Source organism: Mycolicibacter engbaekii (genome assembly GCF_002101585.1).
Taxonomy (GTDB): domain Bacteria; phylum Actinomycetota; class Actinomycetes; order Mycobacteriales; family Mycobacteriaceae; genus Mycobacterium; species Mycobacterium engbaekii.
Genome location: NZ_LQOT01000024.1, coordinates 1 through 56523, shown reverse-complemented (window position 1 = coordinate 56523; position 56523 = coordinate 1). Strand labels below are relative to the sequence as shown.

Sequence of the window (56523 nt, the reverse complement as noted above, 5' to 3'; positions counted from 1 at the left end):
GGTATGCCGGGGTCGATCTGAGCGGTCAGCGGGTCGACGAGGTGGTCAGCCGCGGCAAACATCTCTTCATTCGCGTCGGCTCGTCCAGCATCCATTCCCACCTGAAGATGGACGGCTGCTGGCGGATCGGGCACCGCTCCGTCGACCATCGGGTCCGCATCATCCTGGAGGCCGGCTCCACCCGAGCCACCGGTATCGATCTGGGAATCCTGGAGGTGCTGGACCGCCGTCATGACGGTGCGGCCGTCGCCCACCTGGGGCCGGATCTGCTCGGCGCGGACTGGGATCCGGCAGCGGCCACCGCTCGCCTGATGTCGGATCCGCAGCGGCCGGTGGCGTCGGCGCTGCTGGATCAGACGGTGATGGCCGGAGTCGGCAACGTCTTCTGCAACGAGCTGTGCTTCGTCATCGGCCGTCTGCCGACCGCCCCGGTCGGCGACATCGGCGATCCGGGCCGGCTCGTGGCGCTGGCCCGTCAGATGTTGTGGGCAAACCGCTTGCGCTCGACACGCTGCACCACCGGCGACACCCGGCGGGGCCGCCACCTGTGGGTCTACGGACGCGACGGCTCACCCTGCCGACGCTGCGGCACCACCGTGCGCTCCGACCGCCAGGGCGAGCGGATCCGGTTCTGGTGCCCTTCGTGTCAGCGTTGAGTATTCGGCGTTGAGTCCGCTTGTCAGCGCCGGATCGGCTGCGCCGCCGGGGTCACGGCCAGCCGCCGCAACCCACGCCGGGCAGGCAGCCGCCGCCGCCACCGGGCCCGCCCCAGCCGGTCGGGCCGCCGGGAATCTGGCCACCGCCCCCACCGGGCCCACCACCACCGGTCGGGCCACCCGGAATCTCCCCGCCACCACCGGGGCCGCCGGGCTCACCGGGGTGTTCGGATCCCGGCCCTCCGGGCATCGGTTCGGTTGTCATCTCAGTCATGGTGGTCGTCATCGTGGTCGTGGTCGTGGTGCTGGTCGGCCCCTCTTCCTTGGCGCCGTTGCAACCCGCGGCCGCCAGCGCGATCGCGCTGCCGAGCACCGCGACCGTCATCTTGCTGTATGCCATCGGAATCAGACTCCCCTCTGCTCTGGTCGTGCCTTCCTGTACCCAGGACGGCCCGGGCCGAAACCCGGATCAGTCGGCAGCAAGGTCGCGTTCGCTGACGAAGATCCGTGGTCGCCCGGTGAACGGGTCGTCGAACTCCAGCCGCTGGGCCAGCAGTTGCAACGGTTGCGAGAAGTCGCCGGCAGCGACCTCGCGAATCTGCGGATACAACGGATCACCGGTGATCGGCAGTCCGAGTGCGGCCATATGCACCCGCAACTGGTGGGTGCGTCCGGTGCGCGGGGTGAGCCGGTAGCGGCCGTCGTCCAGTGACTCGACCAGCGTTTCGGCGTTCGGTTCACCGGGTTCTTCGCGGGCTTGGAGCTGACCGCGGCGCTTGACGATCCGGCTGCGCACCAGCCGCGGAAACGGCCCCATCGGCTCGGCGCCGGATCGCGCCAGGTATTGCTTGCGCACCGCCCCGCGGGCGAACAGGGTCTGATACGGGCCGCGCAGCTCGGCGCGTGTGGTGAACAGCAGCACGCCGGCGGTCAGGCGGTCCAGCCGATGGGCTGGACTGAGCTCCGGTAAGTCCAGGTCGCGGCGCAACCGGACCAGGGCGGTCTGTGCCACATGACTGCCGCGGGGCATGGTGGCCAGAAAGTGCGGCTTGTCGACGACCACCAGGTCTGCGTCGCGGTAGAGCACCGGAATGCCGAAAGGTACCGGCACCTCCTCGGGCAGGTCCCGGTACAGGAAGATGTGAGACCCGGCGGGCAGCGCGGTCGTGGCATCCACCAGTGATCCGTCCGCGGTCACCACTTCCCCGGCGGCGACCTTCGCCGCCGTTGCCGCGCCGAACCGGGCGCGCAGTTCGGCCTCCACCGGCCCGCCGTGCAGGCGCAACCGTGCCGGCCCCAAGCCCTCGCGCACCGGGAGCGGGGCGCGGCGTCGGCGGCTCATCACCGGCAGCCTATCGCCGACCCAGCTGCCGGCTCCCAGGCGCACACGGCCGCCGCGGCGGGACGGGAGCCGCGCCCACCACATCGGCCACGACCGTCGGGGGTCGTGGCCGATGGGGCTTAACGCGGCCGGAGTTCAGCCGAGGCCGAGCATCTCGAACAGGCCCAGATCGCCCAGGAAGTCGGTCAGCGTGGTGAGGTCGGTCACCGGATCGGCGCCGGTGCCCAGCAAGGCGGTCAGCAGAGATCCCAGCGTCTGATCGCCCAATACGCCGATGCCGTCGGGGTCGGCGAGCGTGCCGCCGACGACCATGCTGCTCACGAAGGAGTCCCAGCCGGCCGCGAGCTGTTCGGGGCTGATACCCAACAGGCCGCCGATGGTGGCGTCCTCCATGCCGTTCTGGTCCAGCAGGTCATTGAGCGAGGTCGTCGCGTCGATGCCCAGCAGGGCCTCCAGCAACTCTGCGACCGTCGTCTCCGGCGAGAGGTCGGTGAACGGGATGTTCAGCAGGCCGGCGAACTCGCCCAGTCCCACGTAGCCCAGCAGCGTGCCGAGTTCGGTGGCAGCACCGTCACCACCGATGAAGCCGCCGAGCAGGCTGGTGATCGGGATCGACCCCAGCGGGTTACCACCGAAGTCGACGTCGTCGAGCAGCGCGGTGATGTCGGCGGACAGCATCCCCAAGGTGGCCGTGTCCAGGGACATGTCGTCGGGGTTGAGTGCGGCGAGCAGCACCGCGAGGGTGGTCGCCGTGTCGATGTCGTCGCCGAAGATCCCCAGGACCTGACCCATGTTGCCCAGTTCGATTGCGTCGAGCAGGCTCTGCAGGCTCTCGGCGAACGTCGGGTAGGTGGCGGTCAGCATGACCTCGTGTTGTGCCGATGCCGAAATTCCCGCCGAGATCGCCGGAGCGACAGCGGTGCCGCCGAGAAGCGCCGCCCCGGCAAATGCGGTACCCGCCATCAATGCGCCGGCTTTCACCGCAAAGCCGCGCGGCCCCGGCGGCGCGGCAACAGTGGAATATGTAGACATGAATAGGTCCCCCTTCTAAGATCGAGCATTGCGCTGATGCGATTCTCACATCGGCATTAACTTAATATGACCTCAGTCTGGTGTCAACGTCTTCACGGGGACCGGTTTGGCCTGCGCCTTGGCCAACGTACAGCTAACTCCCAGTTCAGAACAGTGAACCGCGACAGCAGGTCGGTCGCTGCGCAGTCAGCCGACCCGGCGAACGTACGGTCGTCACGAAATTACATTCAGGTTTTTTAAATACGCTGCCACTGCCGGATGGCACCCATCACTCCCCCAAGCTCGCTACGCGTTAACATCCATTGTTTTCAGGCAATAGGTATGTAATACATCGAGAAAAATACCCGGATCATTCTGTTTTGGAGCAAAATGCATGGCTGGTCAACTCGGGTTTATCGCAACAATGGCCGGGCGCACCCCGGTGCGCTACCAGTCCACGACGGGGCGGCCGGCCTCTTCCGGCTTGCACCGGCCGCTAGGCCGCCAGCAGGCCCAGGGCTACCAGGAAGTCGGTGACGGCGGTGTCGCCGGCGATCGCCAGCGCGCTGTCCTCCCGCAGGAAGCTGGCCAGGAAGGTGCCCAGGCTCTGCTCACCCCAGGTCTCGCCGGACGGATCGAGCAGCGTGCCCCCGAACGGGAGCTCGGCCAGGAACTGATCCCAGGTCTGGGCGGGGTTGAGGCCGAAGAGCAGCGCCAGGGACGCGTTGTCCATGGTGGTGCTGTTGGTGGCGCTGACGGGCAGGATGTGCAGGTACTCCCCCAGGGTGTAGCCGCTTCCCGCCAGGACCGTGGTGGTGCCGGGGCCGAAAATGGCCGCGACATGCTTGGTGACGTCGGTGGTGGGCACGGTGACGAACGCGGTCAGCCAGTCCACCAGCGAGCTGTTGACGGTCAGGTCCGGACTGCTGCACACGATCCCGCCGATCCCGCAGTTCACGTAGTTCAGGTTCTCCAGGCCGAACGCGTTGATCCAGCCCGCGTATTGGCCGAGCAACGGCCCCAAGCCCACCGCGGCGGCCAGGTCGGTCAGCGAGTGCTCGCCGGCACCCTCGCCGAGGACGACGTCGATCAGCTCGCCGAGCTCGAGGTTGCCGATCGGCACACCGTCCACCACGAACAGACTGCCGGTGCCCAGCACTGACGGGATGGCGGGGTTGGCACTGTAGAGCGGCTGACTCAGCGATATGTCGAAGATGTCGGCAAGCGCGGCCAAGGTGGTTCCGTCGGGGTTGAAAGCCGCCAGCACGTCGGCCACATCCGTATTCACGCTCAGCGGGGTGCTCGTCCCGGGCACCTCGCCGAACGCGGCCAGCACCTGGTCGAGATCACCGAGGGACAGCGCGTCCAGCAGCGACTGCAGGCTCTCGGTGAACGTCGGGTAGGCCGTCAGCGCCAGGCGTTGCTGCGCCGCCGAAGCGGCCCCGGGGAAGATCGGCGATCCGCCCCCGGCGAGACCGAACAGCCCGGCCGCCGCCACGGCCGTCGCGGCCATCGCCGCGCCAACTCGTACGGAGAGCTCCCGAGAGCTCCACACCCCCGTCCCACCCCACATGAGCTGCCCCTTCCCCGCGCCCGGACCCCCCGTGTGATCCAGCTCATGTGGGGAAGGTAGCCCTGTCGGGAAGGTGTGTCAAACACAAGTGAATGCTGATAACGGCCTAAATGGATGGATTCAGCGCGGCCGGAATACCTCAAGTAATGGCATCGCGTTCAGGGAAGCGGAATCGGCTCCAGGATTTCGGCCCGGGCCTCGGGCGCGCTGGCCCGCAGCGCATCCGCCGAGGCGTCGTCCGGCTGCTCCTGGGACAGGATTTCGGCCTCCACCCGGGCGGCGTAATTGGCCACCTCCTGCTCCACGTCGGCGTCGTCCCAACCGAGCACCGCGGCCATCACCTCGGCGACCTCGCGTGCGCAGTTCACCCCGCGGTGGGCGTACTCGATGGAGATCCGGGTCCGCCGGGCCAGCACGTCTTCCAGATGCAGGGCACCCTCGGCCAGGGCCGCGTAGGCAACCTCCACTTTGAGGTAGGTGGGCGCCTCGGCGATCGGGTCCAGCAGCTCCGGCTGCTCGTCGGCAACCGCCAGCACCTCATGGATCAGCGCGCCGTAACGGTCGAGCAGGTGCCGGACCCGGTAGGGATGCAGGCCTTGTCTGGCACCGACGTGCTCGGCCTGATTGACCAACGCGAAATAGCCGTCGGCGCCCAGCAGCGGCACCTTCTCGGTGATCGACGGCGCCACCCGGGTCGGGATGAACTCGGCGGCGGCGTCGATCGCGTCGGCCGCCATCACCCGGTAGGTGGTGTACTTGCCGCCGGCAATGGCCACCAGGCCCGGCGCGGGAACGGCCACCGCATGCTCCCGGGACAACTTCGAGGTGTCGTCGCTCTCCCCGGCCAGCAGTGGCCGCAGGCCCGCGTACACGCCCTCGATGTCGGCGTGGGTGAGCGGGGTGGCCAGCGCGGTGTTGACGTGGGTCAGCAGATAGTCGATGTCGGCCTTGGTGGCCGCGGGGTGGGCCAGATCCAGATTCCAGTCCGTGTCGGTGGTGCCGATGATCCAGTGGGTGCCCCAGGGGATCACGAACAGCACCGACTTCTCGGTCCGCAGGATGATCGCCGCTTCCGAGACGATCCGGTCCCGCGGCACCACGATGTGCACGCCCTTGGAGGCCCGGACGTGGAAACGGCCGCGCTGGCGCGACAGCGCCTGGATCTCATCGGTCCACACCCCGGTGGCGTTGACCACGACGTGCCCGTGGACCTCGGTGAGGGCGCCGTCCTCGGAATCGCGGACCCGCACCCCGGTCACCCGGTCGCCTTCGCGCAGCAGCGCCACGACTTGGCTGGAGGTGCGGATGACCGCCCCGTAGTGCGCCGCGGTGCGCGCCACGGTCAGGGTGTGGCGGGCATCGTCGACAACGGTGTCGTAGTAGCGGATACCGCCGATCAACGCACTGCGCTTCAACCCCGGACACAGGCGCAACGCGCCCGCACGAGTCAGATGACGTTGGGCGGGAACTGATTTCGCACCGCCCAATTGGTCGTAGAGGAAGATCCCGCTGGCCACGTACGGCCGCTCCCACCACCGCCGGGTCAGCGGATACAGAAACGGCAGCGGCTTGACCAGGTGCGGCGCCAGGGTGGTCAGCGAAAGCTCGCGCTCGTGCAGTGCCTCGCGCACCAAGCCGAACTCCAGCTGCTCGAGGTAGCGCAGACCGCCGTGGAACATCTTCGAGCTTCGGCTCGAGGTCCCGGCGGCGAAGTCGCGCGCCTCGACCAGCGCCACCTTCAGGCCGCGGGTGGCGGCGTCGAGCGCGCAACCGGTGCCCACCACACCGCCGCCGATCACCACTACGTCGAACTGCTCACTGCCCAGTCGTTCCCAGGCTCGTGCTCGTTGGTCCGGTCCCAGCGTGCTCACGTATGTCAGGCTACGTGGCCGCCGGCGCGGACGAGCCGTGACGCGCGCTGGAGCACCACCGCTCAGTCGAGGTCGTCATGGGTCATCAGCCGCCGGGCCGCTTCGGTGAGCGACCCCGACAACGACGGATACACCGCCAGCGTCTGCGCCAGATCGGACACGGTGATCCGGTTCTGCACCGCCAGCGCGATCGGCAGGATCAGTTCCGAGGCGATCGGGGCGACCACCACGCCGCCGATGACCGTGCCGGTGGCCGGCCGGCAGAACAGCTTGAGAAACCCGTAACGCATCCGGCTCATCTTCGCCCGCGCGTTGGTCTGCAACGGCAGCATCACGGTGCGGGCGGGCACGGTGCCGTCATCGATCTGGGATTGCGGCACCCCCACCGCGGCGATCTCGGGCCGGGTGAACACCGCGGCCGCCACCGTGCGCAGCCGGATCGGCGCCACCGCCTCGCCCAGCGCGTGATACATCGCGATCCGGCCCTGCATGGCGGCCACCGAGGCCAGCGGCAGCAGCCCGGTGCAGTCGCCGGCCGCGTAGATCCCGGGCACCGATGTCCGCGACACCCGGTCCACCTGCAGATAGTCGCCGGCAGCCAGGGTGATCCCCACCCGCTCCAAGCCCAGCCCACCGGTGTTGGGCACCGAACCGACCGTCATCAGCGCATGGCTGCCGGCCACCGTTCGACCGTCGGTCATGGTGACCAGCACCCCGTCGCCGTCGCGGGTCACCGAGGCGGCGCGGGCATTCTTGACCAGGGTGACGCCGCGTTCGGCGAACACGCGCTCCAGCACCCGGGCCGCATCGGGATCCTCGTGCGGCAGCACGCGGTCGCGGCTGGCCACCACCGTCACCTTGACGCCGAGTTCGGTGTAGGCGTTGGCGAACTCCGCGCCGGTGACCCCGGAACCCACCACCACCAGGTGCTCGGGCAGGGTGCGCAGGTCGTAGAGCTGCCGCCAGGTCAGGATCCGTTCGCCGTCCGGCTCCGCGCCGGGCACGATCCGGGGGCTGGCGCCGGTGGCGATCAGCACGACGTCGGCGTCCAGCACCCGGCTCGCTGAACCGCCGTGCTCATCCGGCTCGGTCACCCGGATGCGATGCTGCGCCCGACCCGGCTCGGCGTCGATCAGCTCGCCGCGGCCGGCGATGACCTCCACACCGGAGTTGAGCAGTTGGGTGCGGATGTCGGCGGACTGCGCCGCGGCCAGCGACTTCACCCGCTCGTGAATCTGGTTCAGCTCGATCTGGGCGTCGGTGAAGTGGATGTCGAAACCCAGGTGCGGAGCCCTCCGGAGCTCGGTACGCACCCCGGACGAGGCGATGAACGTCTTGGACGGCACACAGTCCCACAACACGCAGGCACCGCCGAGGCCGTCGGAGTCGACCACCGTCACCGATACCGCTTCGGGACCCTTGGCCGCCGCGACCAGCGCCGCCTCGTAACCCGCCGGCCCGCCGCCGATAATCACGATGCGTGTCGAGGGAGTAGTCACAGCGACTAACCTATCTGGAGCGCGGCGTTTAAGATTTCTGCCGTGCCGCTCTACGCCGCCTACGGGTCGAACATGCATCCCGAACAGATGCTGCAACGAGCGCCGCACTCCCCGATGACCGGCACCGGCTGGTTGCGCGGCTGGCGGTTGACGTTCGCCGGCGAGGACATCGGCTGGGAGGGCGCCCTGGCGACCGTGGTCGAGGACCCGGACTCGAGTGTTTTCGTCGTGCTCTACGACGTGACTCCCGAAGATGAGAAGAACATGGACAGCTGGGAAGGCTCGGAATTCGGTATCCACAAGAAGATCCGGCTCCGGGTGGACCGAGTGGACGGGATCACCGCCGACCCGGCCGACAGCGAACCGGCCCCGGTGCTGGCCTGGCTGTACGTGGTGGACGCCTGGGAGCGCGGGCTGCCGTCCGCGCGTTACCTGGGCGTGGTGGCCGAGGCGGCCCAGATCGCCGGCGCCCCAGAGGAATACGTGCGCGACCTGCTGACCCGACCGGCCCGCAACATCGGCCCCGGTTCGTAGTCGCCAGCCGGGCCGTCACGCCGCTACAGCAGACCGGCCTGGTCGACCACGCCGGCCATCACCCGCACCCCCAGCGCCAGGGCCCGCTCGTCGAGATCGAACGTCGGCTGGTGCAGATCCAGCTGCGGTCCGCTGCCCGACCACACCCCGAGTCGGCCCATGGCCCCGGGCACCTGCTCCAGATACCAGGAGAAGTCCTCCCCGCCGCCGGACTGCTGGGTCTCGGCCAGTACCTCGGGCCCGACCGCCTCGATCGCATGGGTCAGCATCCGCGTCGACACCGCTTCGTTGACCACCGGCGGCACGCCACGGTGGTAGATCAGCGTGTGCTCGATGTTCAACGGCTCCAGCAGGGAGGCCACCGCCTCCTCGACGATGCCCTCCATGGCCACCCAGGTTTCCCGGCTGGCGGTGCGCACCGTACCGGCCAGGCGACCCGACTGCGGGATGGCGTTGGCGGCCACGCCGGAATTGACCGCACCCCACACCATCACGGTGCTGTTGCGCGGGTCGATGCGCCGCGACAGCACCCCGGGAAGTCCGGTGATCAGCGTGCCCAGCCCGTAGACCAGGTCGGCGGTCAGGTGTGGTCTGGAGGTGTGCCCGCCCGGACCGCTCACGGTGATCTCGACGGTGTCGGCGGCCGAGGTGATCGGCCCGGGAATGGTCGCCACCCGGCCGGCCTGCAGCCGCGGGTCGCAGTGCAGCGCGAAGATCCGGCTGACGCCGCTCAGCACGCCGGCGGCGATCGCGTCGATCGCCCCGCCCGGCATCAGCTCTTCAGCGGCCTGGAAGACCAGCCGGACCCCCACCGGCAACTCCGCGGCCGAGGCCAGCGCCAGGCCCGCACCCAGCAGAATGGCGGTGTGGGCGTCGTGACCGCAGGCATGCGCCACCCCGGGCACCAGCGAGGCGTACGGCGCCCCGGTCTGCTCGGTCATCGGTAAGGCGTCGATGTCGGCCCGCAACGCCAGACGAGGCCCGTCCTCGGGACCGAAGTCGCACGTCAGTCCGGTTCCACTGGGGAGCACCTTGGGGTTGAGGCCGGCTCCGGCCAGCAGTTCGCCGATGAACTGGGTGGTCGCGAACTCCTGCCGGCTCAGCTCCGGGTGGCGGTGCAGGTGCCGGCGCCACGCCACCACGTCGTCGGCGTGGGCGGCCAGCCACGCCTCGACGGCGTGCGAGACGGAAGCTGGAGGCATTCAGGCAGTATCCCACCGCCGCGCGCTACTAAACTGAGCGCCCGTGACGGTACCGCTGGCAACTCAGGCGGCAGCGGTCGTAGCTGCGCGCACCGGAGTCGCGACGCACGACGTTGCCGTGGTGCTCGGTTCCGGCTGGGCGCCCGCGGTGGCAGCGCTGGGCACGGCGACCGCGAGCCTGCCGATGGCCGACCTGCCCGGGTTCAGTGCGCCGACGGCGGCGGGCCACACCGGCGAACTGGTGTCGATGCGCATCGGAGCCCACCGGGTGTTGGTGCTGGTCGGCCGGATCCACGCCTACGAGGGGCATTCGCTGGCCGACGTCGTCCGCCCGGTCCGCGCCGCCGTCGCGGCCGGGGCGAACACGGTGGTGCTGACCAACGCCGCCGGCGGCCTGCGGACCAGCTACGACGTCGGCCAGCCGGTGCTGATCAGCGACCATCTGAACATGACCGGCCGCTCCCCATTGGTGGGAGCGCACTTCGTCGACATGGTCGATGCCTACACCCCGGCGCTGCGCGCGCTGGCCCACCAGGTCGACCCCGACCTGGCCGAGGGTGTCTACGCGGGGATGGCCGGTCCGCAGTACGAGACCCCCGCCGAGATCCGGATGCTGCGCACCCTGGGCGCCGACCTGGTGGGCATGTCCACCGTGCACGAGGCGATCGCCGCCCGCGCCGCGGGCGCGCAGATCCTCGGGGTGTCGTTGGTGACCAACCTGGCAGCCGGAATCACCGGCGAACCGCTCAGCCATGCCGAGGTGCTGGCCGCCGGCCGGGAATCGGCGGCCCGCATGGGCGCGCTTCTGGCCGAGGTGATCAGCCGCTTACCGTCTCCGGCAGATCAGTAGGCGACACCGGAGCTGTGGCGCATCCGCGGCCACATCGCAGCCCAACTGCCCCGCGGCAGCTCACACAGGTAGATCTTCGCCGAGCTTTCCCCGTTGCGAACTCCGACGGGGAACCGGATCGAGTCCAGATAGGTGACGTGTGCCCAGTACTGGGTCAGCCTAGGTACGGCGAACCGTCCGACGCACAGCACGGTGGTGGCATCGCCCGCCGGTGGTCCCCATGCGGAATAGCTGCTGTCGCCGCTGACCACCTGACGGTCGATGCCGGCCGCCGGGCCCAGGATTCTCAGCGCTGAAGCCTCCCCGTAGTTGCTGGTGAAGATCGGCACGTCGTCGGGCAGCGACGCCGCGGCAGCCGCCACCTGGTCGACGAATTCCGGCCAGCCGTAGGTCTCCATCGGGATGGGGTTGATCTGTCGCAGGGCCGTGGCCTGCACCGGGGGCAGTACCGGCAGGCAGAACACCACAGCTCCCGCGAACAGCCCGACAAGGGCGACCGCCCAGCCGCGGGGTATGCGCTGGGGATCCTGGGATTCGATGCGGACCGCACCGGCGGCGAACAGGGCCGCCAGCACCGGTCCCGCGTAGTAGCAGCGCCCGCCACTGACGATGCACAGCAGCAGCACCACCACCGGAACCACAAGTATCCAGCGGAACTGCCGGCTTTCGGGGGCCGCCAGCCATCGGGCTCCGATCACCCAGAGCAACACCAGCAGGGGGCCGGCGTAGAGCAGCAGCAACAGCGGCAATTGTGTCAGCGAGCCGGCCGGCCCGCCCACCCGAACCGACATGGCGTGCGCAAACTGCAGGCTCGGCCAGCCATGACGCGCGTTCCAGATCAGGTTCGGCAGTGCGAAAACAACCGCCACGGCGACGGCGAGCCACGGTCCCGCGGTGCGCAGCGCGTCCCGCCGAAAGATCAGCAGGCCCAGCCCGACTCCGATCAGCAGGAGCGCGACCGTGTGCTTGGTCTCCAGTCCGATGCCGGCAACCGCCCCGGCCGCCAGCCAGGCCGGCACGGTGTTGATCCGCAAGGCCCGTGTCACGAGCAGCAGCACGGCGATCCAGATCAGCTGGTCGGCAACGGTGGTGCCGAAGAACATGGCCGCACCCATGAACAGCGGGCTCGATGCGACCGCGGCGGCAGTGATCACCTGCGCCACCCGCCGCCCCCCGAACTCCGCGGCCAACAGTGCCGCCAGCACGATGCAGCCGAGGTGGATCGCTATGGCCAACACGCGCAGGCCCGGCAGGCCGCCCAGCGACGCCACTCGAGCCAGCATCGGCACCAGCGGCGGATGGTCGAAGTACCCCCACGCCGGGTGCTGGCCACAGACCACGTAGTAGAACTCGTCGGGGTGCCAGCCGTACTGCAGGGCGAACATCCCGTGCACGACGGCGGCGACGGCGACCACAATGGCCACCGGCAGGACCGCTGAACCCCGCAGGGACGTGCCGGTGCGGGGCACAGGCAGGGCACTTGGACGACTCACCAGCACTCCATCGGCGGACTCGATACGAATCGAGGCACTCTACCGCGTGGTTAAGCCGTCAACCGCAGGTCAGTAGGGAACACCGGAGCTGTGCCGCATCCGCGGCCACATCTGCTTCCAGGTGCCGACCGGATGCTCGCACCGGTAGATCTTGGCTCCGCGCAACCCGTTGTGCACATGATGAGGGATCGTGATCGACGCCAGATAGGTGACTTTCGTCCAATATTGGGTGAGCTTGCGGACCGGGAATTTCCCGACGCACAGCACCGTCTCGGCGTCGCCGGGTGGCGGACCCCAGAGGGCGTAATTGCTGTCGCCGCTGACCACCGGACGGTTGATGCCCGCCGACGGCCCGAGGATTCGCAGTGCCGAGGCTTCGCCGTAGTTGCCGGCGAAGATCGGCACATCCTCGGGCAGCGACGCCGCGACGGCCGCCACCTCGTCGACGAACTGCGGCCAGCCGTAGGTCTCCAGGGGAATGGGGTTGACCTTGTGCAGCGAATCGGCGGTCGTGACGGGCAGCATCGGAAGGCAGAGCATGGCCGCGCCGGTGAACAGACCGACCAGCGCAACTCCCCAGCCCGGCGGCAGCCGGTCGGGGTTCTTGGCTTCGATCCGCATCGCGCCGGCGGCGAACAGCACCGCGAACACCGGGCCCACGTAGTAGCAGCGCCCACCGCTGATGATGACCAACGCCAAAACCACCACCGGCACCGCCAGCGCCCAGCGGTGATCCGCCCCCGCCGGGGAGGCCAGCCAGCCGATGCCCACCAGCCACAGCACGATCAACAGCGGACCGGCGTACAGCAGGAGAAGCAGCGGCATCTGGGACAGTGACCCCATCGAGCCGCCCATCCGCACCGACATGGCGTGGGCGAACGTCAGGCTGGGCCAGCCGTGGGCCGCGTTCCAGATCAGGTTCGGAGCCGCCAACACCGCCGCCACCGCGCAGGCCGCCCAGGGCCCCGCCGTGCGCAGCGCGTCACGCCGGAAGATCGCTAGGCCGACCCCGATGCCGATGAGCAGCAGCACGACTGTCTGTTTGGCCTCCAGCCCGATACCGGCCACCACGCCGGCCGCCACCCAGGCCGGCACGGTGCCGATCCGCAACGCGCGTGTCACCAGCACCAGCACCGCGATCCAGACCAGTTGGTCGACCACGGTGGTCCCGAAAAACATCGCGGCACCCATGAACAGGGGGCTGGCCGCGACGGCGGCCGCGGTGACCGCCTGAGCCAGTCGGCGCCCACCGAATTCCGCGGCCAACCGCGCCGCCAGCACGATACAGCCGAGGTGCACCGCAATGGCCAAGAGCCGTAGCCCCCACAAGCCGCCCAGGGCGGCCACTCGGGCCAGCAGCGGCACCAGTGGCGGGTGGTCGAAGTATCCCCACGCCGGGTGCTGACCGCAGATGACGTAGTAGAACTCGTCGGTATGCCAGCCGTAGCGGGTGGCGACGGCCAGGTGCACGACTGCCGCGACGACCACCACGATGGCTACCGGCATCGTGTCTCGCCAACTCACCGGCGCGCAAATTGAACTTCTCGCCCGCAAGGATGCTGATTCGGCCATCGGTCCCCCCGTTGTCAAGTGATGGCAATCCGGAGGAGCGTAGCAATTAATTAGCTGACTTATTAGTTACACCCGTCAGCTTACGGCTTGTCACAATCGACGGGTGACCCCCGAGGACTGGATCGCCCACGACCCCGACCCGGCGACGGCTGCGGAGCTGCGCGCGTGCAGTCCGGGCGAGTTGGCCACCCGATTCGCGGCACCGCTGCGCTTCGGCACCGCCGGGCTGCGCGGGCCGGTGCGGGGCGGACCGGATGCGATGAACCTCGCCGTGGTGCTGCGCGCCAGCTGGGCGGTGGCCCAGGTTCTCGTGGCGCAGGGGCGCGCCGGTTCCACAGTGGTGGTCGGTGGCGACGCACGGCACGGCTCGGCGGAATTCGCGATGGCGACAGCTGAGGTTCTTGCCGCACAGGGCTTTTCGGTGCTGCTTCTGCCCAGGCCGTGCCCCACACCGGTGGTGGCGTTCGCGGTGCGCCACTGCGCCGCCGCGGCCGGCATCCAGATCACGGCTTCGCACAATCCGGCCACCGACAACGGCTACAAGGTGTTCTTCGGCGGCGGCATGCAGATCGTTTCGCCCACCGACACCGAGATCGAGACGGCGATGTCACACGCTCCCCCTGCCGATGCGATCGCCCGGCGCCCGGTCGCGCCGGCCGGCGAGGACGTGGTTGCGCACTACGTCCGGCGAGCCGCCGGGGTGCGGCGGCACCGCGGGGGGGTTCGGGTGGCATTGACGGCGTTGCACGGCGTGGGCGGCGATGTGGCGCTCGCGGCGCTGCGCGCCGCGGGGTTCACCGATCTGCACGTCGTTGCGGCCCAGTTCGACCCGGATCCGGACTTTCCGACGGTGGCCTTCCCCAACCCGGAGGAGCCCGGCGCCACCGATGCGTTGCTGGCACTGGCCGGCGAGGTCGACGCCGACATCGCCATCGCACTGGACCCGGACGCGGATCGATGCGCGGTCGGGATCGCCGGCCCGGAAGGCTGGCGAATGCTCACCGGTAACCAGACCGGCTGGCTGCTGGGCGACTACATCCTGTCGCAGCTGCCCGCGGTCCGGGCTGCCAGCGCGGTGGTGGCCAGCACCGTGGTGTCGTCGCGGATGCTGGCCGGCATCGCAGCGCGATACGGCGCCCGTCATGTGCAGACGCTGACCGGATTCAAGTGGCTGGCCCGCGCCGACGACGGTCTGCCCGGCGCCACGCTGGTCTACGCCTACGAGGAGGCGATCGGCTACTGCGTCGACCCGGACGCGGTGCGCGACAAGGACGGCATCAGTGCCGCGGTCCTGGCGTGCGATCTGGTGTCGGCACTGCGAGACCGGGGCAGCTCGATTCCCGAAGTACTCGATGAGTTGGCCCGCCGCCACGGCGTGCATGTCACCGGCGCGGTGACGCGCCGGGTCGACAGTCCCGCCGCGGCAGCTGCGGTGATGGCCCGGCTACGCGCCGATCCACCGGGAACGCTGGCGGGATTCACCGTCACCGCAACCGATCTGCTGCACCGGCGCGGACCGGCCACCGACGCGCTGGAGTTCTCCGGGCAACGCGACGGCACTTCGGTACGGGTGGTGGTGCGGCCGTCGGGGACAGAACCGAAGCTCAAGTGCTACCTCGAGGTCACGCGCCCACCCTCGGATGACCTTGCCGGGGACCGCGACGAGGCGCAGCAGGTGTGTGCGGCCGTCGCCGATGCGGTCCGTTCCTGGTAGCGGCTTATTCGGCCCATTCGTCACCAGCCGTCACACCCGCCTCAGGTGCCACCGGCCCGACGGGGTGCGATGTCTGCCCGCCTTTGAGCGACAACGGCTGCCGGGAGGAATGAATCCACCAACGCAAGAGCATCTGTCGCTCAAAGGCGGGCAACAACCACGTAGCCGCCCGCCGGTTACCGGAGTGACGGCGGGGATCTCACCGCGGCCCGAACTGGCGGTCGCCGGCATCGCCGAGGCCCGGAACGATATAGGCGTTCTCGTTCAGCCCGTCGTCGATGGCCGCGGTGATCAGCCGCGCCGCCGGTGCCGCTTCGGTCAGTGCCGCCACGCCCTGCGGTGCCGCCACCACGCAGACCACCGTGATCTCGGTGGCGCCCCGCTCAGCCAGCAGCGCCAGCGTGTGCACCAGCGAACCGCCCGTGGCCAGCATGGGGTCCAGAACCATGACCGGTGTGGCACTCAGATCGCCGGGCAGCGAGGCCAGATACGGCACCGGCAGGTGGGTGTCCTCGTCGCGCGCCACGCCGACGAAGCCGACATCGGCTTCGGGGATCAGCGCGTGCGCCGCCTCCACCATGCCCAGTCCGGCACGCAGCACCGGCACCAGCAGCGGCGGCCGGGCCAGCCGCGCTCCGACGGTCCCGGTCAGCGGGGTGCGCACCGCGACGTCCGCGCGAGCCATGTCGCGAGTGGCCTCGTAGACCAGCATCCAGGTCAGTTCCCGCAGCGCACAACGGAACACCGCGTTGTCGCTGCCTTCGTCGCGCAGCGTGGTCAATCGCGCCGCCGCCAACGGGTGTTCGACCACACAGATATTCACGCCTGGCACCCTACGTGTCATGCGCCCAGCAGGTTAAGGATCTCGAAGGCCACCGCGCCGATCTCCAGCATCGGCGCCAACGAGATCAACGGCTCGCCGTTGAAGACCGCATCCGGACCCAGCCAGTCGGCGACATTCAGCGACACCGCCAGCTCGCGCCATGCATCGAGCAGGTAGGCGTCCACCTCGTTGGTGAGGTAGTACCCGCCCAGCAGCGCATCCACGAAGGAGTCCGGCAGCGGGGAACGCCCGGCGAAGCCCAGCAGGTCGTTGATCGGGTCGACGACAGTGCGTACTGCCGCGTACTGCAGGCCGGCCAGCATCTGCAGCGGGTCCATCCGCATTCCGAAACCGGCGACATCCGACCCGTCGGCCAACTGGCCGCCGGCCGTGACGGCCCAGGGCCCCACGGCATCAGTTCCGTTGACGCCGACGAACGGGTTGCCCGGATTGCCGTAGCCCCAGTCGATGACCAGTTTCAGCATCGGCGTCAGCGCATCGCCGATCACCTTGCCGACGTCACCGAGCTGGTAGATCGGCCACAGGATCGGCAACTGCTGCGGAATCAGGTAGAAGTCGGTGTCACCGATCGCGCCGAGGTCGACGGTGTCGGCCAGATTGGCACCGTCGACGTAGGAGAAGTGCACCGTCGCCGTTCCGATCAGCGCGTTGAGAACGGCCAGCAGGTTGGCGGGGTCCTGCGGAAAGTTGGCCAGACCGTCGTAGGCGCCGGTGTAGCTGACGGTGGCGAACCCGCTGGTCGGGGTCGGCCCGATGCTCAACGGGATACCCAGGAAGGGCAGGTGTACCGGCTGGTCGCTGAGCACCGGATAGGCGGGAAAGCGGGTCAACACGCCGCCGAGCGGATTGTTGGGGTTGCCGATCAGCACGAAGCGCGGGCCGGCGGTGGCGTCACCGTCATCGCCGAGCCCCGCCGCGAGCAGGTTGATCATCTCCTGGGTGGCGATGGTGGCGCTCTGCGAATAGCCGAACACCGCCGTACCGGAGCCACCGGCGAGTGCGGCGTGCAGGATCTCGACGCCCCGAGCCACCGACTCGGCGAACGTCAGGTAGGGGTTCGGCGGCGGCAGGCACACCAGCGGACAGAACTGCTCGGGGGTGATCAAACCCTCGAAGTCGTAGCCGTCAAACGTCGGCTGCCCGGCGAACCACGGCGAATCTGGCTGCAGGAAAAGGGCTTTGACCGCTTCCATATAGCCCCCGACCGTCGGGTCGGGAATGCTGGTGGGTCCCATGATCCAGCCCTCGTCGGCCAGCAGCCGCACCTGGTGCTGCGGCGCAACGCTGTGCGCGCCAAGGCCCAGGCCGGCCCCGGGCACGGCCGTGGCCAGAACCGCTCCTGCCAGGAGCCGGCGAAGCATCGCGGCTAGTCGAGGTAGTTGAGCAGGCTGAAGCCCACTCCGACCAGATCCAGCAGCGGCTGGGCGGAGATCAGCGGCGCCCCGTTGAAGATGGCGTCGGGGCCCAGCACATCCAGCAGGTTCCATTCACTGGCCAGGTTGTGCCACCCGGTCAACAACGCCTGGTCCAGCTCGATCGTGAGGTTGTAGCCGGTGTGCAGCGCCTCCACGATCGACTGCGACAGCGGGTCGAGCCCGACGAAGTCCAGCAGGTTGTTGATGGTGTTGGTGAGGCTTTGCGCGCCGGCGTACTGCATTCCGGCCAACACCTGCAAGGGGTCCATCCGCAGCAGGAAGCCGAGGGCTCCGGTGTCCTCGGACAGCTGACCGGTGGCGGTGACGGCCCACGGTCCGGCGGCGCCGATCGGGTCGAGTCCGTCGACCGTGATTCCGGCGTCCGGGGCGCCGGGGTTGCCGTAGGACCAGTCGATAACGGTCTTGAGTATCGGCGCCACGGCGTCGCCGACCAGTCTGCCGAAGTCGCCGAGCCCGTAGATCGGCGCGAGGATGGGCAGCTGCTCGGGCAGCACGTAATAGCTGGCATTGCCGATCGATCCGAGGTCGATGGCGTTGGCGAGGTTCTCGTCGAAGTAGTTGTTGTGCAGCGCCGGGATGCCCACCAGGGCGTTGATGACGGCCAGCAGGTTCAGCGGGTTCTGCGGGAAGGCGGTCCAGCCGTCGTACTCGGTGCTGTAGACCGCCGTCGTGAACGGGAGGCCCGGGATCGAGTCGATGCCCAGCGGGATGTTCAGGAACGGAATGCGTTGCATCGCCCCGTCGAACGCATCCGGGAAGGACAGCCGGCTCAGCATGCCGCCGACCGCGCTGTTGGGGGCCCCGATCAGCACGAAGTGCAGGTTGTCCGGGTCGTAGGCGCCGCCCGGCGCGTTGGCGATCAGATTGTGCATCGCCAGGGTGGCAACGACCGAGCTCTGCGAGAAGCCGAACACGGTGACGTTGTCACCGGCCTCCAACTGGGGGCGGATCGCGGCTTCGAGGTTGGCCACGCCCTGCGCCAGCGAGTCCCCGAAGTTCAGCTGCGGTATCGGCAGGGGCTGGCAGACGATCGGGCAGAACTGCTCGGGGGTGGTCAGGCCGTTGAGCACCTGACCGGCGTAGGTGGCCTGCCCGGTGAACCACGGCGTCGCGGGCTGCAGGTAGTAGTCCCGCACCAGGTCCATGTAGTTGCCGATCGTCGGGTCGGCCTGACCCGTGCCGGTCATGATCCAGCTCTCACCGGCCAGCAGCGCAACGTCGGCGAGCATCCTTTCCAGGCGGGCCGCCGCCGTCGGCGCCAGCAGGGACGCCATCCCCAGGACGGCGGCGCACAGCGCGGCCACCATCGCCCCCAGCGGCGCAACACGCTTTCCGGTCACCGCAGGCCTCCCTGATTGCTTTGAATATGCACCGATGATCATTTGTTTCCACCAGCGATGAACACATTAATCTATTAGGTGGAATTCAGTTTAGCCCTCTGGCGCGAAAAACAGCGGCACTAATCGGCGACGTCACGGGGTTGTTTGCTGGCGTGGCGCCGGGCTGCGCCTGCCGGCCGACCGGGGCTCCGGCCCGAGAGCCGGCGGGTCACGCGGTCGTTCGATCGCTTGCCCGGTTCGCTGCGCCGCCCGGCGGCACCGCATTGCGCGTTTTCCCCGGGAGGCGGGCCCTCGGGCCGCTAATCCCGGCTCCAGGCGCCCGACCGTGCATCGTTATTCTGTGCGCCATGGCAGCTGACCTCGTTCCGATCCGCCTGGCGGTGACCGCTGGTGACCGCTACACCCTGTGGGCGCCGAGCTGGCGCGACTCCGGGGACGAGTGGCAGGCCTTCCTGGGCAAGGGCGAAGACCTGTACTGCTTCGCCACGGTGGCCGACCTGGTGGCGTTCGTCCGGATCAACGCCAACAACGACCTCTACGACCACCCCAGCTGGCCGCAGCTTGTCCGGGCCAACGCCCACAAACTCGACCCGGGCCCCGACCAGCAGTACGACCTGATCGCGGTCGAGGAGCTGCTGACCGAGAAGCCCACTGAGCAGTCCGTTCAGGAACTGGCCGGCGCGCTGGAGATCGTCTCGGCGATCGGGTCGGTGTGCGACCTGCCGGCGGTGACAAAGTTCTTCAACGGCAACCCGAACCTGGGCTGGCTGGCCGGCGGTGTCGACAACTTCACCGGCCGGGCGGGCCGCAAGCGCTGGGCACTGATCGCCGAAGTCATCGGCCGCAACTGGGGCAATGTTCTGGCCGCCGTCGAAGAGATCATCGCGACGCCCGACGTCGACGCCGCCGCGGCGTCGCGGGCAGCTGAGGAGCTGGCCGCCGAGGCACCCGCCGAGCCGGAGCCAGTCGTCGAGGAGACCGAGGCCCAGGCCGGCGAGACCGGCGAGGACGGCGAGGACGGCGAAACAGCCGCCGGCAGCGGCGAGCGGGCCGCCGGCGACCGGGTGGTCCTCGGTGGCGACGCGGACTTCTGGACCAAGGTCGGTATCGACCCCATTCGGGTCATCACCGACAACGGGACGTTCTTCACCCTGCGCTGCTACCTCGGGGACCAGCCGGTCTTCCTGGGCCGCAACGGCCGGATCAGCGTCTTCGGTTCCGAGCGCGCCCTGGCCCGCTATCTGGCCGACGAGCACGACCACGACCTGTCGGATCTGAGCACCTACGACGACATCCGCACCGCGGCCAACGACGGCTCGTTGTCGATCGAAACCACCGATGACAACGTCTACGTCCTGTCCGGGATCGCCGACGACATCACCGACGGGCCGGACGCGCTGGACCGCGAGCAACTCGATTTGGCCGTCGAGTTTCTGCAGGACGTGGGCACCTACGCCGAGGACGGTGTGGTCGCCGAAACCCTCAAACCGGATCGTCCGCTGGGCCGGATGGTCAGCTACGTGCTCGACCGCGAATCGGTCAACGAGCCGCAACGCCCGTACGCACCCGCCGTGAAGGAATGGGAACAGCTCGAGGCGTTCGTGCAGTCGCGCCTGCGCCGCGAATAGCGCTTTGCCGCCCGCTGCCGTCCGCCCCGCCAGGTGGGCGGCCCGAACGCCGGCGCGCGACGCCATGCGACGTGCCGCGGAAATTCACCGCAATTGCGGCAATTATTTGCTCCATTTCGTTGCCGAGATGTCAGATTCACGACTAACATCTGGCCCGGTAACTAACGGGCCGCGCCGTGCGGTTAGCGGGGGCCTTCCAATTCGAAAGGACTACACATGCGCAAGGCGACACAGCGGGCCGCAGCAGTATCCGCAGCAGTTTTGGGGGTCGCGCTGATCGGCACGGGTTGCAACAGCACAACCAAGGACAAGACCAACGACGCCCTGAGCTCGGCCAGCTCGATAGCGTCTTCGGCCAGCTCGGTGATCTCCTCGGCGGTCAGCACGCCGGCAGAGGAGAGCGCCGCTCCCAGCACCACGGTCATCACCGGTGCCGACGGCAAGGAGTACACCGTCGGCGGGCCGATCCTGGCCAAGTGGGACTCCCTGGACGCGGCCGCCAAGGAGGCCCTGGGAGCGCCCACCGGCGCCGAGCAGAAGAACCCGGACGGCGGCGTCTACCAGCAGTTCGACGGCGGAGTGATCGTTCACACCACCCGCGCCTATGTGGTGTGGGGCAAGATCCGCGACAAGTGGAACGAGTTGGGCGGCTCGCAGGGCAAGCTCGGCTACCCGACCAGCGATGAGACCACCACCGCGGACGGGTCCAAGCAGACCACCTTCGAGCACGGCATCGTCACCTGGAAGGAAGGCGACCCCGAGGCCACCGTCACCGAGCACTGATCCGCTGATCGAAGGCCGGGTGATCGCGTCGCGATTGCCCGGCCTTCGGCGTTCGCGTCAGCCGATCAGGGCGGCGTATCGCGGTTTGATCACCTCTTCGATGATCTGCACCCGCTGATCGAACGGGATGAACGCCGACTTCATCGCGTTGACGGTGAACCGCTGCAGATCAGCCCAGCCATAGCCGAACGTGTCGGCCAGCACCAGCATCTCCTTGCTCATGGTGGTATCGCTCATCAGCCGGTTGTCGGTGTTGACCGTGACCCGTAGCCGGGCACGGGCCAGCAGGTCGAACGGGTGCTCGGCGATGCTGTCGACCGCTCCGGTCTGCACGTTGGAACTCGGGCACAACTCGAGCGGAATCCGCTTGTCCCGCAGGATCGCCGCCAGCCGGCCCAGGTGCAGGCTGCCGTCGGGGCCGACGGTGATGTCGTCGGTGATCCGCACCCCATGGCCCAGCCGGTCGGCGCCGCAGAACGCGATCGCCTCGTGGATGGAGGGCAGCCCGAACGCCTCACCGGCGTGAATGGTGAAGCGGGCGTTGTGATCACGCATGTACTCGAATGCGTCCAGGTGCCGGCTGGGCGGATAGCCGGCCTCGGCCCCGGCGATGTCGAATCCGACCACCCCTTTGTCGCGGAACCGGATGGCCAGCTCGGCGATCTCCCGCGACAGTGCGGCGTGGCGCATCGCGGTGACCAGACAGCGCACCGTGATCGGCCGGCCGGCCGCCGCGGCCTCGCGCTCGCCGTCGGCGAAACCGGCCAGTACCGCATCGGTCACCTCGTCGAAGGACAGTCCCCCCTCGATGTGCAACTCCGGGGCGAAGCGCACCTCGGCGTAGACGACGGCGTCGGCGGCCAGATCCGCCACACACTCGGCGGCCACGCGATGCAGCGCCTCGGGGGTCTGCATCACAGCGACCGTGTGGCTGAACGGCTCCAGATAGCGCTCCAGCGAGCCGCTGTGCGAGCGGGTCCGGAACCAGGTCGCCAACTCGTCGGGGTCGGTCGCGGGCAGGTCGTCGTAGCCGACCTGCCCGGCGATGTCGACGACGGTGGCGGGCCGCAACCCGCCGTCCAGATGGTCGTGCAGTAGCGCCTTGGGAACTGCCCGGATGGTCTCCAGGCTCACCGGTGTGCTCATGGCTTCATCATGGGCTGGTCTCGAGGATCAGCGGGCGCGGGAGCGGCGGTGTGTCGCCGATGGCGAATCCGCCGTCGAGCGCGGCCAGCGCGGCACCGGTCCGCTCGGCAGTGTCGGTATAGAGGGTGAAGAGCGTCTGGCCGGCCGCCACCGGCTCGCCCGGCCGGCGGTGGATGCGAACCCCCGCCCCGTGCTGCACCCGCTCCCCCGGCCTGGACCGGCCCGCACCCAGACGCCAGGCCGCCTGGGCCACCGCCATGGCATCGATATCGCCCATGAATCCGCCCCGGTCGGCGGTCACGGTCTCGGTGCACGACCCCAGCGGCAGCGGCTGGCTCAGATCCCCGCCCTGAGCCGTCACCATCGCGGTGAATCGGTCCATCGCGGTCCCGTCGCGCAGTGCCTGAGCGGGGTCGGCGTCATCGATACCGGCCAGCGCCAGCATCTCGTGGGCCAACCGCACCGTCAGCGCCACCACGTCGGGCGGGCCGCCGCCGGCCAGCACCTCCAGGGCCTCGGCCACCTCGATCGCGTTGCCGACCGTGCACCCCAGCGGCACGCCCATGTCGGTGATCAGAGCTCGGGTGGCGACGCCGTGCGCGGTGCCCAGCGCCACCATCCGCCGAGCCAGCTCCCGCGCGTCGTCGAGTTCCTTCATGAACGCCCCCGAGCCGACTTTGACGTCGAGCACCAGCGCGTCGGTCCCCTCGGCGAGCTTCTTGCTCATCACCGACGCGGCGACCAGCGGCAGTGATTCGACGGTGCCGGTGATGTCGCGCAGCGCGTAGAGCTTGACGTCGGCGGGGGCCAGCTGACCGGCGGAGAAGATCGCCGCGCCGATCTCGGACAGTTGGTCGCGAACCCGGGTGCCCGACAGCGCCGCGCTGAAGCCGGAGATGGACTCCATCTTGTCCAGGGTTCCGCCGGTGTGACCGAGCCCACGGCCCGAGGCGCTCGGCACGGCCGCACCGCAGGCGGCGACGGCGGCGATCAGCGGCAGGGTGATCTTGTCGCCGACCCCGCCGGTCGAATGCTTGCCGACGGTGGGACGCGGGACGGCGGAGAAGTCCAGTCGCTCGCCTGAGGCCAGCACCGCCTGGGTCCACCGGGCGTTCTCGTGCTCGTCCATCCCGCGCAGATAGATCGCCATCAGCAACGCCGACATCTGCTCTTCGGCGACCACCCCGGAGGTGTAGCCGGAGATCAGCCAGTCGATCCCGGCGTCGGGCAGCCGATGGCCGTCACGCTTGCAGGCGATCAGCGTCGGGGCGTCGAAGGGCGCGGCGAGGCTCATGGCAGTGCATCGGGTCCGAAGGCGTCCGGCAGCAGTTCGGCCAGCGCTCGGGCCCCCGCCGGGTGGTCGACGAGCAACTCGGGTCCACCGTGTTCAAGCAGCACCTGACGGCACCGGCCGCACGGCATCAGCAGGTTCCCGTCGGCATCGCAACACGACAGCGCCACCAGGTGCCCGCCGCCGCCGCTGACGAGGCCGCAGACCACCGCGCACTCCGCACAGAGACCCAGCCCATATGAGACATTTTCCACATTGCAGCCGCTGACCACTCGGCCGTCGCCGGCCAGACCGGCGGCACCCACCCGCAGGCCCGAGTACGGCGCATAGGCGCGCGCCGAAACCTCTATTGCACTGCGCCGCAACACATCCCAGTCAATTCCTTGGGACATTCACCAGCTCTCCTGTCGGTCTGAGCGCGCCGCATCACCGCCTTGGCCCGGCGGCAACGAGGCAAAATCAGCGTAGCCTCAGCCTCTTACTACCCGTCAGTAACTTTCGCGTGGTCGTTTCGGGCCTGTGGATGGGTTTAGAGTCCAACCCGAGGTTTGTTGAAGCGATAGCGTGGTGGAGCGACCGCACGCCGGCGAAGCCGGGCGCAGCGGGCCCGCCGCAGAAAAATTTGGAGGCGCTGATGACGGCGACATCCGCCGATGCGGCGACGCCGGGAACGCGGACGGGTGTGACGCGGCACCGCCGGCAGAGTCTGTACAAGGGCGACCCCGGTATGTGGGCGTTCGCGCTGCACCGGATCACCGGTGCGACCATTTTCTTCTTCCTGTTCGTCCATGTCCTCGACACGGCGCTGGTGCGGGTGAGCCCGCAGGCCTACAGCGAGGTCATCGCGACCTACAAGACCCCGCTCGTCGGCCTGATGGAGCTGGGACTGGTTGCCGCGGTGCTGTTTCACGGCCTCAACGGGATCCGGCTGATCCTGATCGACTTCTGGTGGCAGGGCACCCGCTGGCACCGCCAGATGCTGGTGGCGGTAGGCGTCATCTGGCTGGTGGTGATGGTTCCGGTGGTTGTCCGCATCGGCATGCACATGGCGGAGCGATTCCTATGAGCACGACTGACCTGCCGCGCAGCAGGGGCCCGATAGCCCCGGTTCTGGGCCCCGACCGCGACCGCCCGGCCAGCCTCGGCGACCCGCGCGCGCCCCGCCGGCACAGCGGGATGCCCAACTTCGAGAAGTACACCTGGCTGTTCATGCGGTTCTCCGGCGCCGTCTTGATCTTCCTGGTGCTCGGGCATCTGTTCATCATGCTGATGTGGGACAACGGCGTGTACCGCATCGACTTCAACTACGTTGCCGAGCGCTGGCGCTCGCCGTTCTGGCAGATCTGGGACCTGAGCCTGTTGTGGCTGGCCGAACTGCACGGCGGCAACGGCCTGCGCACGATCATCGGCGACTACACCCGCAGCTCCCGCAGCCGGTTCTGGCTGATGACGCTGCTGGTCGTGTCGATCGTCTTCACGCTGGCACTGGGCAGCTACGTGCTGCTGACCTTCGACGCGAACATTTCTTGACGGCAGATTCGGTAGCGAACGGGTGATATCGCGGTGATTCAAGAACATCGTTACGACGTGGTGATCGTCGGTGCCGGCGGCGCCGGGATGCGCGCGGCCGTCGAGGCGGCCCCGCGGGCCCGCACCGCGGTGCTGACCAAGCTCTACCCCACGCGCAGCCATACCGGTGCGGCGCAGGGCGGCATGTGCGCGGCGCTGGCCAATGTCGAGGACGACAACTGGGAGTGGCACGCCTTCGACACCGTCAAGGGCGGTGACTACCTGGCCGACCAGGACGCGGTGGAGATCATGGCCAAGGAGGCCATCGACGCGGTGCTGGACCTGGAGAACATGGGCATGCCGTTCTCCCGGACCCCCGAGGGCCGCATCGACCAGCGCCGGTTCGGCGGGCACACCCGTGATCACGGCAAGGCCCCGGTTCGTCGCGCGTGCTACGCCGCCGACCGGACCGGTCACATGATCCTGCAGACCCTGTACCAAAACTGCGTCAAGCACGGCGTGGAGTTCTTCAACGAGTTCTACGCGCTGGACCTGGTCCTCACCGAGACCCCGTCGGGGCCGGTGGCGACCGGCATCGTCGCCTACGAGCTGGCCACCGGCGACATCCACGTCTTCCACGCCAAGGCCATCGTGTTCGCCACCGGCGGCTCCGGCCGGATGTACAAGACCACCTCCAACGCCCACACCCTGACCGGCGACGGCCTGGGCATCGTGTTCCGCAAGGGACTGCCGCTGGAGGACATGGAGTTCCACCAGTTCCACCCGACCGGCCTGGCCGGCCTGGGCATCCTGATCTCCGAAGCCGTGCGCGGCGAGGGCGGCCGGCTGCTCAACGCCGACGGTGAGCGGTTCATGGAGCGCTACGCCCCGACGATCGTCGACCTGGCCCCGCGGGACATCGTGGCCCGCTCGATGGTGCTCGAGGTGCTCGAGGGCCGCGGCGCCGGCCCGAACAAAGACTACGTCTACATCGACGTGCGTCACCTCGGCGAGGACGTGCTCGAGGAGAAGCTGCCCGACATCACCGAGTTCGCCCGCACCTATCTGGGCGTGGACCCGGTCAAGGAGCTGGTGCCGGTCTACCCGACCTGCCACTACGTGATGGGCGGGATCCCGACCACCGTCACCGGCCAGGTGCTGCGGGACAACACCAACACCGTGCCGGGCCTGTATGCCGCCGGCGAATGCGCCTGCGTGTCGGTGCACGGGGCCAACCGCCTGGGCACCAACTCGCTGCTGGACATCAACGTGTTCGGGCGTCGCGCGGGCATCGCCGCCGCCGAGTACGCCAATGCGCACGACTTCGTCGAGCTGCCGGAGAACCCCGCCGAAACGGTGGTCAGCTGGGTGTCCGACATCCTGTCCGACCACGGCAACGAGCGGGTCGCCGACATCCGCGGCGCGTTGCAGCAGTCGATGGACAACAACGCCGCGGTGTTCCGCACCGAGAAGACTCTCAAGCAGGCGCTCAGCGACATCCACGCGCTCAAGGAGCGCTACGCCCGGATCACGGTGCACGACAAGGGCAAGCGCTTCAACTCCGACCTGCTCGAGGCGATCGAGCTCGGCTTCCTGCTGGAGCTGGCCGAGGTCACCGTGGTGGGTGCGCTCAACCGGCGGGAATCGCGCGGCGGACACGCCCGCGAGGACTACCCCAACCGGGACGACGTCAACTACATGCGCCACACCATGGCCTACAAGGAAGGCTCCGACCTGATCGCCGACATCCGGCTGGACTACAAGCCGGTGGTGCAGACCCGCTACGAACCGAAGGAACGGAAGTACTGATGTCCTCCTCAGCTGACTCCGGTTGCTGCTCGTCGCAGGGCGGATGCTGTTCGCCGGAGCCGTCGAGCACCAAACCGGCGGCGCTGGTCGACACCGCCCCCGCCGGAGACCCGCCGCTGCCCCCGATCCCCGAGGGCGCGCAGATGGTCACCCTCAAGATCGCCCGCTACAACCCGGAGGACCCGGATGCCTACGCCGCCACCGGCGGCTGGCAGAGCTTCCGGGTTCCGGCGCTGCCCACCGACCGGTTGCTCAACCTGCTGATCTACGTCAAGAGCTACCTGGACGGGTCGCTGACCTTCCGGCGGTCCTGCGCCCACGGCGTGTGCGGCTCCGACGGCGTGCGGGTCAACGGCAACAACAAGCTGGCCTGCAAACTGCTGATGCGCGACATCCTGCCCAAGAAGCCGGGCAAGGAACTGACGCTGACCATCGAGCCGCTGCGCGGGCTTCCGGTGGAAAAAGACCTCGTGGTCAACATGGAACCGTTCATGGATGCCTACAAGGCGGTCAAGCCGTACCTGATCACCTCCGGCAACCAGCCCACCCGCGAGCACATCCAGAGCCAGACCGACCGTGCGCGCTACGACGACACCACCAAGTGCATCCTGTGCGCCATCTGCACCACGAGCTGCCCGGTGTACTGGAGCGAGGGCGCCTACTTCGGGCCGGCCGCGATCGTCAACGCCCACCGGTTCATCTTCGACAGCCGCGACGAGGCCGCCGCCGAACGCCTGGACATCCTCAACGAGGTCGACGGGGTGTGGCGCTGCCGCACCACGTTCAACTGCACGGATGCCTGCCCGCGCGGCATCGAGATCACCAAGGCGATCCAGGAGGTGAAGCGGGCGCTGATGTTCGCCCGCTGATCACCCCTGGGCGTTGGTGCGGCCGCCGATCCGGCGTGATAGGACACTGTCCATGCATTGGTACACCGGCCACACCTTCTACGACTCGGTCCTGACTGCGGCGTTCGCGTTCGCGGCGTTCGTGATCGTCGGCGGCTTCTTCGGCCAGAGCTCCTACGGCCGGTTCTCGTCGACCAAGCTGGGGTTCAACCTGAACCCGAAGTTCGGCTGGTGGCTGATGGAGATCCCGGCGACCGTGGTGTTCGCCGTCGCCTACCTCAGCGGCCCGGCCCGCTTCGAGCCGACATCGCTGGTGCTGGCGGGGATCTGGGCACTGCACTACGCCAACCGCGGCTGGTTCTTTCCGCTGGCGATCCGCCAGGTCCCCGGCAAACGCAGCACCTTCAACGTCTCGGTGGTGGTGATGGGCATGCTCGTCACCTCCATGCACGGCTACCTCAACGGAGCGCTGTTCAGCCACAACTACTTCGGGCAGTACGGCGCCGCGTGGCTGACCGACCCGCGGTTCCTGGTGGGCCTGGCCGTCTACCTGTGCGGCTTTGCCCTGCTGGTCAACTCCGAGTCGATCGTGCGCAACCTGCGCGAGAAGAACACCGTCGGTCGGCCCGGTGGCGCGGAGTACCGGATTCCGTTCGGCGGGGGCTTCCGGTTCGTCAGCAGCCCGGCCTATCTGGGCGAGATCATCGCCTGGACGGGTTTCGCGATCCTCACCTGGGCGCTGCCGGGCGTCGCGATCCTGCTGATCACCGCCGGCAATCTGATCCCCCGCGCGCTGGGAACCCACCGCTGGTACCGGGAGAAGTTCCCCGACTACCCGGCCGATCGCAAGGCACTGGTTCCCTTCCTGATCTGACGTTCGCCGAACGTGCACTCAGGCCGAGAATTCCCCACTGTTTTCGGTCTGAGTACACGCTCGGCGAGCTGACCCGAGCCGACCCGACCCGCGCTGTCACACTTTGGCGGGCCGATTCGTCTAACGGGTATGACTACTCGAACACGAATCGAACCGCTGTCCCCCCGCCAGGCCAACCTGCTGGTGCGCGCCATGTACCGCTACACCAGACGGCGCTTCGGCGAGGTCCCCGAACCGTTCGCCGTCATCGCCCGCCACCCGCGACTGCTGATGGCCAACGCCGTACACGAAGGGCTGCTGCAGTCCGCGTCGCGCACCCTGCCCGCCACGGTGCGCGAACTGGCGGTGTTCTGGACCGCCCGCACCATCGGCTGCTCATGGTGCGTCGACTTCGGTGCCATGCTGACCCGGCTCGAGGGCCTGGATGTCGAGCGCCTCAAGGACATCGACAACTACGCTCACTCCGCGCTGTACACCGACGACGAACGGGCCGCGATCGCCTACGCCGATGCGGTGACCACCGACCCGCACAGTGTCACCGACGCCCAGGTGGCCGACCTGCGGCGCCGCTTCGGTGACGCCGGCGTCATCGAGCTGACCTACCAGATCGGGATCGAGAACATGCGGGCCCGGATGTACTCGGCGCTGGGCATCACCGAGCAGGGCTTCAACTCCGGGGACGCCTGCCGGGTGCCCTGGGCCACCGACGATCAGCCCGGCTGACCCGCAGGGGCGATCTCGATATAGGCGATCGGGATTCCGGCTGCCGCACTGCCCTTGTCCAGACCGCGCTCGAAGATCCGCATCGCCGGACTCCAGTTGGCGGCGATGGCACGCTCGGCACGCGCATGGTCGGACTCGGGCAGGATCCTGGCGATCCCCGCCACCGGCTTCCCCTCGGGCTTGCCGCGCAGGCTGCTGGGCACCACGACGACGTTGGGGTTGTTGCGGATGCGCTTGACCTTGCCGGTGGAGGCGTCGGTGCGAACGTAGATCTTCCCGGCGTCCACCCCGTGGTTGATCGGGCTCGGCATCGCTTCACCGGAACGCTTGTAGGTGACCAGCACGATCTGCCGGAATGCGTCGAAGCCGCTGAAATCCGTGCCGGTGGGCTGGCCGATGGCGAAGGCGTCGCGGTGGCGCATCTTGTCCATCGCGCGAAACATCAACGCGCCCATCTTCTTCGTGAAGCCGTCAGCCATGTACATCCTCCGGTCTGCGCAACGGTGATCCGGTGAACTTGTCGGGGTTGGCGACATCCCAGATGGCCACCACCCGCCCGTCGCGCACCGTCATGGCGGTGACTCGCGGCATCAGCTCCGCCAGCCCGTCGACACCGGGCGCTCCGGGGGTGTAGGTGCCGAGCTCGCCGTTGACCAGCGCCAGCTGGTTCGCGGTGATCAGGGTGGGGCCGTAGCGGCGCGCCAGGCCGAGCAGCAACCGCGCCACCTTCTGCGGTCCCTGGACCACCCGCAGGACGGTCGGGGCCCGGCGATTCGCGTCGCCGGTGAACGTCACGTCGGGATGCAGCAGCGCCACCACAGCCGCCAGGTCACCGGCTGCCAGGGCGGCCATCAACGACCCGACCGCCTCGGCATGACGCGGATCGGGTTCCGGCGGCGGATCGGCCGCCACGGCCTTGCGTGCCCGTGACGCCAGTTGGCGGGCCGTGGCGGGGCTGGTCTGCAACACCGCAGCCACCTCCGCGAACGGGACGGCGAACCCGTCGTGCAGCACGAAGGCCACCCGCTGATCGGGGGTCAGCCGCTCCAGCACGACCATCGCGGCAAACCGCGCGTCTTCGCCGGCCACCACCGCCGACAAGGGATCGGTGTCGTCGAAGCCGGTCACCACCGGCTCGGGCAGCCATTCGCCGAAATAGGATTCGCGTCGCCGCGCCGCCGAGCGCAGCCGGTCCAGACCCAGCCGGCTCACCACCGTGGTCAACCAGGCCCGCGGATCATCGATGTGGTCTCGTTCGGCGGCGCTGAAGCGCAGCCAGGCGTCTTGGACGATGTCCTCGGCATCGGCGAACATGCCGGTGAGCCGGTAGGCCACCGCCAGCAGGTGAGGCCGCAGCGCCTCGAAGTCCTCCACCGATGCCGTCATCGCCACCAGCCTAGGCGGGCCGGCGCACGGTGAGGCCGGATAAGCCCAGCCCGCCCGCGGCGGTAGCGCGGCGCACCGGGCCGCGACACAATTGCGCGGTGCCCAAGCCACGTATCGACCCCGTCCGCTGGCAGCCCCCGCCGTCGCGCCCGCTGCCCCCACCGGATCCGGCGCCGGAGCTGCGGCTGGTCCCGATTCCCGGCACCGCGCCCGAGGACGTCGTCGCCGCCGCCGACGGCACCATCTGGACCGGCGTCGAAGACGGCCGCATCATCGCCGTCGGCGCGGACGGCACGGCGCCACACGTGGTGACCGACACCGGCGGGCGCCCGCTGGGACTGGCCTTCACCGGCGACGGACGGCTGCTGATCTGCGACAGCCACCGCGGCCTGCTGCGCTATGACCCGCAGACCGCGCAGCTGGAGACCCTGGTGAGCGAAGTGGCCGGGCGGCCGCTGACGTTCTGCTCCAATGCTGTCGAGTCCGCAGACGGCACAATCTATTTCACCGAATCGACCAGCCGGTTCCGCTACGAGTATTACAAGGGTTCGGTGATCGAGGCCCGCGGCAGCGGATCCCTGCTGCGGCGCGATCCCGACGGCACGGTCAGCGTGCTGGCGGCCGGGCTGCATTTCGCCAACGGCGTCACCCTGACGGCCGACGAATCGGCTGTGGTGTTCGCCGAGAGCACCGGGCGGCGCCTGTCCAAGTATTGGCTGACCGGCCCGCGCCGGGGTGGCATCACCCCGTTGGTCGATGAGCTGCCCGGTCACCCCGACAACATCTCCACCGGGCGCGACGGCCGGATCTGGGTGGCCATGGTCTCGGACCGCAACGCGCTGGCGGACTGGCTGAGCCCCCGCGCCCCGATACTGCGCCAGCTGATGTGGCGGGCGCTGCCCTACCGCTGGTTGCCCGATCCGACCCCGGTGGTGTGGGTCGTCGGGTTCGACGCCGACGACGGGCGGGTGCTCGCCCAGTTCCGCACCGAACACCCGGACTTCGGACTGGCCACCGGGGTGGTGGAGAGCGACGGCCGGCTCTGGCTGGGCCGGATCGCGGGCCCCGGCCTGGCCTACTTCCAGCTGTAACATCCGCCCCACCAGCCACAGCGTGGCTCCCCGTTTTTACCCCGGCCGTGGCCTAGCCTGCACACACGATGACTCTCCTACGCTCGTTATCGGCCGTGGTGGCGGTGGGTTTCCTGATCACCGGCGCTCCCCTGGCGACGGCAGATCCCACCCCGGGCCTCAACGCCGGGACGGCCGGCTGCCCCTACCGGGTCAACACCCCGCCGGCGGTGGACGCCTCCGAGGTGCCGCAGGCCGGTGATCCCCCGCTGCCGTTGCCGGTACCGGCCACCCCGGTCGGCGGCGAGGCCCTGGCCGGCTGCGGGATCGTGGTGGCCCCGGGTACCCCGCCGGTGCCCGGCGACGTCTCCGCGGAGGCGTGGCTGGTGGCCGACCTGGACAGCGGTGCGGTGATCGCCGCGCGCGATCCGCACGGGCGGCACCGGCCCGCGAGTGTGATCAAGGTACTGACGGCCATGGCTTCGCTCAACGAGCTGGACCCCAACGCCGTGGTGGTCGGCACCCAGGAAGACGCCAACGCCGAGGGCACCCGGGTCGGCGTCGGCCCCGGCGGCCGCTTCACCGTCAACCAGTTGCTGCACGGCCTGCTGATGGGCTCCGGCAACGACGCCGCGCACGCCCTGGCCGTCCAGCTGGGCGGCATGGATGTGGCGCTGCACAAGATCAACACCCTGGCCGCCCGGCTCGGCGGCCGCGACACCCGCGCCGCCACCCCCTCCGGGCTGGATGGGCCCGGCATGAGCACCTCGGCCTACGACATGGGCTTGTTCTACCGCTACGCCTGGAACAATCCGGCCTTCGCCAACATCGTCGCCACGCGCACCTTCGACTTCCCCGGCTACGAGGACACGCCCGGATACCAGCTCGAGAACGACAACCAGCTGCTCTACAACTACCCCGGCGCCCTGGGCGGCAAGACCGGCTACACCGACGACGCCGGACAGACGTTCGTCGGCGCCGCCACCCGCGACGGGCGCCGCCTGGTGGCGGTGCTGCTGCGCGGTACCCGCCAACCGATCCCGCCCTGGCAGCAAGCCGCCCAACTGCTCGACTACGGCTTCTCCGTGCCGCCCGGCACCCGGGTCGGAACGCTGATCGAGCCGGACCCGGCGCTGGTGGCGCCGCGCAGCGCGGCCGAGGTCCCCAGCCCGCAGGCCATGGCGCTGGGCCCGTCCGACGACACCGTGCCGGTTCGCGTCGGGGTGGGCATCGTCGGGACCGTGATCGTGTTCGCGCTCATCATGGGAGCCCGGGCGGTGAACCGCCGCCCCGGCAGGGGCCCGGCGTGGTGATCAGGGCACTACGGATCTTCGGCTGGCTCGCCGGGCTGCTGCTGATCGGGATCGGGATCAGCCGGATGGCGTTCTCGCTGGATGCCATTCCCGACGGCCAAGCCGTCAACGCGACCGTGGACAGCGAGAGCCGAGCGGCCGGCGCGCTGCTCATCGGTTTCGGGGTCGGCTATCTCGAGGCGTTTCGGCGCTCCCCCATCCCGGCCGGGGCGGTGCGCCTGCTGGCGGCCACCATGGCCCTGCTCGGGGTGTCCCGGCTGATGTCGATGGCCGACGTGGGCATGCCGCATCCGGTCTTCGTCGTCTCGTGTGCCGTCGAGTTCGCCGCGGCGGGGCTGACCTACTGGTATGCGACGCTGGCCGAGCCTCCGGTGCCGCAGCGCCGGTAACCGACCGCATCACCTACCGTGAGCCAGATGGGCCGAATCGCCGAACTGCGCCGCTCCTCGCCGCTGGCGTTGCTGGTGGGTGCGGCGGCCGCCAGCGTCGGGATCATCTACGGCTACGACCTGTCCAACATCGCCGGCGCCCTGCTGTTCATCGAGGCCGACTTCGGCGTCTCGGCCGCACAGCAGGAGATGATCACCACGGCCACGGTGCTCGGCGAGATCGGCGGCGCGCTGGCCGGCGGGTGGCTGGCCAACGCGATCGGGCGGCAACGCTCGATGGTGGTGGTGGCCGTCGGTTACGCGGTCTTCGCGATATTGGGGGCGGCATCCACGTCGGTGTCGACGCTGACGGTGGCGCGGCTGCTGCTCGGCATCACCATCGGGGTGTCGGTGGTGGTGGTACCGGTGTTCGTGGCCGAGTCGGCGCCGGCCCACGCCCGCGGCGCACTGCTGGTCGCCTACGGGGTGGCCACCGTGATCGGGATCATCGCCGGCTATCTGTTCGCCTACCTGTTCGCCGGAACCGGCAACTGGCGGGCGATGCTGGGCCTGGCCGCAGTTCCCGCCGTGCTGGTGACCTGCATGCTGACCCGCATTCCCGACACCGCCCGCTGGTATCTGCTCAAGGGCCGCGTCGAGGACGCCGAACGCACCCTGCGCAGGATCGAGCCCGGCGCCGACGCGCGCCGCGAGCTGGCGGAGATCAGCCGGACCCTGCGCGCCGAACAGGCCGGCGGTGTCGGCGTGCTGCGCGAGATGCTGCGGCCGCCCTACCTGCGGGCGACGTTGTTCGTGGTGACGCTGGGGTTCTTCATCCAGATCACCGGGATCAACGCGATCGTCTACTACAGCCCCCGGCTGTTCGAGAAGATGGGATTTCACGGCGATTTCGCGCTGCTGATCCTGCCGGCGTTCGTACAGGTCGCCGCACTGGCGGCGATGATCGTGTCGCTGGCGATCATCGACCGGGTGGGCCGGCGCCCGATCCTGCTGTCGGGGATCGCCGCCATGGTCGCCGCCAACCTGGTGCTGGTCGCGGCGTTCGCCGCCGGCGAGTCGTTCGGCGCGGCCGCCGCGGCGATCAAGTTCGGCGGGGTGCTGCTGTTCACCGTCGGCTACACCTTCGGATTCGGTTCGCTGGTCTGGGTCTACGCCGGGGAAAGCCTGCCGGCGCGCATGCGGTCGCTGGGGTCCTCGGCGATGCTGACCTCCGACCTGGTGGCCAACGCGATGGTCGCCGCCGTGTTCCTGACCATGCTCAACGCGCTGGGAGGAGCCGGGACCTTCGCGGTCTTCGGCGGGCTGGCGCTGCTGAGCCTGATCTTCGTCTACCGCTGCGCACCGGAGACCAAAGGCCGCCAGCTCGAAGACATCCGGCATTTCTGGGAGAACGACGGACGGTGGCCGCCGGAGCAGCCCGGCGTCCTCCTCGCCGAGGGGCAGACCCCGGCGTGACCGTCATCGCGGCCGGCGCGGTGGTGCTCGGCGACCGGGTGCAGCGGCCGGGCTGGCTGTCGGTGCTCGACGGGCGGATCGCAGCCTGCGGGTCCGGCCGGCCACCGACCGGGCCGGACTTCGAGCTGGGCGATCAGGTGGTGGTGCCCGGCTTCGTCGATATGCACTGCCACGGCGGCGCCGGCGTCTCCTACGCCGAAGCCCCGGACCGGGTGGCGGCGCTGCATGCCGCCCATGGCACCACCGGCGGGCTGGCCAGCCTGGTGACCGCCGCCCCGGAGGCTCTGGTAACGCAGGTCCGCCTCCTGGCGGCGGCCACCGCCCGCGGGGTGGTCGACGGGATCCACCTGGAGGGCCCCTGGCTGAGCCGGTTGCACTGCGGCGCTCATGACAGCGGGCAGCTGCGGGGCCCGACCGACGCCGAGGTCGATACCTTGCTGGCCGCCGGGGACGGCGCCATCGCGATGGTCACCCTGGCCCCCGAACTTCCCGGCGCCATCGCCACCATCGGGCGCCTCGTCGAGGCGGGAGTCGTTGTGGCGGTGGGCCATACCGATGCCGACTATGAGCTGACCCAGGCGGCGGTCGATGCCGGCGCGACCGTCGGCACGCATCTGTTCAACGCGATGCGGGCACTGCATCATCGGCAGCCGGGACCGGTACCGGCGTTGTTGGACGACCCGCGGGTCACCGTCGAGCTGATCGCCGACGGCGTGCACCTGCACCCGGGCGTGATCCGGCACGTCGTGGCGACCGCCGGGCCGGACCGGGTCGCGCTGGTCACCGATGCCATGGCCGCCGCCGGCGCCGGCGACGGCGCGTTCAGCCTGGGCGGGCTCGCCGTCGACGTCGCCGACGGAGTGGCCCGGCTGCGCGACACCGCCACGATCGCGGGCAGCACCGCCACCATGGACCGGGTGTTCGCGACCGCGCTGCGCCTGCTCGGAGCAGACGACGCGGCGCTGGCCGGCGCGGTGCGGATGACCTCGGCCACCCCCGCACGCGCCATCGGGCTGCACCGGGCCGGTGTGCTGGCCACCGGCCGCGACGCCGACCTAGTGGTACTGGACCGGGATTGGCGGGTCTGCCGGGTGATGCGGCGCGGGGCCTGGCTGAGTTAGGCTGCGGCGATGAGCGAACCGACCGTCACCCATGACAACCGGCAGTTCCAGATCATCGTTGACGGCCAACAGGCCGGGTTCGCCGACTACATCGAGAACGGCGACCAGCGGATCTTCCATCACACCGTGATCGAGAAGGAGTTCGGGGGACGCGGGCTGGCCAGCACCCTGATCGGTGCCGCCCTCGACGACACCCGGGCAGCCGGCAAACGCGTGGTCCCCACGTGTTCGTTCGTCGCCGGCTATATCGCCAAGCACCCGCAGTACGCCGACCTCGTGGACCCGGCGGCCGACTAGCCGACGCCGGCACCGGCCCGGCGGCCTCAGCCCCTGCGGCGCTCCGTCGACGTCGCCGCCCACGCGGTGGCGAACAGGACGAGCCGGGCGGTGATATAGGCGAACACCAACAGGCCCAGCACCGGTCCGAACACCGCGCCGGCCGGTCCGTTGATCACCGACTGCAGATACACCGAGCCCGCCTGTTTGAACAGCTCATAGCCGACCGCGGCGATGGCGCCGGCCTCCATGGCACTGTGCAGGCTCACCGATTCGCGGGGCAACCGGGCGATCATCCAGGTGAACAGCAGCCAGGACACGCCCGCCGCCATCATCAACGACGCCACCCGCAGCAGCCCGCCCAACAGCGTGAAGTCGGGAACCCCGATCCAGCGCAAGACGTTTCGCATCAGCTTCGGGTCGGCCAGGGCAGTCAGGGCGAGGGTGACCAGCGTGGCGCCGAAGGCCCACACCATGGCAACCAGGTCGGACAGCTTCGAGGAGACGAAACCCGGTTTGTCCGAACGCCTCTCCCACATCGCCGAGAGGGCCTCGCGGAGGTTGGAGATCCAGGTCAGGCCCACCCACCCGGCGGCCGCCAAACCGATCAGTCCCACCGACGCGCGCGAGGCGATCGCACTGTCCATCAGGGTGACCAGCTCGGTACCGAACTCGCCCGGAATGGAGTGCTTGATCCGGCGCTCGACTTCGTCGAGCACCTCGGGCCGCCGCGACAACAGGAAGCCGCCCACGGAGAACCCCACCATCGCCAGCGGGAACAGCGCGAAGATGGTGTAGTAGCTCATCCCGGCGGCGAAGAAGTTGCCCTGGCACTCGTCGTAGCGTTCCTGGGCCCGCACCACGTGATCCAGCCAGCGGTAGCGCGACCGCAGCCGGGCCAGCAGGCCCGGCTTGGAGCGGTCGGTCACGGCTTTACTCATGCCGGCGGCGGAAGGAACCCGACCCGGTCGTACACCCGCTCGATGGTCGCGGTGGCCACCGCACGCGCCCGTTCGGCCCCGGCCGCGAGCACGGCCTGCAGCTCGGCGGGGTCGGCGAGCAACTCGTCCACCCGCGCTTTGATCGGCGTGACGAATTCGGCCACCGCCTCGGCGGTCTCTTTCTTCAGGTCGCCGTAGCCGCGGCCTTCGTAGCCGCGCACCAGGGCGTCGATGTCGGAGCCGGTGACCGCGGCCTGAATGGTCAGCAGGTTCGACACACCCGGCTTGGCCTGCGGGTCGTAGCGGATCTCGCGCTCGGAGTCGGTGACCGCCGAACGAATCTTCTTGGCGCTCTTTGCCGGATCATCGAGCAGGCTGATCAGGCCGGCGTCGGTGGCGGCCGATTTGCTCATCTTGGCGGTGGGGTCCTGCAGGTCGTAGATCTTGGCGGTGGCCTTGGGGATCATCACCTCCGGGACGACGAAGGTGTCCGGGAACCGCGCGTTGAAGCGCTGCGCCACGTCGCGGGCAAGCTCGAGGTGCTGGCGCTGGTCCTCGCCCACCGGTACCAGTTCGGCGTTGTAGGCCAGCACATCGGCGGCCTGCAGCACCGGGTAGGTGAACAGGCCCACGGTGGTGGAGTCGGCGCCCTGCTTCTGGGACTTGTCTTTGAACTGCGTCATCCGCGAGGCCTGACCGAACCCGGTGAAACAGCCCAGCACCCAGGCGAGCTCGGCGTGAGCCGGTACGTGGCTCTGCACGAAGATGGTGCTGCGCGCCGGGTCGATTCCCAGCGCCAGGTACTGGGCGGCCGTCACCAGGGTGCGCCGGCGCAGCGTGGCGGGGTCCTGCGGCACGGTGATCGCATGCAGGTCGACGACGCAGAAGAATGCCTCGTTGTCGTCCTGCAGGCCGGTCCACTGGGCGACCGCACCGAGGGCATTGCCCAGGTGAAGCGAGTCGGAGGTGGGCTGGACACCGGAGAATACGACGGGGCGCGAGGGGCTAGTGCTCATGATCGCTTGATCCTGTCACGCCGGGATCCGATCGGCCGCAGGTGGTAACAGAGCAGGCGCTCTGTTAACGTGATCCGGTGCCCCGCCCGCGCGTCTACGACCCCGACCAGGTGCTGGACGCCGTCGAGTCCCTGGCCGCGCGGTCCGGCCCCGCCGCGGTGACGATTCGCGCGGTCGGTGCGGCCACCGGCGCCTCCAACGGCGCGGTCTACCACGGGTTCGGATCCCGTGCCGGGCTCATCGCCGCCGCCTGGCTACGGGCCGCCCGGCGCTTCCTGGCGGTCCAGGCCGAGCTCATCGGCGGCGCATCGGACCCGCATGCGGCGGTGATCGCCGCGGCCGAGGCTCCGGCGGTGTTCGCCGAACGCCATCCCGACGGCTGCGCTCTGCTCTTCGCGATTCGGCGCGACGAGCTGGCCGACGCCACCCTGCCCGCCCCGCTGGGCGAGCAACTGCGCAGCATCGGCAGCGAGCTGGTCGGTGTGCTCATCGCGCTGGCGGACGCGTTGTGGCAGCGCCGCGACGCCACCGCCGTCGACACCATCACCACCTGTGTCGTCGACTTGCCGACGGCCGTCATCGTGAACCGAAATCGATTGGGCAGCACCGTTGCCCGTGCCCACCTGCAGGCGGCGGTCGGCGCCGTGCTGTCGGTCGGGCCACCCCACAGAGAGGAACCCGCGAAGTGGACCTGACCTATGACGACACGATCGCCGTGCTGAACCTCGGCGACGACGAGAACCGCTTCTCCCCCGACTTTCTCGACGAGATCGATCGCATCCTCGATGATGTGCTGGCCGCCAACGCCGCGGGTAAGGCGCACGGCCTGGTCACCACGGCGGGCGGCAAGTTCTACACCAACGGCCTGGACCTGGACTGGCTGATGGCCAACGGCGAGCGCACCGGGTGGTACGTCGGACGGGTGCAGGCCCTGCTGGCGCGCGTACTGACACTGCCGTTGCCGACCGCGGCAGCGGTCGTCGGCCACGCCTTCGGGGCCGGTGCAATGCTGGCCCTGGCCCACGACTTCCGGGTGATGCGCGCCGACCGCGGCTTCTTCTGCCTGCCCGAGGTCGACATCCGGATCCCGTTCACGCCGGGAATGGCGGCGTTGATCCAGGCCAAGCTCGCCCCGCAGGCGCAGGTGGCGTCGATGACCACCGGGCGCCGGTTCGGCGGGGTGGACGCGCAGCGGTTCGCGATCGTGGACGCCACCGCCGGCGAGGGCGCGGTGACCCCGGCCGCGGTCGAGAGGCTGCGGCCGCTGGTGGGCAAGGATCCGGGCACACTCGGCGCGATCAAGGCCACCATGTTCGGCCCGGCCGTGGCGGCCCTGACGGCCTGACGCCTCAGCCCGCTTCCAGCCGGGCGCGGACCGCCGCGAGGCGTTGCGCGAGCTCGGCCTCGTCGATCACGCCCCGGGCGATCAGCGAGTGCGCCAGCGCTACCAGCTGGCTCTCCGGGAACGGCAACTGCCGATAGCGGGTCGCCGACAGGGCGTCCTCGTCGTCGCGGCGGTCCTTGAAGCCGAAGTCCCCGGTATCGAGGGCGTCGCACATCCCGTCGAGGCTGGTCTTCCACGGCGGCAGGGGGTTTTCGACACCGTATTTGGCCGCCATGACCGGCCAGGACTGGTTGCTTTCGGCGATCTCGGCCAGCGTCGCGATGACCTGGGCACCCAACTCGGGTTGCGGACCGGGGACGGTGGGGTTCACGACGGCGCACCGCTGCCGGTGATCGGGTTGTTCGCCGGGCGGGTCCTGGTGATGACATTGCTGGTCACCCCGGCCTTGGGCAGGGCGACGCCGATCAGGCAGTCCCGCGTGATGATCTCGGCCAGTTGGTCCTCGGTCCAGCCCTCGGTGCCCGGCGGCCGCAGCGGCATCACCATGAAGCGGTGCTTCTGGTTGGAATCCTCCACCCGCACTTCCACGTCCTCGCCGAGTTCGAGGCCGAACTCGGAGAGAACCTGCCGCGGCCAGCGCACGATCCGGCGCCGGTAATTCGGGGTGCGGTACCACTCCGGGGAGTTACCCAGGATCGGCCGCGGGTAGCACGAGCACAGCGAGCAGACGATCACATGGTGCACGGTGGGGGTGTCCTCGAGAATGTGGAAGGCGACGAAGTCGCTGGGCGTGCCGAACCCGGTGGGTTCGAGCCAGTCCACACCCACCTGTTTGCATGCGGCGATCGGGTCCGCGAGGGCCGCGGCTTTGAACTGCGGGTCGACCCAGGCCTTGGCGACCAGCCGGGCGGCCGCGGTCGGGCCGATGTTCTCGGCGTACTCGGTGAGATGGCGGTGATCTTCGGCGGTGAACAGCCCCTTTTCGATACACAGTTCGCGCAGCGCGATTTCCAGGACTTCGAAGTCGGTGATCTCTTCGACCATCGGCTTGACCGTGCGGGCGTGATCGTGGTCGTGGTCGTGATCGTGCATGGTCGGGCCTTTCCGCCGCAGGTGTCAGGCCGGCTCCAACCAGCGTTCGGGAAGTTCGGTCTGCAGGCTGTCGTGGGCCGGTCCGGTGTAGGTATCCCACAATTCGGTCTGGTTGAACCGCACGATGTAGAACCACTCGGGTTGTGCCTCCAGGCGGTCCCACGATTCGTCCTCGGGAGCCGGGCTCTCATAGGCGACTTCGGCGATCGTGCCCGTGGCGCCTCGCACGTACTCGGGGGTGCGCGTGTAGAACATCACGGGCAGATTCCGCACCCGGACCCGATCACCGAGCGAAAAGCGCGCCGGGGCGGCGCGCCCGGCGAACTTCTGCGGATCGCCGATGCCCACCGCGTCCAGGTGGTGCTTGTTGCGGGCTACGGCGGAACCGTCGCCTTCGCAGCGGGGCTGGGCCTCCACGTGGGCACCGGCCGGCAGCCCGGCGAACCGGTCATACACCTGCGCCAGGCGCTGGGTCAGCTCACCTGAGGTGATGTGTTTCTTCTCGATCAGCACGCGGCCCACCGCCCACAACCATCGGGCGTAGTAGGGCAGGCCGAGGTACACCGCCCGGCCCACGTCGACGTTGCCGATGCGCCGGCGTTCCTCGGAGACCCAGATCCCGCGCCACCCGAGCGTTTCGCACAGGACGTAGGTCATCAGTTCCCAGCGCTCTTCCTCCTTGTTCTCGAAGACCCCTGGGGCCGCCGGTTCCCCGCCGACGTCGTGGCTCGTCTTGAGATAGGCCCAGTAGTGATCCTGGCTGACCTGATCCGGCATAGGCCATTCCGGATCCTCGGGAAAGGTGGTACGCAGCCTGGCTAGCAGCGAGAGCTGTTGTTGGCGTTCGGCAGCTGTTCTCATGGGCGATCCTCGATACCGGTCGCCGGCCGCATTGACTACGGCCCACGGCCACACTTGTCACGCGCTGAAACCACAGCATAGCTCGCAAGATCGTTCGGCCGGCTCAGCCGCAGGTGATGCGACTGCCGGTCCGGTCCAGCGGATCCGGCTCCAGCCCCAGGAACTCCGACCGCAGCCGGTCCCACAGCTCCAGCTGCTCCCACGCCGGTTCGGCCCGGAACTGCTGATCGTTGGTCAGAAACGGGTTCGGCAGCAGCACCGTCATCATCTGCTCATCGCGCCCGTTGAACAGCCGCACCCCCCACGACGAGGGATCGCCGTCGCGCCCGAAGAACCGGTACAGCTCCGCACGCGCGCACTGGCGGACCTTCCGTAACTCCCGGGGCGCCCCGACGTGGGTGCCGATGCACAGATGGAAGTGCCAGCGGCCGAAGTCGACGGTGGCGTACCCGTCGGCCACCGAGATCTTCTTGGGCGCATTCGGAGCGACCACCTCCCAGGCGGCACCCTGGATGATGGTCCCGAACCAGATCTGGTCCCAGTACTCGTCGAAGCACAGGTGCAACAGCTTCAGGAGGTTGGCCTTGCCGACCGGAAGCGGCCAAATCTGTTTTTTGCCACCACCTTCGGCTTCTACGACGGCGGGTTCGACGAGCTGAGTCTGGGTCATGGCGATCCACCTGTTCTGTCCGGTCGACAGCGCGCCAGGGCGTACCGGCCAGGCAACCAGGCGCGCCTCTTGCTCCCGGTCGGCGACCCTTGCAAGATACCCAAAGCAACCGGTGCCGAATCGCGAAGTTTTACACCCCCGGCTGGGTCAGTCGCTCGTTCAGGAATGCCACCACCCGCTTGCGTGCCTCGTAGGCGGGGTGGCCGTCGGCCTCGCGGACCTGATCGGTGAGCACCGAGTGCGCCATCCGGGACAACCCGTGGGGATTGCCCGGCGAGGAGTCGATCTCGATCACCTCGAAGGCGTCCCCGAGTCGGGATTTGAGCGTCGCGAAGCGGTCGCCCGGCGCCATCTTGTCCTCGCTGAACCGCAGGCCCAGCGCGCACAGCCCCTCGTTGGCGGCACGGTCGGCGACCCGGCCCAGCTCCGCCTCGCTGAGCCCGGGGTCGCGGCGCTGCCGTGGTGTCAGCGGGATCGGCGCCGAGGGCTGGCTGAGCACCGGTGCCAGCACCGCGTCGTCGACGGCGGCGGCCAGCGCGAAGCCGCCGGTCAGGCACTGCCCGATCACCCCGACACCTTTACCCGGCGTCTTGGCGTTGAGGTCGCGGGCCAGGGCCCGCAGGAACTGGGTCACCGGCCGCTGCCTGTCGGTGGCGAATGCGGCGAATTCCTTTGCCACACAGGCGCGCGTGAGCGTCGTCAACGCATAGCCAGGCGTGATCGCCTTGCCCGGGCGACCGAACAGCGACGGGATGGCGACAGTGAACCCGTTGTCCACCAAGTAATTTCCCAGGGCCAGCACCCCCGGGTGCGCGCCGGGGATCTCGGGGATCAGCACCACGCCGGGCCCCTCGCCCTTGCGGTAAACGTCGTGGGTGAACTCGCCGCCGGTGAACGACTCGGCGACCCATCCGGTCAGGTCTGCTCGGGGTGCACTCATTGGCCCTGTGCCCTTTCTCGGCCGGCGTCCGCGGCCCGAGTGTTAGGGTATCGGCGCGAAGCGCCAGGCACGCGGTGTGTGACTGAAGCCCCGGCCCGTTATGCCGCTGCGCGGCGCGTCCGGTGCGCGCGGTCGCTGACTGAATCCTTGCTTCGCGTCGCCGGCCACACGAGCGGAGTATCCATGCCACAGCGCGATGCCGGGACACTCGGCGGCACACCGGCCGGCCGCGCCGTGTCCGCGGCGACGGGGTGAGTCGGCTGAACGAACCGGATCTGCACCATCACGGCGACAGCGAGGCCGGGCCCGGCCTGCTCGACTTCGCGGTCAACGTCTACGCCGGGCAACGCCCGGACTGGCTCGAGCACGCCCTGCACGCCTCGCTCGACGCCGCCTGCTCCTACCCCCAGACAGCGCCGGCCCGCGCCGCCCTGGCCACCCGCCACGGTCTTCCCACCACGGAGGTGCTGCCCACCGCAGGCGCATCGGAAGCCTTCGACCTGGTCGCGCGAGCGCGCCCCTGGCGCCACCCCGTGGTGGTGCATCCGCAGTACACCGGCCCCCATGCCGCGCTGGTCGCCGCCGGCCACACCGTCACCACGGTGCTGTGTCGCGACACCGACAGCTTTGCGCTGGACCCCGACGCGATACCTGCGGACGCCGACCTCGTCGTCGTCGGCAACCCGACCAATCCCACCGGGATTGTGCACCCGGCGGCGACGCTGTGCGGGCTGCTGCGCCCAGGCCGGGTGGTGCTGGTCGACGAGGCGTTCCTCGATGCGGTCCCCGGGGAACCGGAGACGCTCGCCGGCCAACGACGACCGGGCCTGCTGGTGAGTCGCAGCCTGACCAAGCACTGGTCGATCCCGGGGGTACGCGCCGGATATCTGCTGGGCGATCCGGCGCTGCTGGCCGACGCCGCCCGCCTGCAGATCCCCTGGTCGGTGTCCGCTCCGGCACTGGCCGCCATGCTGGCCTGCTCGGAGCAGCGGGCGTTGCGCGAAAGCGACCGCCGGGCCAGGCAGTTGGCGAGCTGGCGGGCACACCTCGCTGACGGGCTGACCGCGCGCGGAGCCCGGCTCGTCGCGGGCGCGGCGCCCTTTGTGCTGGCCCAGGTCGGCCGGGGCGTCCACCAGCTGTTGCGCGCGAACGGCATTGCGGTGCGCCGGGCCGACAGCTTTCCGGGCCTGGATGACACCTGGGTGCGCATCGCCGTCCGGCCCCCACCGATGACCGACCAGCTGCTGAGCGCCCTGGCCGGGATCCTGCGGTGATCCCGGCCAGGGCGCTCGGGCTGGCGGTGGGCTACGCCGCCGACCAGGCCTGGGGCGATCCGCGCAGGCTGCATCCGGTCGCCGGTTTCGGAAGGTGCGCCCAGGCGCTGGAGCGGCGGGTGTACCGCGACAGCCGGGCCGCCGGACTGGGCCACGTGGTGCTGCTGGTCGGTGGTGCCGTCGGGCTGGGATATGCGGCGCAGCAACGGATTCGCACCCCCTGGGCCAGCACGGCACTGACCGCGGCGGCCACCTGGGCGGTGCTCGGCGGGCGCTCCCTGGAGCGCGAGGCCCGAGCCGTGCTGGATCTGCTGGACGCCGGTGACGTCGAGACGGCTCGGGTGCGGGTGCGCAGCCTCGTGGGCCGGGACACGGCCGCGCTGGGAGCCGACGAGATTGCCCGCGCCGTCGTCGAGTCGGTGGCGGAGAACACCTCCGACGCGGTGGTTGCCTCGTTGTTCTGGGGCGCCGGAGCAGGTGTTGCGGGCCTGCTCGCGCACCGCGCCGCCAACACCCTGGATGCCATGGTCGGTCACCGCAACGCCCGGTACGCCCGATTCGGGTGGGCGGCGGCCCGGCTCGATGACGTGCTGGGATATCCCGCCGCGCGGTTGAGCGCTGCCCTGACCGCTGCGCTCGGACCCGATCCGCGCGCCGCGCTGCGCGCCTGGCGCCGTGACGCCCGGCACCATCCCAGCCCCAATGCGGGGGTGGTCGAGGCGGCCTTCGCCGGTGCGCTGGGCCTACAACTGGGTGGGGTGAACACCTACTACGGGAATCGGCGCGAGGATCGGGCACCGATGGGATGCGGGCGAGCGCCTGTGCCGTCGGATATTCCGCGGACGACGCGACTGGCCCGGCGGGTGGGCGTCGGCGCCCTGCTTGCTGCGGTGGCGTGGTGTCTTGCTGGCGAGATCAGGCGGTAAAGGTAGTGGTTGCCCCCTGACCGACCGGTTCTGCGGATACCCGTCGATGAATTGATGATTGTGCCGGTCCCTGAATTGCGCCCGTGACACCGCTGTAACAGCTCCGCCATCAAACCTTCCTAGGGTGAAGCAACTTACGCCATGTGTACGGAAGGAAGTCCATTGAGTGGAAACGCCACCCGCTTGCAGGCGATTGCGCAAGTCGAAGCCCATGTGCCCCCCGCGTTCAGCTTCGACCCCACAAAGGCCCCGGGTGAGATCTTCGGTGCCAACGTGTTCACCAAGGCGGAGATGCAGTCCCGGCTACCCAAGGCGATCTACAAATCGGTGGTAGCCACCATCGAAAAGGGCGCCAAGCTGGATCCGACGGTGGCCGACGCGGTTGCCGCTGTGATGAAGGACTGGGCGTTGGAGAAGGGCGCGACCTACTACGCGCACGTCTTCTATCCGATGACAGGGCTGACCGCAGAAAAGCATGACAGCTTCCTTGAGCCGGTTTCAGACGGAAAGGCGCTGGCTGAGTTCGCCGGCAAGACCCTGACCCAGGGCGAGCCTGACGCATCGAGTTTCCCGTCCGGAGGTCTGCGATCGACGTTCGAGGCGCGCGGCTACACCGGCTGGGACGTGACCAGCCCCGCCTACATTCTGGAGAACCCCAACGGCAACACCCTGTGTATCCCCACGGTGTTCGTGTCGATGACCGGTGAGGCTCTGGACTACAAGACCCCCCTGCTGCGCAGCCAACAGGCCATGGGTGTGCACGCCGAGCGCATTCTGAATCTCTTTGGGCACAAGGACTTGGAGAAGGTTGTCTCGTTCTGTGGCCCCGAGCAGGAGTACTTCCTGGTCGACCGGCACTTCTTCCTGGCACGGCCCGACTTGATCAACGCCGGCCGCACCTTGTTCGGCGCCAAGCCGCCCAAGGGGCAGGAGTTCGACGACCACTACTTCGGGGCGATCCCCGAGCGGGTGCTGGGATTCATGATGGACACCGAGCGGGAGCTGTTCAAGCTCGGTATTCCGGCCAAGACTCGCCACAACGAGGTTGCCCCGGCTCAGTTCGAGGTGGCCCCGATGTTCGAGCGGGCCAACATCGCCTCAGATCACCAGCAGTTGCTGATGACCGTGTTCAAGACCATCGCCAAGAAACACGGCATGGAGTGCCTGTTCCACGAGAAGCCCTTCGCCGGGGTGAACGGCTCAGGAAAGCACGTCAACTTCTCGGTGGGCAATGCCGAATTGGGTTCGCTCCTGGTGCCAGGTGACACCCCGCATGAGAACGCCCAATTCCTGGTGTTCTGCGCGGCGGTCATCCGCGCCGTGCACAAATTCGGCGGACTGCTGCGCGTTTCGGTGGCCTCGGCCACCAACGACCACCGACTGGGCGCCAATGAGGCGCCGCCGGCGATCATCTCGATCTTCCTCGGCGATCAGCTCGCAGACGTCTTCGAACAGATCGCCAAGGGCGCTGCGACGTCGTCAAAAGGCAAGGGCAGCATGATCATCGGCGTCGACACCCTGCCGGAGCTGCCCACCGACCCGGGCGACCGCAACCGCACCAGCCCGTTCGCCTTCACCGGCAACCGCTTCGAATTCCGGGCACCCGGCTCAGGTCAGACCGTCGCCGTGCCGATGATCGTGCTGAACACCATCATGGCCGACTCACTCGACTACCTGGCCACCAACCTGGAGCAGGCGGTGGCCGACGGCGAAGAGTTCGACACCGCGGTGCAGAAGCTGCTGACCGACGTCATCACCGAACACGGGGCGGTGGTCTTCAACGGGGACGGTTATTCGGAGAACTGGCAGGCCGAGGCCGCCACCCGCGGGCTGCTGAACCTCAAGACCACGCTGGACGCCATCCCGGAACTGATCAAGCCCGAGGCAGTAGAGGTCTTCGAGAAGTACGGCGTGTTCACCGAGCGTGAGCTGCACAGTCGCTACGAGGTGCGACTGGAACAGTACGCGCTGACCATCGCCGTCGAGGCCAAGCTGGCCCTGGAACTCGGCTCGACCACCATCCTGCCGGCCGCGATCCGCTACCAAACCGAGCTTGCGCAGAACGTCGCGGCATTGACGGCAGCCGGTGTGACACCGAGTCTGACACTCCTACAGAACATCTCGGAGCCGATCAACGCGCTCGTCGCGGCCCTGGACACCTTGAAGAAGGCGCTGTCAGAGCATTCGGCGGAGTCAGCGCTCGATGAGGCCAAGCATGCCCAGGAGGCGCTGTTGCCCGCCATGGACGCTGTCCGGGTCGCCGCCGACACGTTGGAGAGTGTGGTGGCCGACGACCTGTGGCCGCTGCCGACCTATCAGGAGATGCTCTACATCCTCTGACCCGCGGCGTGGCCAACCACGAAACCCTCACGGCGAAGCCGCCTAGCCGGGCTCAGGCGTCGTCTTTGATCAACTCGACCACTGGGATGATTCGTTCGGTGCGCTCCCGATAGGTGGCGAACCCCGGCTAGCGCTGCGCCTGGATCCCGTAGAGCCGGTCATGTTCGGCGCCGGTGATCTCGGTGGCCGTCACCGCAAAGGTGTCCACACCGGCCCCCATGCCGCGCTGGTCGCCGCCGGCCACACCGTCACCACGGTGCTGTGTCGCGACACCGACGACTTTGCGCTGGACCCCGATGCGATACCTGCGGACGCCGACCTCGTGGTCGTCGGCAACCCGACCAACCCCACCGGGATTGTGCACCCGGCGGCGACGCTGTGCCTGACCGCTGCGCTCGGACCCGATCCGCGCGCCGCGCTGCGCACCTGGCGCCGTGACGCCCGGCACCATCCCAGCCCCAATGCGGGGGTGGTCGAGGCGGCCTTCGCCGGTGCGCTGGGACTGCGCTTCGGTGGGGTCAACAACGATTACGGCGATCGGTGTGAACACCGCGCGCCGATGGGCTACGGTCGGGCGCCGGCGCCCTGCGACATCGCACCCACGGTGCGGTTGGCGCGGCGGGTGAACGCCGGCGCCCTGCTCACCGCGGTGGCGTGGTGTGTGGTGCGGGACAGGATGAGGAGGCAGGGATGACGTCCCCGGACGGTGTCGAGTTCTCGACCGACGGTGCGCGTGTCGACCGGGATTGGTTGTGGGCCGAGCTGGTCGAGCACACCTACTGGGCGAAGTACCGCACCCGTGCGATGTTCGACCGCCAACTCGACAGTGCGTGGCGCACGGTGGGCGCCTACCGGTCCGGCGACGGCGCGATGGTCGGGTTCTGCCGCGCCGTCTCCGACGGTGTCGCCTTCGCCTACCTGGCGGACGTCTACGTCGCGCGGGACCAGCGCGGCCTGGAGATCGGCAAGGGCCTGCTGCGCACCATGATCGACGAGGGCCCGGGCAGGGACTTCCGGTGGACGCTGCACACCGCCGATGCGCATGGCCTGTACGAGCAATTCGGTTTCGCCGCACCCGATACGACCTACATGGAACGCCGCTATCGGCTGACCCACATCCGGGACTGAGACGCCGTCGATCGGCGAACCACGCGTGTGACGGGCCCGCTCACGCCTCGGTTCTGGTCAGCTCGATCACCGGGATGATCCGCTCGGTGCGTTCGCGATAGGTCGCGAAGCCGGGATAGCGCTCGGCCTGGATCGCGTAGAGCCGGTCGTGTTCTGCCCCGGTGATCTCGGTGGCGATGACGGGAAAGGTCTCGGTGCCCAGCTCGACCGTCGCCGAGCGGTTCGCCCGCAGGTTGTGATACCAGCTCGGATGGTGGTCTTTGCCCTCGTTGGAGGCGAACACGAAGATCCGGTCGCCCTCGGGCAGGTACATCATCGGGCTGGTGCGCGGCTGCCCGGACTTGGCCCCGGTGGTGGTGAGCAGCAGGACCGGGGCCCCTTCGAACGGCCCGCCCAGCTTTCCGCCGCTGCCGCGGAATTCCGCGATATTACGTGCGTTGAACTCCAGGGTGCGTTCGGCGTCCACGGGCGGCCATCCCTTCAGTCGATACCGACGAAGTGCTCGATCACCGGGGGTGATTCGTAGAACTCGTGCAACAACGCCCGCCACCGCCCGAATTCCGGCGACTTGCGGAATCCCTCGGTGTGCGCCTCGACGTTCTCCCACTGCACCAGCATCAGATACAGGTTCGGCGATTCCACCGAGCGGGACATCGAAATACCCAGGAATCCGGGCTGGCAGGAGATCAACGGCCGGGCCTGGGCGTATGCCGCCTCGAATTCGGCTTCGCTGCCCGGCCGGATGGGCAGTACCGCGTGTTCCACAATCACGGCTGCCAGTCTGCCTGATGGCCGGTGGCCGGGATTACCGCCCAAAGACCCTTTTCCGGCGCCCGGCGACACCGGTAGGTTACCTGCTACTGACAGACACAGACACTTCTGGAGGTGGCGGTATGAGCGCTCTTGCGGCGGCAGTGGTCTTCGCCTGGCTGGGCATGGTGCTGGCGATCTCTTTCCTGGAGGCCCCGCTGAAGTTCCGGGCGCCGGGCATCACCATCCCCCTCGGGCTGGGAATCGGCCGGCTGGTGTTCCGGGCGCTCAACGCGGTGGAGATCGTGCTGGCGACCGTCGTGCTGGTTGCGGTCGCCACCGCCGCGCCCGGGACGGCGGCGTTGGCGGGGATCGGTCTCGCGGTGGCGGTGCTCACCGTGCAGATGCTGGTGGTCCGGCCGCGGCTGCGCCGACGTTCCGACGCGGTGCTGGCGGCACAGACCGCCCCGGCCGGCGGCATGATCGAGCGCTCGTCGGCGCACTATGCCTACGCCGGCCTGGAGGTGGTCAAAGTCGGCGCACTGTTGACCGCGGGTGCCGCGCTGCAACTCGCCACCATCGCCGCATAGCGCCGGTCCCGGCGTCACGCGGCCTCACGGCGCGCCCGGCGCCAGGAAGGGCAGCCCCCGGCCCGGCCCGCCGCGCGCCAGATCCAACAGCGCATCGACGTCCACATGCTCCTCGATCAGGTCGGCGAGCAGGTCGAGTCGGCGTTCCCGGGCCACCGGGAAGGACACCCCGGAGGGGGCCAGCCCGAGACTGTCGGCCAGAAACGCCGCACGCAGGGCGTCGACCTCCAGGCACCCGTGCCGCATCGTGCCGAAAACCTGGCCGGCGCGCACACCGCCGGCAAATGCCTCGTCGGCCCCCGCAGTCGGGCCCGGGGTGATCCGGCCGTGATGAATCTCGTATCCGCCCCCGGACAGCCGCAGCACCTTCTGGGCGGCGAAACAGGTCTCGACGTCCAGCAGGCCCAGCCCGGCCACATCGCCGGGTGGGCCCTCGATCCCCTCGGGATCGCGGATCGCCCGGCCCAGCATCTGAAAGCCGCCGCAGATCCCGAGCACCGGCCGGCCCGCGGCGGCGTGTGCGGCGATCGCGGCGTCGATCCCCCGGGAACGCAGCCAGGCCAGGTCGCTGATGGTCGCGCGGGTTCCGGGCAACACCACCAGATCGGCATCGGACACCCCACGCGGATCGGCCGCGAACACCACATCCAGGTCCGGTTCCAGGCCGAGGGCGTCCAGGTCGGTGAAATTACTGATCCGCGGCAGCCGGATCACCACCACGCGCCGTGCCCCGGGACGCGCCGAGCGCCGGCCGTCCAGGTCGAGGGCGTCCTCGGAGTCCAGCCACAGCTCCGGGTGCCATGGCAGGGTGCCGAACACCCGCCGGCCGGTGAGGCGCTCCAGGTCCGCCAAGCCGGGTTCGAGCAGTTGCCGGCGCCCGCGGAACTTGTTGACGATGAATCCCGCCACCAATGCCTGATCCTCCGGCGAGAGCAGGGCGACGGTGCCGAAGAACGCCGCGAACACCCCGCCACGGTCGATGTCACCGACGACCACCACCGGCAGGCCCGCGTGCCGCGCCAAGCCCATGTTCACGAAATCCCCGGCGCGCAGGTTGATCTCGGTCGGACTGCCCGCCCCCTCGGCGACGATCACGTCGTAACGCCCCGCGAGGTCGTCGTAGGCCCGGTGCGCCGCCGTCGCCAGCGCCGCCCTCCCGTGCAGCCAATTCGACGACGACAACGTCCCCCACGGCCGGCCCATCAGCACCACGTGGCTCTGCTGGTCGCTGCCCGGTTTGAGCAGCACCGGGTTCATCGCCGGCTCCGGTTCGGCTCGCGCGGCGCGGGCCTGAATCCATTGCGCTCGACCGATTTCGGCTGCCACCCCGGCTGCGCCCAGGCACACCATGGAGTTGTTGGACATGTTCTGCGCCTTGTACGGAGCCACCCGCACCCCGCGGCGGGCCAGGGCGCGGCAGATCCCGGTGGAAACCACGGTCTTACCGGCGTCGCTGGTGGTTCCGGCGATCAGGATTCCCCCCATCAGCTGTCCTCCCGGTCGCCGTCGCCGTCGCGCTAAGCCTGCCGCAACGCCGCGCCCGGCACCGGCCCGGGGTGCACACCGGCCATGCCGTGCGGTCTGGCGCCCGGTCGCCGCCGGACGGCATGCGAGAATGTCGCGGTAAGGCGATGACGAGGAAACTGATTTTGCGCCCATGTCCCGTGCGCTGCGGGTAGTTCCTGCACTACTGGTGGCGCTGGCCGCCGCCTTGGCCGGCTGTGCCGAGCCCGCCTCCCGCCCGCCGCGATCCGGCCCGGGCTGCATCACCGACTTCGATCCGGCCGTCGACTACTTCCCGGACAAGTCGACGCTGACCGAGGCCACCAACGTGGCCATCGAGTACCACCGCAGCTACCAGATCCTGACCGTCACGCAGCCCTATCCCGGCGGCAAGCCGCAACGCTACGTGCTGGTGCGCTGCGGAGCGCCCGCCCCGGAGCTGTCAGGTGCGCTGGCGCAGGCGCCGCAGATCACCGTTCCGGTGCGCAGCCTGTATTCCGGCTCGACGACACATCTGGCGATGATCGCCGAACTCGGCCAAACCACCGTGGTCACCGGGGTGGCCAGCCCGGCGGCGGTGACCGACCCGCAGCTGCGCGCTCGCATCGCGGCCGGCGAGGTCGCCGGCTATGCCCCCGGCGGGCAGATCAACACCGAAAGCGTGATCGGCGCCGCCCCGGACCTGGTGGTCACCGGCGGCATCGACGATCCCGGCTATGCCGCGCTGCGTGCGGCCGGTATCCCGGTGGTCGCCGACGCCGAATGGCTGGAACCCACCCCGCTGGGCCGGGCCGAGTGGATCAAGATGTTCGCCGCGCTGACCGGAACCGAACGTCAGGCGGGGCAGGTCTACGAGTCCATCCGTGCCGGCTACCGTTCCTGGGCGCAGCGGGCGGCAGCCGTCGAACCCGTCGAGGTCCTGGTCGGCACCATGTACTCGGGCAGCTGGACGATGCCCACCGGCGACAGCTACGCGGGACGTCTGGTCGCCGACGCGGGCGGGTCCTACCCGTGGTTGTCCGACACCGGCGCCCAGAGCCGCCACCTGAACTTCGAGTCGGTCTACGCCCGGGCGGGGACCGCGCCGCTGTGGCTGGTCACCGACGACTGGCGGACACTCGCGGACGCGGTGGCCCTCGACAGCAGATACGGCGAACTCAGCGCCTTGCGAACCGGTCAGGTGTGGTCGGCAACCAAGGCGGTGTCCCCCGGCGGCGGCAACACCTACTGGGAACGGGGAGCCGCCCGGCCGGATCTGCTGCTCGGTGACCTGGTTGCGATCCTGCACCCCGACCTCGCCGGGCAGCACGACTTCGAGTTCTACCGGCGGGTGCAGCCGTGAGGCCGCGCGCCGCGGTGGTACTGGCCGCCCTCGCCGCCGCGGTGGTACTGCTGGTCCTGCTGGGCCTGGCACTGGGCCCGGTGCGGGTGCCGCTGCCCGACACCATCCGGGTGCTGGTGGGTGCGCCGCCCTCCGATCCGCGCTGGCAGGTGATCGTGGGCAACATGCGGTTGCCGCGGGTGCTCACCGCGCTGGCCGCCGGCTCCGCACTCGGGGTCGCCGGCCTGCAGCTGCAAACCCTGTTCCGCAACAACCTGGCCGATCCCTACATCCTCGGCGTGAGTTCGGGAGCCAGCCTGGGAGTCGCGCTGGTGGTGCTGGCCGCCGGCGCGGCCGGCGGTGGGTTCACCACCGCCCTGGCCGGTGCCGGTCGTGCGGCGCAGGTGCTGGCCGCAGCGCTGGGGGCCGCGGCGATGCTCAGCCTGGTACTGGTGCTGTCGCGGTGGACCAGCTCGGCGGCGACGCTGCTGCTGATCGGCGTGATGGTCGGTGCGGCCAGTACCGCGCTGGTGAGCCTGGCGCTGGTGTACTCCGATCCGCAGCGGGTGCAGCAGTACCTGCTGTGGGGCCTGGGCAGCTTCGCCGCAACAAGCTGGTCGGACCTGCGGCTGCTGCTGCCGCTGGTGGCCGTCGGGCTGGTGGCCGCGGCGCTGACGGTCCGGCCGCTCAATGCCCTGCTGCTCGGCGAGAGCTACGCGGCGACCATGGGCATCGATGTCCGGCGGGCCCGGGTCGTGACGGTGGCCTCGGCGTCGCTGTTGGCGGGGGTGACCACCGCATTCTGCGGGCCGGTCGCGTTCCTCGGGCTGGTGGTGCCGCACGTCGCCCGGCTCGTGATGGGCACCTCCGACCACCGGGTGGTGGTGCCGGCGGTGACCCTGCTGGGCGCCGCCGCCGCGCTGGCCTGCGGCATCGTCAGTCAGGTGCCCGGCAGCGACGTGGTGATCCCGATCAACGCGGTCACCGCGCTGATCGGAGCACCCTTGGTGATCGCCGTGCTGTTGCGGGCCCGCCGGGGGTTGCCGGCATGACGGGCGCGGGCGCCGCACCGGCCGTCGAGCTCGACGGCCTGGCGATCGGTTACCGCCGCCGGCGCCGATCGGTGACGGTGGCAGCCGGGCTGAGCGCACGGGCGCGCCGCGGTGAGCTGACCGTGCTGATCGGGCCCAACGGCGCGGGCAAGTCCACCCTGATCCGCACGCTGGCGGGCTTGCAGCCGGCTCTGGGCGGACGCGTCCTGCTGGACGGCGCCGAGCTGACCGCGCTGCCCCGCGACGAGCTGGCCCGCCGGGTGGCGGTGGTGCTGACCGGGCGGGTCGATCCCGGTCTGCTGTCGGCGCGGGAACTGGTCGGACTCGGCCGCATTCCGCATCTGGGCCTGGGCGCCCGGCTGCGCCCGGCCGACGAGGAGATCGTCGACTGGGCGCTGGCGGCGGCCGGCGCCCAGCATCTGGCACCGCGGCCGGCCGCCGAACTGTCCGACGGCGAATGCCAGCGCGTCCTGACCGCGCGGGCGCTCGCCCAACAGCCAGGTCTGCTGATCCTCGACGAGCCGACCGCATTCCTGGACGTGTCCTCGCGGGCCGCGCTGTTCGGCCTGCTGCGTGAGCTGGCCCGCGAGCAGCGGATGGCGGTGGTGCTCAGCACCCATGACCTGGAGTTGGCGCTGCGGGTGGCCGACCGGGTGTGGCTGATGGATCCGGCGGGCACCTGCGTGGACACCGTCGGCGAGGAGCTGATGTTGTCCGGGCGCATCGGCGAGATGTTCGGTAACGACACGTTGCGTTTCGACCCGGGCAGCGGCATGTTCGAACTCGACACCCGCACCGGCGACCGCCGCGTGCGCACCGCGCGAGTCGACGCCGCCGAACCGCTGCGTTCGGCCCTGTACCGGGTGCTGGCGCGGGAGGGCTTCGGACCCCCGGACCACCGCGACGCCCCCGCCGAGATCGTGCTCACGGCAACCGAATCCCGCGCCATCACAGTGCGCACCGTCAACGGAGATCGCGACACCGCACTGCCGGACCTGGCGCGGCTGCTGCGCAGCCTGCCCACGACGGCGCACCGCTGCGCTCCGCCGGATCGCACCGTCGCGGCCCTGAATGAATTGGCCGCCGTCGGAACATATTTCACGCTGTCGGCCGCCGGCACGGCGCACTGGCGGCCGGTGGCCGAGCTCTATACCGACCCGGAGCTGCTGTCCGGCCTGATCGCCCGGGTGCGGGAACGCATCGGGGCGTCGGAATTTCGGGTGGCAGCGTCCACCTTCTACCTCGGCTACGCCGCCCGGTTGTGGTCCATCGGCCTGGGCGCCGCGGCCGAACACGCGCTGCTGATCGACCTCGATCCCGGCCGACTCCGGTACGCCGAATGCGGCGGCACCATCGGACTGCACCTGCCCGAGCCGTTGGCATGGCATGGCCCTGGGGAGACCCCCGGGCGGATGTCGGCGCGGGTGGGCGAGCAGATCCTGGCGGGACACCTGCAACCGCTGGCAGCCGCGGTACGCCGGCTCGGCCCGGTCTCCGAGCGGCTCCTGCTCGGCAACGCCGCCGCCGCGGCACTGGGCGCCGCGCACGCCCTGCACCGGCACCACGGCGGCAACCTGACCGACCAGCTGAGCTGGAAGCTGGCACGGCACCTGGTCGACGACGAACGCCTTGCCGGGACACTGCGTTTCGACGACCCCACAACCGACTACCGGCGGACCAGCTGCTGCTTGTTCTACCGCACACCCGGTGGCGGACTGTGTCAGGACTGCGCGCTGAGCCACCGCCCGGCGGCTCGTCCGCCACGCTGAGCCAGGCACAAGACCACCGGCGAGGCTCAGGGCGCCTGGGTCTGCTGCTGCGTCATCCAGGTCCCGGGTGTCATCGGGGTGACCACGCCGCCGCTCAAGGCACTACCGGTCAACGCGGTCAAGCCGCCCGGTTGCGGGCCCGGCGGAGCGTCCTCGTCGGAATCCTCCAGATCCATGTACTCATACCCGCGGCCGATCATGTCGAGCTTCGCCCGCCGGCGCCGGCGCGCTTTGGCCGGCACCTCCGCCGCAGCGGCGGGTGCTGCGACCTCGCTGGTGTCGGGCTCGGGGGCTCGGCGCCGCGCGCTGGTGCCGGCCGCCCGGCTGGCCTGCTGGCGCAGCCCGGCCACCAGGTACATCGCCGACAGGCCGTCCACCGGGGATAACGGGGGGGCCGGCGGCGGCCCGGGCGGCGGCGGCGCCGGCGGGACCGGCGCCGCCGCCGCC

General features: G+C 69.5%; 55 protein-coding genes and 2 pseudogenes (1 of these 57 only partly in view). 29 read left to right on the top strand and 28 right to left on the bottom strand.

Annotated features, from left to right (window positions below; genetic code table 11):
• Positions 1-656, top strand: partial view of an endonuclease VIII Nei2 gene (gene nei2 / locus AWC02_RS06370; RefSeq protein WP_085127936.1) — the 3' portion only. Its footprint begins 94 nt before the window's first position; the window shows 656 of its 750 coding nt (coding positions 95-750); its start codon lies off the left edge, out of view; it ends in the stop codon at positions 654-656.
• Between the two features lie 52 nt (positions 657-708).
• Here the strand turns inward: nei2 and AWC02_RS21855 are convergent, their stop codons facing one another.
• The 6 genes from AWC02_RS21855 to AWC02_RS06340 all read right to left on the bottom strand — a co-directional run bounded on the left by AWC02_RS21855 (position 709) and on the right by AWC02_RS06340 (position 7952).
• Positions 709-1056, bottom strand: coding sequence for a hypothetical protein (locus tag AWC02_RS21855; protein ID WP_165757855.1), 348 nt, complete (start codon positions 1054-1056; stop codon positions 709-711).
• Positions 1057-1125: 69 nt separating this feature from the next.
• On the bottom strand, positions 1126-1998 hold the full coding sequence (locus AWC02_RS06360) for a pseudouridine synthase (protein WP_085128077.1): 873 nt from the start codon (positions 1996-1998) through the stop codon (positions 1126-1128).
• 135 nt (positions 1999-2133) lie between these two features.
• Positions 2134-3030: a hypothetical protein gene (locus AWC02_RS06355; protein WP_133055607.1), complete on the bottom strand. Its 897-nt coding sequence runs from the start codon at positions 3028-3030 to the stop codon at positions 2134-2136.
• A 475-nt stretch (positions 3031-3505) separates the two neighbouring features.
• Positions 3506-4522, bottom strand: a complete 1017-nt coding sequence (locus AWC02_RS06350) for a hypothetical protein (protein WP_085127934.1) — start codon at positions 4520-4522, stop codon at positions 3506-3508.
• Between the two features lie 218 nt (positions 4523-4740).
• Positions 4741-6453 (bottom strand): glycerol-3-phosphate dehydrogenase/oxidase, encoded by a 1713-nt coding sequence (locus tag AWC02_RS06345; protein WP_085127933.1) that lies wholly within the window; start codon positions 6451-6453, stop codon positions 4741-4743.
• A gap of 62 nt (positions 6454-6515) precedes the next feature.
• Complete coding sequence (locus AWC02_RS06340; protein ID WP_085127932.1) at positions 6516-7952, bottom strand: NAD(P)H-quinone dehydrogenase; 1437 nt, start codon at positions 7950-7952, stop codon at positions 6516-6518.
• Between the two features lie 42 nt (positions 7953-7994).
• On the opposite strand from AWC02_RS06340, the gene AWC02_RS06335 reads away from it, so the two are divergent.
• A complete protein-coding gene (locus tag AWC02_RS06335) occupies positions 7995-8486 on the top strand; it encodes a gamma-glutamylcyclotransferase family protein (protein ID WP_085127931.1) in 492 nt (163 codons plus the stop codon).
• 23 nt (positions 8487-8509) lie between these two features.
• Here the strand turns inward: AWC02_RS06335 and AWC02_RS06330 are convergent, their stop codons facing one another.
• The gene (locus AWC02_RS06330; protein ID WP_085127930.1) at positions 8510-9688 is read right to left on the bottom strand and encodes an amidohydrolase; all 1179 of its coding nucleotides are present in this window, start codon (positions 9686-9688) and stop codon (positions 8510-8512) included.
• A gap of 43 nt (positions 9689-9731) precedes the next feature.
• Here AWC02_RS06330 and AWC02_RS06325 point away from each other — a divergent pair, with 43 nt between their 5' ends.
• On the top strand, positions 9732-10538 hold the full coding sequence (locus tag AWC02_RS06325) for a purine-nucleoside phosphorylase (RefSeq protein WP_085127929.1): 807 nt from the start codon (positions 9732-9734) through the stop codon (positions 10536-10538).
• On the opposite strand, the gene AWC02_RS06320 is transcribed toward AWC02_RS06325, so the two are convergent.
• Complete coding sequence (locus AWC02_RS06320; RefSeq protein ID WP_237160345.1) at positions 10532-12031, bottom strand: glycosyltransferase family 39 protein; 1500 nt, start codon at positions 12029-12031, stop codon at positions 10532-10534. The two genes, AWC02_RS06325 and AWC02_RS06320, sit on opposite strands and share 7 nt — an antisense overlap.
• A 69-nt stretch (positions 12032-12100) precedes the next feature.
• Positions 12101-13537: an ArnT family glycosyltransferase gene (locus AWC02_RS06315; protein ID WP_207568006.1), complete on the bottom strand. Its 1437-nt coding sequence runs from the start codon at positions 13535-13537 to the stop codon at positions 12101-12103.
• Between the two features lie 169 nt (positions 13538-13706).
• Here AWC02_RS06315 and AWC02_RS06310 point away from each other — a divergent pair, with 169 nt between their 5' ends.
• Positions 13707-15317: a phospho-sugar mutase gene (locus tag AWC02_RS06310; RefSeq protein ID WP_085127927.1), complete on the top strand. Its 1611-nt coding sequence runs from the start codon at positions 13707-13709 to the stop codon at positions 15315-15317.
• A 199-nt stretch (positions 15318-15516) separates the two neighbouring features.
• Here AWC02_RS06310 and upp read toward each other — a convergent pair whose 3' ends face one another.
• Genes upp through AWC02_RS06295 form a run of 3 tightly spaced genes read right to left on the bottom strand, consistent with a single transcriptional unit; the run spans position 15517 to position 18937 of the window.
• A complete protein-coding gene (upp, locus tag AWC02_RS06305) occupies positions 15517-16161 on the bottom strand; it encodes a uracil phosphoribosyltransferase (RefSeq protein ID WP_419179207.1) in 645 nt (214 codons plus the stop codon).
• The gene (locus tag AWC02_RS06300) at positions 16158-17522 is read right to left on the bottom strand and encodes a PE-PPE domain-containing protein (protein WP_085127925.1); all 1365 of its coding nucleotides are present in this window, start codon (positions 17520-17522) and stop codon (positions 16158-16160) included. Before AWC02_RS06300 ends, upp begins: the two co-directional genes overlap by 4 nt.
• A 5-nt stretch (positions 17523-17527) precedes the next feature.
• The gene (locus AWC02_RS06295; RefSeq protein ID WP_237160344.1) at positions 17528-18937 is read right to left on the bottom strand and encodes a PE-PPE domain-containing protein; all 1410 of its coding nucleotides are present in this window, start codon (positions 18935-18937) and stop codon (positions 17528-17530) included.
• Positions 18938-19284: 347 nt separating this feature from the next.
• Here AWC02_RS06295 and satS point away from each other — a divergent pair, with 347 nt between their 5' ends.
• Both satS and AWC02_RS22145 read left to right on the top strand, forming a co-directional pair.
• Positions 19285-20565, top strand: coding sequence for a protein export chaperone SatS (gene satS, locus AWC02_RS06290; protein ID WP_085127924.1), 1281 nt, complete (start codon positions 19285-19287; stop codon positions 20563-20565).
• 216 nt (positions 20566-20781) lie between these two features.
• Positions 20782-21348, top strand: a complete 567-nt coding sequence (locus AWC02_RS22145) for an LGFP repeat-containing protein (RefSeq protein WP_207568005.1) — start codon at positions 20782-20784, stop codon at positions 21346-21348.
• 57 nt (positions 21349-21405) lie between these two features.
• On the opposite strand, the gene AWC02_RS06280 is transcribed toward AWC02_RS22145, so the two are convergent.
• The 3 genes from AWC02_RS06280 to AWC02_RS06270 are packed head-to-tail and all read right to left on the bottom strand — an operon-like array spanning position 21406 to position 24177.
• Complete coding sequence (locus tag AWC02_RS06280; protein WP_085127923.1) at positions 21406-22494, bottom strand: adenosine deaminase; 1089 nt, start codon at positions 22492-22494, stop codon at positions 21406-21408.
• 7 nt (positions 22495-22501) lie between these two features.
• Entirely contained in the window at positions 22502-23788 is a 1287-nt protein-coding gene (locus tag AWC02_RS06275) for a thymidine phosphorylase (RefSeq protein ID WP_085127922.1), read from the bottom strand.
• Positions 23785-24177 carry a cytidine deaminase gene (locus AWC02_RS06270; RefSeq protein ID WP_085127921.1) on the bottom strand — a complete coding sequence of 131 codons (393 nt, stop codon included), beginning with the start codon at positions 24175-24177 and terminating at the stop codon, positions 23785-23787. Before AWC02_RS06270 ends, AWC02_RS06275 begins: the two co-directional genes overlap by 4 nt.
• Positions 24178-24416: 239 nt before the next feature.
• On the opposite strand from AWC02_RS06270, the gene sdhC reads away from it, so the two are divergent.
• From sdhC to AWC02_RS06240, 6 genes and pseudogenes are all read left to right on the top strand, one after another.
• Positions 24417-24851, top strand: a complete 435-nt coding sequence (gene sdhC / locus AWC02_RS06265) for a succinate dehydrogenase, cytochrome b556 subunit (protein WP_419179211.1) — start codon at positions 24417-24419, stop codon at positions 24849-24851.
• Positions 24848-25315 (top strand): succinate dehydrogenase hydrophobic membrane anchor subunit, encoded by a 468-nt coding sequence (locus AWC02_RS06260; protein WP_085127920.1) that lies wholly within the window; start codon positions 24848-24850, stop codon positions 25313-25315. Before sdhC ends, AWC02_RS06260 begins: the two co-directional genes overlap by 4 nt.
• Before the next feature lie 33 nt (positions 25316-25348).
• Complete coding sequence (gene sdhA, locus AWC02_RS06255) at positions 25349-27103, top strand: succinate dehydrogenase flavoprotein subunit (RefSeq protein WP_085127919.1); 1755 nt, start codon at positions 25349-25351, stop codon at positions 27101-27103.
• Positions 27103-27972 carry a succinate dehydrogenase iron-sulfur subunit gene (locus tag AWC02_RS06250; protein WP_237160343.1) on the top strand — a complete coding sequence of 290 codons (870 nt, stop codon included), beginning with the start codon at positions 27103-27105 and terminating at the stop codon, positions 27970-27972. Before sdhA ends, AWC02_RS06250 begins: the two co-directional genes overlap by 1 nt.
• A 52-nt stretch (positions 27973-28024) precedes the next feature.
• On the top strand, positions 28025-28825 hold the full coding sequence (locus AWC02_RS06245) for a phosphatidylethanolamine N-methyltransferase family domain-containing protein (RefSeq protein WP_085127918.1): 801 nt from the start codon (positions 28025-28027) through the stop codon (positions 28823-28825).
• A gap of 96 nt (positions 28826-28921) precedes the next feature.
• A pseudogene (locus tag AWC02_RS06240) lies at positions 28922-29548 on the top strand (carboxymuconolactone decarboxylase family protein); the annotation flags it as partial.
• Here the strand turns inward: AWC02_RS06240 and AWC02_RS06235 are convergent.
• Together AWC02_RS06235 and AWC02_RS06230 are read right to left on the bottom strand one after the other, a co-directional pair.
• Positions 29536-30027: a PPOX class F420-dependent oxidoreductase gene (locus AWC02_RS06235; protein ID WP_085127916.1), complete on the bottom strand. Its 492-nt coding sequence runs from the start codon at positions 30025-30027 to the stop codon at positions 29536-29538. The pseudogene AWC02_RS06240 and the gene AWC02_RS06235 overlap by 13 nt on opposite strands.
• Positions 30020-30934, bottom strand: a complete 915-nt coding sequence (locus AWC02_RS06230) for a sigma-70 family RNA polymerase sigma factor (RefSeq protein WP_085127915.1) — start codon at positions 30932-30934, stop codon at positions 30020-30022. Before AWC02_RS06230 ends, AWC02_RS06235 begins: the two co-directional genes overlap by 8 nt.
• Before the next feature lie 98 nt (positions 30935-31032).
• On the opposite strand from AWC02_RS06230, the gene AWC02_RS06225 reads away from it, so the two are divergent.
• From AWC02_RS06225 to AWC02_RS06200, 6 genes are all read left to right on the top strand, one after another.
• The gene (locus AWC02_RS06225) at positions 31033-32025 is read left to right on the top strand and encodes an SMP-30/gluconolactonase/LRE family protein (RefSeq protein ID WP_085127914.1); all 993 of its coding nucleotides are present in this window, start codon (positions 31033-31035) and stop codon (positions 32023-32025) included.
• Between the two features lie 68 nt (positions 32026-32093).
• Complete coding sequence (locus AWC02_RS06220) at positions 32094-33317, top strand: D-alanyl-D-alanine carboxypeptidase family protein (protein ID WP_085127913.1); 1224 nt, start codon at positions 32094-32096, stop codon at positions 33315-33317.
• Positions 33311-33706 carry a DUF4345 domain-containing protein gene (locus AWC02_RS06215; RefSeq protein ID WP_085127912.1) on the top strand — a complete coding sequence of 132 codons (396 nt, stop codon included), beginning with the start codon at positions 33311-33313 and terminating at the stop codon, positions 33704-33706. The genes AWC02_RS06220 and AWC02_RS06215 overlap by 7 nt, the downstream gene beginning before the upstream one ends.
• 45 nt (positions 33707-33751) lie before the next feature.
• The gene (locus AWC02_RS06210; protein WP_473086851.1) at positions 33752-35161 is read left to right on the top strand and encodes a sugar porter family MFS transporter; all 1410 of its coding nucleotides are present in this window, start codon (positions 33752-33754) and stop codon (positions 35159-35161) included.
• Positions 35158-36282: an N-acetylglucosamine-6-phosphate deacetylase gene (gene nagA / locus AWC02_RS06205; RefSeq protein ID WP_085127910.1), complete on the top strand. Its 1125-nt coding sequence runs from the start codon at positions 35158-35160 to the stop codon at positions 36280-36282. The genes AWC02_RS06210 and nagA overlap by 4 nt, the downstream gene beginning before the upstream one ends.
• 9 nt (positions 36283-36291) lie before the next feature.
• Complete coding sequence (locus AWC02_RS06200) at positions 36292-36579, top strand: GNAT family N-acetyltransferase (protein WP_085127909.1); 288 nt, start codon at positions 36292-36294, stop codon at positions 36577-36579.
• 26 nt (positions 36580-36605) lie between these two features.
• Here AWC02_RS06200 and yhjD read toward each other — a convergent pair whose 3' ends face one another.
• Together yhjD and trpS are read right to left on the bottom strand one after the other, a co-directional pair.
• On the bottom strand, positions 36606-37499 hold the full coding sequence (yhjD, locus tag AWC02_RS06195; RefSeq protein WP_237160342.1) for an inner membrane protein YhjD: 894 nt from the start codon (positions 37497-37499) through the stop codon (positions 36606-36608).
• On the bottom strand, positions 37496-38515 hold the full coding sequence (trpS, locus tag AWC02_RS06190; protein ID WP_085127907.1) for a tryptophan--tRNA ligase: 1020 nt from the start codon (positions 38513-38515) through the stop codon (positions 37496-37498). Before trpS ends, yhjD begins: the two co-directional genes overlap by 4 nt.
• 77 nt (positions 38516-38592) lie before the next feature.
• Between trpS and AWC02_RS06185 the strand changes: the two genes are divergently transcribed.
• Both AWC02_RS06185 and AWC02_RS06180 read left to right on the top strand, forming a co-directional pair.
• The gene (locus AWC02_RS06185) at positions 38593-39210 is read left to right on the top strand and encodes a TetR/AcrR family transcriptional regulator (protein WP_085127906.1); all 618 of its coding nucleotides are present in this window, start codon (positions 38593-38595) and stop codon (positions 39208-39210) included.
• Positions 39201-39860: an enoyl-CoA hydratase-related protein gene (locus AWC02_RS06180; protein ID WP_085127905.1), complete on the top strand. Its 660-nt coding sequence runs from the start codon at positions 39201-39203 to the stop codon at positions 39858-39860. The genes AWC02_RS06185 and AWC02_RS06180 overlap by 10 nt, the downstream gene beginning before the upstream one ends.
• Positions 39861-39864: 4 nt before the next feature.
• Here the strand turns inward: AWC02_RS06180 and AWC02_RS06175 are convergent, their stop codons facing one another.
• From AWC02_RS06175 to AWC02_RS06155, 5 genes are all read right to left on the bottom strand, one after another.
• Positions 39865-40134: a thiocyanate hydrolase gene (locus AWC02_RS06175; RefSeq protein WP_109560901.1), complete on the bottom strand. Its 270-nt coding sequence runs from the start codon at positions 40132-40134 to the stop codon at positions 39865-39867.
• A 92-nt stretch (positions 40135-40226) separates the two neighbouring features.
• Complete coding sequence (scnC, locus tag AWC02_RS06170) at positions 40227-40952, bottom strand: thiocyanate hydrolase subunit gamma (protein WP_085127904.1); 726 nt, start codon at positions 40950-40952, stop codon at positions 40227-40229.
• Between the two features lie 24 nt (positions 40953-40976).
• Positions 40977-41813 carry an SH3-like domain-containing protein gene (locus tag AWC02_RS06165; protein WP_085127903.1) on the bottom strand — a complete coding sequence of 279 codons (837 nt, stop codon included), beginning with the start codon at positions 41811-41813 and terminating at the stop codon, positions 40977-40979.
• Between the two features lie 103 nt (positions 41814-41916).
• Positions 41917-42483, bottom strand: a complete 567-nt coding sequence (locus tag AWC02_RS06160; protein WP_085127902.1) for a DUF7676 family protein — start codon at positions 42481-42483, stop codon at positions 41917-41919.
• 130 nt (positions 42484-42613) lie between these two features.
• Positions 42614-43423, bottom strand: a complete 810-nt coding sequence (locus AWC02_RS06155; protein ID WP_085127901.1) for a dienelactone hydrolase family protein — start codon at positions 43421-43423, stop codon at positions 42614-42616.
• A 251-nt stretch (positions 43424-43674) separates the two neighbouring features.
• On the opposite strand from AWC02_RS06155, the gene cobC reads away from it, so the two are divergent.
• The 5 genes from cobC (at position 43675) to AWC02_RS06125 (ending at position 49091) form a co-directional block, all read left to right on the top strand.
• A complete protein-coding gene (gene cobC / locus AWC02_RS06150) occupies positions 43675-44697 on the top strand; it encodes an Rv2231c family histidinol phosphate aminotransferase CobC (RefSeq protein WP_237160341.1) in 1023 nt (340 codons plus the stop codon).
• Positions 44694-45623: a cobalamin biosynthesis protein gene (locus tag AWC02_RS06145; protein WP_085127899.1), complete on the top strand. Its 930-nt coding sequence runs from the start codon at positions 44694-44696 to the stop codon at positions 45621-45623. Before cobC ends, AWC02_RS06145 begins: the two co-directional genes overlap by 4 nt.
• Positions 45624-45785: 162 nt before the next feature.
• Entirely contained in the window at positions 45786-47963 is a 2178-nt protein-coding gene (locus AWC02_RS06140; protein ID WP_085127898.1) for a glutamine synthetase III family protein, read from the top strand.
• Positions 47964-48219: 256 nt separating this feature from the next.
• A complete protein-coding gene (locus AWC02_RS06130; protein WP_207568004.1) occupies positions 48220-48657 on the top strand; it encodes a cobalamin biosynthesis protein in 438 nt (145 codons plus the stop codon).
• On the top strand, positions 48654-49091 hold the full coding sequence (locus tag AWC02_RS06125) for a GNAT family N-acetyltransferase (protein ID WP_085127896.1): 438 nt from the start codon (positions 48654-48656) through the stop codon (positions 49089-49091). The genes AWC02_RS06130 and AWC02_RS06125 overlap by 4 nt, the downstream gene beginning before the upstream one ends.
• Positions 49092-49131: 40 nt before the next feature.
• Here AWC02_RS06125 and AWC02_RS06120 read toward each other — a convergent pair whose 3' ends face one another.
• The gene (locus tag AWC02_RS06120; RefSeq protein WP_085127895.1) at positions 49132-49557 is read right to left on the bottom strand and encodes a nitroreductase family deazaflavin-dependent oxidoreductase; all 426 of its coding nucleotides are present in this window, start codon (positions 49555-49557) and stop codon (positions 49132-49134) included.
• A 14-nt stretch (positions 49558-49571) separates the two neighbouring features.
• Positions 49572-49862 (bottom strand): antibiotic biosynthesis monooxygenase family protein, encoded by a 291-nt coding sequence (locus AWC02_RS06115; protein WP_085127894.1) that lies wholly within the window; start codon positions 49860-49862, stop codon positions 49572-49574.
• 122 nt (positions 49863-49984) lie between these two features.
• Here AWC02_RS06115 and AWC02_RS06110 point away from each other — a divergent pair, with 122 nt between their 5' ends.
• Positions 49985-50431, top strand: a complete 447-nt coding sequence (locus tag AWC02_RS06110; RefSeq protein WP_085127893.1) for a hypothetical protein — start codon at positions 49985-49987, stop codon at positions 50429-50431.
• Between the two features lie 24 nt (positions 50432-50455).
• On the opposite strand, the gene AWC02_RS06105 is transcribed toward AWC02_RS06110, so the two are convergent.
• Positions 50456-51916, bottom strand: coding sequence for a cobyric acid synthase (locus tag AWC02_RS06105; protein ID WP_085127892.1), 1461 nt, complete (start codon positions 51914-51916; stop codon positions 50456-50458).
• Positions 51917-52088: 172 nt separating this feature from the next.
• Here AWC02_RS06105 and AWC02_RS06100 point away from each other — a divergent pair, with 172 nt between their 5' ends.
• The 3 genes from AWC02_RS06100 to AWC02_RS06090 are packed head-to-tail and all read left to right on the top strand — an operon-like array spanning position 52089 to position 56076.
• Positions 52089-53276: an ABC transporter substrate-binding protein gene (locus AWC02_RS06100; protein ID WP_085127891.1), complete on the top strand. Its 1188-nt coding sequence runs from the start codon at positions 52089-52091 to the stop codon at positions 53274-53276.
• Positions 53273-54307 carry a FecCD family ABC transporter permease gene (locus tag AWC02_RS06095; protein ID WP_085127890.1) on the top strand — a complete coding sequence of 345 codons (1035 nt, stop codon included), beginning with the start codon at positions 53273-53275 and terminating at the stop codon, positions 54305-54307. The genes AWC02_RS06100 and AWC02_RS06095 overlap by 4 nt, the downstream gene beginning before the upstream one ends.
• Entirely contained in the window at positions 54304-56076 is a 1773-nt protein-coding gene (locus AWC02_RS06090; protein ID WP_085127889.1) for an ATP-binding cassette domain-containing protein, read from the top strand. The genes AWC02_RS06095 and AWC02_RS06090 overlap by 4 nt, the downstream gene beginning before the upstream one ends.
• A gap of 26 nt (positions 56077-56102) precedes the next feature.
• Here the strand turns inward: AWC02_RS06090 and AWC02_RS21850 are convergent.
• Positions 56103-56523 (bottom strand): annotated as a pseudogene (locus AWC02_RS21850) (hypothetical protein); the annotation flags it as partial.

What these genes read in the sequence shown, in the direction of transcription:
- satS (WP_085127924.1), top strand. Translation starts at nt 19,285, where the DNA reads ATGGCAGCTGACCTCGTTCCGATCCGCCTGGCGGTGACCGCTGGTGAC.
- AWC02_RS06165 (WP_085127903.1), bottom strand. Translation starts at nt 41,813, where the DNA reads ATGAGAACAGCTGCCGAACGCCAACAACAGCTCTCGCTGCTAGCCAGG.
- AWC02_RS06110 (WP_085127893.1), top strand. Translation starts at nt 49,985, where the DNA reads ATGAGCGCTCTTGCGGCGGCAGTGGTCTTCGCCTGGCTGGGCATGGTG.
- AWC02_RS06160 (WP_085127902.1), bottom strand. Translation starts at nt 42,483, where the DNA reads ATGACCCAGACTCAGCTCGTCGAACCCGCCGTCGTAGAAGCCGAAGGT.
- AWC02_RS06260 (WP_085127920.1), top strand. Translation starts at nt 24,848, where the DNA reads ATGAGCACGACTGACCTGCCGCGCAGCAGGGGCCCGATAGCCCCGGTT.
- trpS (WP_085127907.1), bottom strand. Translation starts at nt 38,515, where the DNA reads ATGAGCACTAGCCCCTCGCGCCCCGTCGTATTCTCCGGTGTCCAGCCC.
- upp (WP_419179207.1), bottom strand. Translation starts at nt 16,161, where the DNA reads ATGACACGTAGGGTGCCAGGCGTGAATATCTGTGTGGTCGAACACCCG.
- AWC02_RS06245 (WP_085127918.1), top strand. Translation starts at nt 28,025, where the DNA reads ATGCATTGGTACACCGGCCACACCTTCTACGACTCGGTCCTGACTGCG.
- AWC02_RS22145 (WP_207568005.1), top strand. Translation starts at nt 20,782, where the DNA reads ATGCGCAAGGCGACACAGCGGGCCGCAGCAGTATCCGCAGCAGTTTTG.
- AWC02_RS06155 (WP_085127901.1), bottom strand. Translation starts at nt 43,423, where the DNA reads ATGAGTGCACCCCGAGCAGACCTGACCGGATGGGTCGCCGAGTCGTTC.
- AWC02_RS06220 (WP_085127913.1), top strand. Translation starts at nt 32,094, where the DNA reads ATGACTCTCCTACGCTCGTTATCGGCCGTGGTGGCGGTGGGTTTCCTG.
- AWC02_RS21855 (WP_165757855.1), bottom strand. Translation starts at nt 1,056, where the DNA reads ATGGCATACAGCAAGATGACGGTCGCGGTGCTCGGCAGCGCGATCGCG.
- AWC02_RS06350 (WP_085127934.1), bottom strand. Translation starts at nt 4,522, where the DNA reads ATGGCCGCGACGGCCGTGGCGGCGGCCGGGCTGTTCGGTCTCGCCGGG.
- AWC02_RS06100 (WP_085127891.1), top strand. Translation starts at nt 52,089, where the DNA reads ATGTCCCGTGCGCTGCGGGTAGTTCCTGCACTACTGGTGGCGCTGGCC.
- AWC02_RS06275 (WP_085127922.1), bottom strand. Translation starts at nt 23,788, where the DNA reads ATGAGCCTCGCCGCGCCCTTCGACGCCCCGACGCTGATCGCCTGCAAG.
- AWC02_RS06250 (WP_237160343.1), top strand. Translation starts at nt 27,103, where the DNA reads ATGTCCTCCTCAGCTGACTCCGGTTGCTGCTCGTCGCAGGGCGGATGC.
- AWC02_RS06280 (WP_085127923.1), bottom strand. Translation starts at nt 22,494, where the DNA reads ATGAGCACACCGGTGAGCCTGGAGACCATCCGGGCAGTTCCCAAGGCG.
- AWC02_RS06315 (WP_207568006.1), bottom strand. Translation starts at nt 13,537, where the DNA reads ATGCCGGTAGCCATCGTGGTGGTCGTCGCGGCAGTCGTGCACCTGGCC.
- AWC02_RS06125 (WP_085127896.1), top strand. Translation starts at nt 48,654, where the DNA reads ATGACGTCCCCGGACGGTGTCGAGTTCTCGACCGACGGTGCGCGTGTC.
- scnC (WP_085127904.1), bottom strand. Translation starts at nt 40,952, where the DNA reads ATGCACGATCACGACCACGACCACGATCACGCCCGCACGGTCAAGCCG.
- AWC02_RS06300 (WP_085127925.1), bottom strand. Translation starts at nt 17,522, where the DNA reads ATGCTTCGCCGGCTCCTGGCAGGAGCGGTTCTGGCCACGGCCGTGCCC.
- yhjD (WP_237160342.1), bottom strand. Translation starts at nt 37,499, where the DNA reads ATGAGTAAAGCCGTGACCGACCGCTCCAAGCCGGGCCTGCTGGCCCGG.
- AWC02_RS06270 (WP_085127921.1), bottom strand. Translation starts at nt 24,177, where the DNA reads ATGTCCCAAGGAATTGACTGGGATGTGTTGCGGCGCAGTGCAATAGAG.
- AWC02_RS06230 (WP_085127915.1), bottom strand. Translation starts at nt 30,934, where the DNA reads ATGACGGCATCGGTGGAGGACTTCGAGGCGCTGCGGCCTCACCTGCTG.
- AWC02_RS06360 (WP_085128077.1), bottom strand. Translation starts at nt 1,998, where the DNA reads ATGAGCCGCCGACGCCGCGCCCCGCTCCCGGTGCGCGAGGGCTTGGGG.
- AWC02_RS06235 (WP_085127916.1), bottom strand. Translation starts at nt 30,027, where the DNA reads ATGGCTGACGGCTTCACGAAGAAGATGGGCGCGTTGATGTTTCGCGCG.
- AWC02_RS06175 (WP_109560901.1), bottom strand. Translation starts at nt 40,134, where the DNA reads ATGGCGGCCAAATACGGTGTCGAAAACCCCCTGCCGCCGTGGAAGACC.
- AWC02_RS06355 (WP_133055607.1), bottom strand. Translation starts at nt 3,030, where the DNA reads ATGTCTACATATTCCACTGTTGCCGCGCCGCCGGGGCCGCGCGGCTTT.
- AWC02_RS06200 (WP_085127909.1), top strand. Translation starts at nt 36,292, where the DNA reads ATGAGCGAACCGACCGTCACCCATGACAACCGGCAGTTCCAGATCATC.
- AWC02_RS06330 (WP_085127930.1), bottom strand. Translation starts at nt 9,688, where the DNA reads ATGCCTCCAGCTTCCGTCTCGCACGCCGTCGAGGCGTGGCTGGCCGCC.
- AWC02_RS06090 (WP_085127889.1), top strand. Translation starts at nt 54,304, where the DNA reads ATGACGGGCGCGGGCGCCGCACCGGCCGTCGAGCTCGACGGCCTGGCG.
- AWC02_RS06105 (WP_085127892.1), bottom strand. Translation starts at nt 51,916, where the DNA reads ATGGGGGGAATCCTGATCGCCGGAACCACCAGCGACGCCGGTAAGACC.